This window comes from Staphylococcus sp. EG-SA-10 (assembly GCF_017151945.1).
GTDB lineage: Bacteria > Bacillota > Bacilli > Staphylococcales > Staphylococcaceae > Staphylococcus > Staphylococcus aureus.
This window is the reverse complement of the sequence record NZ_JACVZJ010000004.1, coordinates 115,344-170,952: the sequence shown is the minus strand read 5'-3', so window position 1 is coordinate 170,952 and position 55,609 is coordinate 115,344. Positions and strand designations below refer to the sequence as shown.

At 32.0% G+C, this 55,609-nt stretch carries 76 protein-coding genes and 1 pseudogene (2 of these 77 only partly in view); 56 read left to right on the top strand and 21 right to left on the bottom strand.

Translation table 11 applies throughout. The features are described from left to right. Positions 1-1,520, bottom strand: partial view of a dihydroxy-acid dehydratase gene (gene ilvD, locus IDG45_RS05575; RefSeq protein ID WP_001255780.1) — the 5' portion only. 169 nt of this gene lie to the left of the window's left edge; 1,520 of the gene's 1,689 nt are visible here — the first part of the coding sequence; the start codon lies at positions 1,518-1,520; the stop codon falls past the left edge of the window. A 317-nt stretch (positions 1,521-1,837) separates the two neighbouring features. Beyond that, positions 1,838-1,993 carry a hypothetical protein gene (locus tag IDG45_RS05570; protein WP_001791591.1) on the bottom strand — a complete coding sequence of 52 codons (156 nt, stop codon included), beginning with the start codon at positions 1,991-1,993 and terminating at the stop codon, positions 1,838-1,840. 37 nt (positions 1,994-2,030) lie between these two features. On the opposite strand from IDG45_RS05570, the gene tsaE reads away from it, so the two are divergent. The 4 genes from tsaE to tsaD are packed head-to-tail and all read left to right on the top strand — an operon-like array spanning position 2,031 to position 4,590. Next, entirely contained in the window at positions 2,031-2,492 is a 462-nt protein-coding gene (tsaE, locus tag IDG45_RS05565; protein WP_000590805.1) for a tRNA (adenosine(37)-N6)-threonylcarbamoyltransferase complex ATPase subunit type 1 TsaE, read from the top strand. Continuing rightward, positions 2,473-3,135 (top strand): tRNA (adenosine(37)-N6)-threonylcarbamoyltransferase complex dimerization subunit type 1 TsaB, encoded by a 663-nt coding sequence (gene tsaB, locus IDG45_RS05560; protein WP_001086751.1) that lies wholly within the window; start codon positions 2,473-2,475, stop codon positions 3,133-3,135. The genes tsaE and tsaB overlap by 20 nt, the downstream gene beginning before the upstream one ends. Next, entirely contained in the window at positions 3,108-3,572 is a 465-nt protein-coding gene (gene rimI, locus IDG45_RS05555; RefSeq protein ID WP_000372755.1) for a ribosomal protein S18-alanine N-acetyltransferase, read from the top strand. Before tsaB ends, rimI begins: the two co-directional genes overlap by 28 nt. Then, a complete protein-coding gene (gene tsaD, locus IDG45_RS05550; protein ID WP_000159047.1) occupies positions 3,565-4,590 on the top strand; it encodes a tRNA (adenosine(37)-N6)-threonylcarbamoyltransferase complex transferase subunit TsaD in 1,026 nt (341 codons plus the stop codon). The genes rimI and tsaD overlap by 8 nt, the downstream gene beginning before the upstream one ends. A 429-nt stretch (positions 4,591-5,019) precedes the next feature. On the opposite strand, the gene IDG45_RS05545 is transcribed toward tsaD, so the two are convergent. Then, the gene (locus IDG45_RS05545; RefSeq protein ID WP_000106319.1) at positions 5,020-6,630 is read right to left on the bottom strand and encodes a MutS family DNA mismatch repair protein; all 1,611 of its coding nucleotides are present in this window, start codon (positions 6,628-6,630) and stop codon (positions 5,020-5,022) included. 91 nt (positions 6,631-6,721) lie between these two features. Here IDG45_RS05545 and IDG45_RS05540 point away from each other — a divergent pair, with 91 nt between their 5' ends. Further along, a complete protein-coding gene (locus IDG45_RS05540; protein ID WP_001791590.1) occupies positions 6,722-6,850 on the top strand; it encodes a hypothetical protein in 129 nt (42 codons plus the stop codon). Between the two features lie 144 nt (positions 6,851-6,994). Here IDG45_RS05540 and IDG45_RS05535 read toward each other — a convergent pair whose 3' ends face one another. Then, a complete protein-coding gene (locus IDG45_RS05535) occupies positions 6,995-8,923 on the bottom strand; it encodes an ABC-F family ATP-binding cassette domain-containing protein (RefSeq protein ID WP_000602075.1) in 1,929 nt (642 codons plus the stop codon). 252 nt (positions 8,924-9,175) lie between these two features. Between IDG45_RS05535 and IDG45_RS05530 the strand changes: the two genes are divergently transcribed. The 7 genes from IDG45_RS05530 (at position 9,176) to IDG45_RS05500 (ending at position 16,658) form a co-directional block, all read left to right on the top strand. Further along, complete coding sequence (locus IDG45_RS05530) at positions 9,176-9,811, top strand: redox-sensing transcriptional repressor Rex (RefSeq protein ID WP_001283612.1); 636 nt, start codon at positions 9,176-9,178, stop codon at positions 9,809-9,811. A gap of 304 nt (positions 9,812-10,115) precedes the next feature. Beyond that, positions 10,116-11,195, top strand: a complete 1,080-nt coding sequence (locus IDG45_RS05525; protein WP_000266892.1) for a YeeE/YedE family protein — start codon at positions 10,116-10,118, stop codon at positions 11,193-11,195. 59 nt (positions 11,196-11,254) lie between these two features. Beyond that, entirely contained in the window at positions 11,255-11,479 is a 225-nt protein-coding gene (locus IDG45_RS05520; RefSeq protein ID WP_000581074.1) for a sulfurtransferase TusA family protein, read from the top strand. Positions 11,480-11,687: 208 nt separating this feature from the next. Beyond that, positions 11,688-12,938 carry an ammonium transporter gene (locus IDG45_RS05515; RefSeq protein WP_001052272.1) on the top strand — a complete coding sequence of 417 codons (1,251 nt, stop codon included), beginning with the start codon at positions 11,688-11,690 and terminating at the stop codon, positions 12,936-12,938. Positions 12,939-13,118: 180 nt separating this feature from the next. After that, complete coding sequence (locus tag IDG45_RS05510) at positions 13,119-14,069, top strand: LacI family DNA-binding transcriptional regulator (RefSeq protein WP_000790321.1); 951 nt, start codon at positions 13,119-13,121, stop codon at positions 14,067-14,069. A gap of 148 nt (positions 14,070-14,217) precedes the next feature. After that, on the top strand, positions 14,218-15,702 hold the full coding sequence (locus IDG45_RS05505) for a sucrose-6-phosphate hydrolase (RefSeq protein ID WP_000141423.1): 1,485 nt from the start codon (positions 14,218-14,220) through the stop codon (positions 15,700-15,702). Next, positions 15,699-16,658: a carbohydrate kinase family protein gene (locus IDG45_RS05500; RefSeq protein WP_001253302.1), complete on the top strand. Its 960-nt coding sequence runs from the start codon at positions 15,699-15,701 to the stop codon at positions 16,656-16,658. The genes IDG45_RS05505 and IDG45_RS05500 overlap by 4 nt, the downstream gene beginning before the upstream one ends. Before the next feature lie 186 nt (positions 16,659-16,844). On the opposite strand, the gene IDG45_RS05495 is transcribed toward IDG45_RS05500, so the two are convergent. The 5 genes from IDG45_RS05495 to IDG45_RS05475 all read right to left on the bottom strand — a co-directional run bounded on the left by IDG45_RS05495 (position 16,845) and on the right by IDG45_RS05475 (position 19,781). Next, positions 16,845-16,952, bottom strand: coding sequence for a hypothetical protein (locus IDG45_RS05495; protein WP_031927410.1), 108 nt, complete (start codon positions 16,950-16,952; stop codon positions 16,845-16,847). Positions 16,953-17,023: 71 nt separating this feature from the next. Further along, positions 17,024-17,740: a quorum-sensing response regulator AgrA gene (agrA, locus tag IDG45_RS05490; RefSeq protein WP_000688492.1), complete on the bottom strand. Its 717-nt coding sequence runs from the start codon at positions 17,738-17,740 to the stop codon at positions 17,024-17,026. A gap of 18 nt (positions 17,741-17,758) precedes the next feature. Beyond that, positions 17,759-19,051, bottom strand: coding sequence for a quorum-sensing sensor histidine kinase AgrC (agrC, locus tag IDG45_RS05485; protein WP_001807128.1), 1,293 nt, complete (start codon positions 19,049-19,051; stop codon positions 17,759-17,761). A gap of 24 nt (positions 19,052-19,075) precedes the next feature. Next, positions 19,076-19,216: a cyclic lactone autoinducer peptide AIP-IV precursor gene (gene agrD, locus IDG45_RS05480; protein ID WP_001094303.1), complete on the bottom strand. Its 141-nt coding sequence runs from the start codon at positions 19,214-19,216 to the stop codon at positions 19,076-19,078. Position 19,217: 1 nt separating this feature from the next. After that, positions 19,218-19,781: an accessory gene regulator AgrB gene (locus IDG45_RS05475; protein WP_001105716.1), complete on the bottom strand. Its 564-nt coding sequence runs from the start codon at positions 19,779-19,781 to the stop codon at positions 19,218-19,220. Between the two features lie 290 nt (positions 19,782-20,071). On the opposite strand from IDG45_RS05475, the gene hld reads away from it, so the two are divergent. Further along, on the top strand, positions 20,072-20,152 hold the full coding sequence (gene hld, locus IDG45_RS05470) for a delta-hemolysin (protein ID WP_000046023.1): 81 nt from the start codon (positions 20,072-20,074) through the stop codon (positions 20,150-20,152). A 597-nt stretch (positions 20,153-20,749) separates the two neighbouring features. On the opposite strand, the gene IDG45_RS05465 is transcribed toward hld, so the two are convergent. Together IDG45_RS05465 and IDG45_RS05460 are read right to left on the bottom strand one after the other, a co-directional pair. Then, entirely contained in the window at positions 20,750-21,535 is a 786-nt protein-coding gene (locus IDG45_RS05465; RefSeq protein ID WP_000867953.1) for a carbon-nitrogen family hydrolase, read from the bottom strand. Between the two features lie 360 nt (positions 21,536-21,895). After that, complete coding sequence (locus IDG45_RS05460; RefSeq protein ID WP_000522380.1) at positions 21,896-22,522, bottom strand: nitroreductase family protein; 627 nt, start codon at positions 22,520-22,522, stop codon at positions 21,896-21,898. Between the two features lie 196 nt (positions 22,523-22,718). Here IDG45_RS05460 and IDG45_RS05455 point away from each other — a divergent pair, with 196 nt between their 5' ends. Continuing rightward, positions 22,719-23,867, top strand: a complete 1,149-nt coding sequence (locus tag IDG45_RS05455) for an SdrH family protein (RefSeq protein ID WP_000120321.1) — start codon at positions 22,719-22,721, stop codon at positions 23,865-23,867. Between the two features lie 24 nt (positions 23,868-23,891). Here the strand turns inward: IDG45_RS05455 and mroQ are convergent, their stop codons facing one another. Further along, positions 23,892-24,635, bottom strand: coding sequence for a CPBP family intramembrane glutamic endopeptidase MroQ (gene mroQ, locus IDG45_RS05450; RefSeq protein ID WP_000197641.1), 744 nt, complete (start codon positions 24,633-24,635; stop codon positions 23,892-23,894). A 174-nt stretch (positions 24,636-24,809) separates the two neighbouring features. Between mroQ and groES the strand changes: the two genes are divergently transcribed. From groES to IDG45_RS05430, 4 genes are all read left to right on the top strand, one after another. Then, positions 24,810-25,094 carry a co-chaperone GroES gene (groES, locus tag IDG45_RS05445; protein WP_000917289.1) on the top strand — a complete coding sequence of 95 codons (285 nt, stop codon included), beginning with the start codon at positions 24,810-24,812 and terminating at the stop codon, positions 25,092-25,094. Positions 25,095-25,169: 75 nt separating this feature from the next. Then, positions 25,170-26,786: a chaperonin GroEL gene (groL, locus tag IDG45_RS05440; protein WP_000240648.1), complete on the top strand. Its 1,617-nt coding sequence runs from the start codon at positions 25,170-25,172 to the stop codon at positions 26,784-26,786. A gap of 543 nt (positions 26,787-27,329) precedes the next feature. Beyond that, positions 27,330-27,509 carry a hypothetical protein gene (locus tag IDG45_RS05435; protein WP_000201394.1) on the top strand — a complete coding sequence of 60 codons (180 nt, stop codon included), beginning with the start codon at positions 27,330-27,332 and terminating at the stop codon, positions 27,507-27,509. Then, a complete protein-coding gene (locus IDG45_RS05430; RefSeq protein ID WP_000216892.1) occupies positions 27,506-28,132 on the top strand; it encodes a hypothetical protein in 627 nt (208 codons plus the stop codon). The genes IDG45_RS05435 and IDG45_RS05430 overlap by 4 nt, the downstream gene beginning before the upstream one ends. Positions 28,133-28,703: 571 nt before the next feature. On the opposite strand, the gene IDG45_RS05425 is transcribed toward IDG45_RS05430, so the two are convergent. Then, positions 28,704-30,011 (bottom strand): TrkH family potassium uptake protein, encoded by a 1,308-nt coding sequence (locus tag IDG45_RS05425; protein ID WP_001045081.1) that lies wholly within the window; start codon positions 30,009-30,011, stop codon positions 28,704-28,706. A gap of 574 nt (positions 30,012-30,585) precedes the next feature. Here IDG45_RS05425 and hemA point away from each other — a divergent pair. Beyond that, entirely contained in the window at positions 30,586-31,788 is a 1,203-nt protein-coding gene (hemA, locus tag IDG45_RS05420; RefSeq protein WP_031927406.1) for a 5-aminolevulinate synthase, read from the top strand. A gap of 2 nt (positions 31,789-31,790) precedes the next feature. Then, the gene (locus IDG45_RS05415; RefSeq protein WP_001108473.1) at positions 31,791-32,660 is read left to right on the top strand and encodes a DMT family transporter; all 870 of its coding nucleotides are present in this window, start codon (positions 31,791-31,793) and stop codon (positions 32,658-32,660) included. 497 nt (positions 32,661-33,157) lie between these two features. Here IDG45_RS05415 and IDG45_RS05410 read toward each other — a convergent pair whose 3' ends face one another. Then, on the bottom strand, positions 33,158-34,381 hold the full coding sequence (locus IDG45_RS05410) for an ArgE/DapE family deacylase (protein WP_000206632.1): 1,224 nt from the start codon (positions 34,379-34,381) through the stop codon (positions 33,158-33,160). Between the two features lie 435 nt (positions 34,382-34,816). Between IDG45_RS05410 and lukH the strand changes: the two genes are divergently transcribed. Then, positions 34,817-35,872, top strand: coding sequence for a bi-component leukocidin LukGH subunit H (lukH, locus tag IDG45_RS05405; protein ID WP_168784201.1), 1,056 nt, complete (start codon positions 34,817-34,819; stop codon positions 35,870-35,872). 21 nt (positions 35,873-35,893) lie between these two features. Continuing rightward, complete coding sequence (gene lukG / locus IDG45_RS05400) at positions 35,894-36,910, top strand: bi-component leukocidin LukGH subunit G (protein WP_000595397.1); 1,017 nt, start codon at positions 35,894-35,896, stop codon at positions 36,908-36,910. A gap of 512 nt (positions 36,911-37,422) precedes the next feature. Here the strand turns inward: lukG and sph are convergent. Together sph and IDG45_RS05390 are read right to left on the bottom strand one after the other, a co-directional pair. Next, positions 37,423-38,247, bottom strand: a pseudogene (sph, locus tag IDG45_RS05395) (sphingomyelin phosphodiesterase); the annotation flags it as partial. A gap of 56 nt (positions 38,248-38,303) precedes the next feature. Further along, entirely contained in the window at positions 38,304-39,341 is a 1,038-nt protein-coding gene (locus IDG45_RS05390) for a tyrosine-type recombinase/integrase (protein ID WP_000857174.1), read from the bottom strand. A 107-nt stretch (positions 39,342-39,448) separates the two neighbouring features. Here IDG45_RS05390 and IDG45_RS05385 point away from each other — a divergent pair, with 107 nt between their 5' ends. Further along, complete coding sequence (locus IDG45_RS05385; protein WP_000191459.1) at positions 39,449-40,063, top strand: hypothetical protein; 615 nt, start codon at positions 39,449-39,451, stop codon at positions 40,061-40,063. On the opposite strand, the gene IDG45_RS05380 is transcribed toward IDG45_RS05385, so the two are convergent. The 3 genes from IDG45_RS05380 to IDG45_RS05370 all read right to left on the bottom strand — a co-directional run bounded on the left by IDG45_RS05380 (position 40,060) and on the right by IDG45_RS05370 (position 41,258). Beyond that, positions 40,060-40,206 carry a hypothetical protein gene (locus IDG45_RS05380; RefSeq protein WP_001013104.1) on the bottom strand — a complete coding sequence of 49 codons (147 nt, stop codon included), beginning with the start codon at positions 40,204-40,206 and terminating at the stop codon, positions 40,060-40,062. The two genes, IDG45_RS05385 and IDG45_RS05380, sit on opposite strands and share 4 nt — an antisense overlap. Before the next feature lie 35 nt (positions 40,207-40,241). Then, positions 40,242-40,424 (bottom strand): hypothetical protein, encoded by a 183-nt coding sequence (locus IDG45_RS05375; RefSeq protein ID WP_000694770.1) that lies wholly within the window; start codon positions 40,422-40,424, stop codon positions 40,242-40,244. 195 nt (positions 40,425-40,619) lie between these two features. Continuing rightward, a complete protein-coding gene (locus tag IDG45_RS05370) occupies positions 40,620-41,258 on the bottom strand; it encodes an XRE family transcriptional regulator (protein ID WP_000874712.1) in 639 nt (212 codons plus the stop codon). 189 nt (positions 41,259-41,447) lie between these two features. Between IDG45_RS05370 and IDG45_RS05365 the strand changes: the two genes are divergently transcribed. Genes IDG45_RS05365 through IDG45_RS05355 form a run of 3 tightly spaced genes read left to right on the top strand, consistent with a single transcriptional unit; the run spans position 41,448 to position 42,699 of the window. Continuing rightward, positions 41,448-41,702, top strand: a complete 255-nt coding sequence (locus IDG45_RS05365; RefSeq protein ID WP_001106624.1) for a helix-turn-helix domain-containing protein — start codon at positions 41,448-41,450, stop codon at positions 41,700-41,702. A gap of 15 nt (positions 41,703-41,717) precedes the next feature. Then, positions 41,718-42,488, top strand: coding sequence for a phage antirepressor (locus IDG45_RS05360; RefSeq protein WP_001148551.1), 771 nt, complete (start codon positions 41,718-41,720; stop codon positions 42,486-42,488). 16 nt (positions 42,489-42,504) lie between these two features. Continuing rightward, positions 42,505-42,699, top strand: a complete 195-nt coding sequence (locus IDG45_RS05355) for a hypothetical protein (RefSeq protein ID WP_001148859.1) — start codon at positions 42,505-42,507, stop codon at positions 42,697-42,699. Here IDG45_RS05355 and IDG45_RS05350 read toward each other — a convergent pair. Then, complete coding sequence (locus IDG45_RS05350; protein WP_000768244.1) at positions 42,694-43,050, bottom strand: DUF2513 domain-containing protein; 357 nt, start codon at positions 43,048-43,050, stop codon at positions 42,694-42,696. The two genes, IDG45_RS05355 and IDG45_RS05350, sit on opposite strands and share 6 nt — an antisense overlap. 49 nt (positions 43,051-43,099) lie before the next feature. On the opposite strand from IDG45_RS05350, the gene IDG45_RS05345 reads away from it, so the two are divergent. Continuing rightward, complete coding sequence (locus IDG45_RS05345) at positions 43,100-43,291, top strand: hypothetical protein (RefSeq protein ID WP_000389906.1); 192 nt, start codon at positions 43,100-43,102, stop codon at positions 43,289-43,291. 1 nt (position 43,292) lies between these two features. Here the strand turns inward: IDG45_RS05345 and IDG45_RS05340 are convergent, their stop codons facing one another. Continuing rightward, entirely contained in the window at positions 43,293-43,520 is a 228-nt protein-coding gene (locus tag IDG45_RS05340) for a hypothetical protein (RefSeq protein WP_000801108.1), read from the bottom strand. A 58-nt stretch (positions 43,521-43,578) separates the two neighbouring features. On the opposite strand from IDG45_RS05340, the gene IDG45_RS05335 reads away from it, so the two are divergent. From IDG45_RS05335 to IDG45_RS05195, 29 genes are all read left to right on the top strand, one after another. Further along, a complete protein-coding gene (locus IDG45_RS05335; protein WP_001120935.1) occupies positions 43,579-43,899 on the top strand; it encodes a DUF771 domain-containing protein in 321 nt (106 codons plus the stop codon). Continuing rightward, positions 43,896-44,057, top strand: a complete 162-nt coding sequence (locus IDG45_RS05330; protein WP_000066020.1) for a DUF1270 domain-containing protein — start codon at positions 43,896-43,898, stop codon at positions 44,055-44,057. The genes IDG45_RS05335 and IDG45_RS05330 overlap by 4 nt, the downstream gene beginning before the upstream one ends. Before the next feature lie 92 nt (positions 44,058-44,149). Next, entirely contained in the window at positions 44,150-44,452 is a 303-nt protein-coding gene (locus IDG45_RS05325) for a DUF2482 family protein (protein WP_111063790.1), read from the top strand. A 4-nt stretch (positions 44,453-44,456) separates the two neighbouring features. Continuing rightward, the gene (locus IDG45_RS05320) at positions 44,457-44,717 is read left to right on the top strand and encodes a DUF1108 family protein (RefSeq protein WP_000291067.1); all 261 of its coding nucleotides are present in this window, start codon (positions 44,457-44,459) and stop codon (positions 44,715-44,717) included. 14 nt (positions 44,718-44,731) lie between these two features. Beyond that, the gene (locus IDG45_RS05315; RefSeq protein ID WP_000002516.1) at positions 44,732-45,211 is read left to right on the top strand and encodes a siphovirus Gp157 family protein; all 480 of its coding nucleotides are present in this window, start codon (positions 44,732-44,734) and stop codon (positions 45,209-45,211) included. Then, on the top strand, positions 45,211-45,984 hold the full coding sequence (locus IDG45_RS05310; RefSeq protein ID WP_001288251.1) for an AAA family ATPase: 774 nt from the start codon (positions 45,211-45,213) through the stop codon (positions 45,982-45,984). Before IDG45_RS05315 ends, IDG45_RS05310 begins: the two co-directional genes overlap by 1 nt. Before the next feature lie 29 nt (positions 45,985-46,013). Next, positions 46,014-46,565, top strand: a complete 552-nt coding sequence (locus IDG45_RS05305) for a hypothetical protein (protein WP_015978330.1) — start codon at positions 46,014-46,016, stop codon at positions 46,563-46,565. A gap of 12 nt (positions 46,566-46,577) precedes the next feature. Next, positions 46,578-47,270 (top strand): putative HNHc nuclease, encoded by a 693-nt coding sequence (locus IDG45_RS05300; protein WP_015978328.1) that lies wholly within the window; start codon positions 46,578-46,580, stop codon positions 47,268-47,270. Further along, positions 47,242-48,063 (top strand): putative phage replisome organizer, encoded by an 822-nt coding sequence (locus tag IDG45_RS05295; protein WP_000504983.1) that lies wholly within the window; start codon positions 47,242-47,244, stop codon positions 48,061-48,063. Before IDG45_RS05300 ends, IDG45_RS05295 begins: the two co-directional genes overlap by 29 nt. Before the next feature lie 12 nt (positions 48,064-48,075). Beyond that, on the top strand, positions 48,076-48,861 hold the full coding sequence (locus IDG45_RS05290; protein WP_000443353.1) for an ATP-binding protein: 786 nt from the start codon (positions 48,076-48,078) through the stop codon (positions 48,859-48,861). Then, positions 48,858-49,016, top strand: a complete 159-nt coding sequence (locus IDG45_RS05285; protein WP_000628837.1) for a hypothetical protein — start codon at positions 48,858-48,860, stop codon at positions 49,014-49,016. The genes IDG45_RS05290 and IDG45_RS05285 overlap by 4 nt, the downstream gene beginning before the upstream one ends. A 12-nt stretch (positions 49,017-49,028) precedes the next feature. Continuing rightward, entirely contained in the window at positions 49,029-49,250 is a 222-nt protein-coding gene (locus IDG45_RS05280) for a DUF3269 family protein (protein ID WP_001123673.1), read from the top strand. Positions 49,251-49,259: 9 nt separating this feature from the next. Next, positions 49,260-49,664: a DUF1064 domain-containing protein gene (locus tag IDG45_RS05275; protein WP_000049809.1), complete on the top strand. Its 405-nt coding sequence runs from the start codon at positions 49,260-49,262 to the stop codon at positions 49,662-49,664. Positions 49,665-49,668: 4 nt separating this feature from the next. Beyond that, positions 49,669-49,854 carry a DUF3113 family protein gene (locus tag IDG45_RS05270; RefSeq protein WP_001187268.1) on the top strand — a complete coding sequence of 62 codons (186 nt, stop codon included), beginning with the start codon at positions 49,669-49,671 and terminating at the stop codon, positions 49,852-49,854. Next, positions 49,855-50,217: an SA1788 family PVL leukocidin-associated protein gene (locus IDG45_RS05265; RefSeq protein WP_000536056.1), complete on the top strand. Its 363-nt coding sequence runs from the start codon at positions 49,855-49,857 to the stop codon at positions 50,215-50,217. It begins immediately after the preceding gene. Further along, positions 50,218-50,466 (top strand): phi PVL orf 51-like protein, encoded by a 249-nt coding sequence (locus tag IDG45_RS05260; protein WP_001126836.1) that lies wholly within the window; start codon positions 50,218-50,220, stop codon positions 50,464-50,466. 13 nt (positions 50,467-50,479) lie between these two features. Further along, the gene (locus IDG45_RS05255) at positions 50,480-50,887 is read left to right on the top strand and encodes a hypothetical protein (RefSeq protein WP_000695734.1); all 408 of its coding nucleotides are present in this window, start codon (positions 50,480-50,482) and stop codon (positions 50,885-50,887) included. After that, positions 50,887-51,162, top strand: coding sequence for a hypothetical protein (locus IDG45_RS05250; protein ID WP_000399886.1), 276 nt, complete (start codon positions 50,887-50,889; stop codon positions 51,160-51,162). The genes IDG45_RS05255 and IDG45_RS05250 overlap by 1 nt, the downstream gene beginning before the upstream one ends. Then, on the top strand, positions 51,155-51,403 hold the full coding sequence (higB, locus tag IDG45_RS05245) for a type II toxin-antitoxin system toxin HigB (protein WP_001057953.1): 249 nt from the start codon (positions 51,155-51,157) through the stop codon (positions 51,401-51,403). Before IDG45_RS05250 ends, higB begins: the two co-directional genes overlap by 8 nt. Continuing rightward, complete coding sequence (locus IDG45_RS05240) at positions 51,396-51,932, top strand: dUTP diphosphatase (protein ID WP_000185674.1); 537 nt, start codon at positions 51,396-51,398, stop codon at positions 51,930-51,932. Before higB ends, IDG45_RS05240 begins: the two co-directional genes overlap by 8 nt. 36 nt (positions 51,933-51,968) lie before the next feature. Continuing rightward, positions 51,969-52,175 carry a DUF1381 domain-containing protein gene (locus tag IDG45_RS05235; protein ID WP_000195827.1) on the top strand — a complete coding sequence of 69 codons (207 nt, stop codon included), beginning with the start codon at positions 51,969-51,971 and terminating at the stop codon, positions 52,173-52,175. Continuing rightward, positions 52,172-52,372, top strand: coding sequence for a hypothetical protein (locus IDG45_RS05230; RefSeq protein WP_000573772.1), 201 nt, complete (start codon positions 52,172-52,174; stop codon positions 52,370-52,372). The genes IDG45_RS05235 and IDG45_RS05230 overlap by 4 nt, the downstream gene beginning before the upstream one ends. Beyond that, the gene (gene rinB, locus IDG45_RS05225) at positions 52,365-52,514 is read left to right on the top strand and encodes a transcriptional activator RinB (protein WP_000595240.1); all 150 of its coding nucleotides are present in this window, start codon (positions 52,365-52,367) and stop codon (positions 52,512-52,514) included. Before IDG45_RS05230 ends, rinB begins: the two co-directional genes overlap by 8 nt. Next, positions 52,514-52,714, top strand: a complete 201-nt coding sequence (locus IDG45_RS05220) for a DUF1514 family protein (protein ID WP_000265043.1) — start codon at positions 52,514-52,516, stop codon at positions 52,712-52,714. Before rinB ends, IDG45_RS05220 begins: the two co-directional genes overlap by 1 nt. 22 nt (positions 52,715-52,736) lie before the next feature. After that, a complete protein-coding gene (locus IDG45_RS05215; RefSeq protein WP_000282747.1) occupies positions 52,737-53,216 on the top strand; it encodes a hypothetical protein in 480 nt (159 codons plus the stop codon). A 114-nt stretch (positions 53,217-53,330) separates the two neighbouring features. Further along, entirely contained in the window at positions 53,331-53,783 is a 453-nt protein-coding gene (locus IDG45_RS05210; protein WP_000406191.1) for a nucleoside triphosphate pyrophosphohydrolase family protein, read from the top strand. A 15-nt stretch (positions 53,784-53,798) separates the two neighbouring features. Beyond that, positions 53,799-54,143, top strand: a complete 345-nt coding sequence (locus IDG45_RS05205) for an HNH endonuclease (protein ID WP_000817289.1) — start codon at positions 53,799-53,801, stop codon at positions 54,141-54,143. Positions 54,144-54,272: 129 nt separating this feature from the next. Further along, complete coding sequence (locus IDG45_RS05200; protein ID WP_000919026.1) at positions 54,273-54,740, top strand: phage terminase small subunit P27 family; 468 nt, start codon at positions 54,273-54,275, stop codon at positions 54,738-54,740. A 2-nt stretch (positions 54,741-54,742) separates the two neighbouring features. Beyond that, positions 54,743-55,609, top strand: the 5' portion of a protein-coding gene (locus tag IDG45_RS05195; protein WP_000133304.1) for a terminase large subunit. Its footprint extends 828 nt past the window's final position; 867 of the gene's 1,695 nt are visible here — the first part of the coding sequence; it begins with the start codon at positions 54,743-54,745; its stop codon lies beyond the right edge, outside the window.

Here is a 55,609-nt window from a genome sequence, read left to right as displayed (position 1 = left end):
GTTAAGTCAATAGTAATCTCATCTCCATCTTCAATTAAGGCAATTGGGCCACCAGATGCAGCTTCAGGGGAAATATGACCAACTGCAATACCTCTTGTGGCACCGGAAAAACGACCATCAGTAATTAATGCAACATCTTTACCTAAGCCACGACCAACAATAGAGGAAGTAGGTGCTAACATTTCAGGCATACCTGGTCCACCTTTAGGTCCTTCATATCTAATGACAACGACGTGGCCTGCACGAACGGTACGATTGTCTATTGCTTCAACAGCTTCATCATGCGAATTGAAACAAATTGCTTTCCCAGTAAATGTTTTGATAGATGGATCAACGCCGCCAACTTTAATAACTGCGCCTTTAGGGGCGATATTACCAAATAAGATAGATAAACCACCTTGTGCATCATATGGTGCATCAAGAGGGTGAATGACATCAAAGTTCTTAATTTCTTTGCCTTCGTTATTTTCACGTAACGTTTTGCCAGTAACTGTGATTCTATCTGGGTGTAATGTGCCATCTTTCTTCATCAATTCATTAATAATTGCTGGGACGCCACCAGCTTCATGCACATCATGCATTGAATACGATGAACTAGGTGCTATTTTTGATAAATATGGCGTGCGTTTGGCAATAGCATTAATGCGCTCTAAGTCATAATCAATACCAGCTTCATTGGCAATGGCTAACGTATGCAGTACCGTGTTTGTTGAACCACCCATAGCCATATCAAGTGCAAATGCATCATCAATTGCTTCGCGAGTAACGATATCACGTGGTTTTAAATCATTTTTAATATTTTCAACTAATTTAAAAGCTGCTTGGCGAATCATTTCGCGTCGCTGATCACTGACTGCAAGTGCAGTACCGTTGTATGGTAATGCTAGACCTAAAACTTCCATCAAACAGTTCATTGAATTTGCAGTAAACATCCCAGCACATGAACCACAAGTAGGGCAGGCATTTTGTTCCATATCTAAAAATTCTTCTTTAGAAATCGATCCTTCTTTAAAAGCACCTACAGCTTCAAACATTGATGAAAGTGTTAATGCTTTACCATGTGCAGATAAGCCAGCTTTCATTGGTCCACCAGAGCAAAAGATAGCTGGTACGTTTGTCCTCATGGCTGCTAAAATCATACCGGGTGTGATCTTGTCACAATTAGGAATGTAAAATACGCCGTCAAACCAATGAGCGTTAATTACAGTTTCAGCTGCATCTGCAATAATTTCACGTGATGGTAGAGAATATCGCATTCCGATATGTCCCATAGCTATTCCATCATCAACACCAATTGTATTGAATTCAAATGGAATGGCACCGGCTTCTCTAATTGCTTCTTTAGCTATATCTGCAAGCTCTCTCAAGTGAACATGTCCAGGAACAATATCAATATAAGAGTTACAAATAGCTACAAATGGTTTGTTCATATCAGTTGGACTTTTTAGCGCGCCCGTGGCATGTAAAAGACTTCTTGCTGGTGCTTGGTGATCTCCTTTTTTGATCATGTCGCTTCGCATAGTAAATTCCCCCGTAAATTTTAATGATTAATCATGTTTTATAGTAATAAAAATAAGTAATTGAAAGATAAAACATAAAAAAACGTCCCAATATTATTGGGACGTTTACAAGTCCCATTCAAACAGAAATAGGACTTAAAGCGTTTAGTAAATATTTACTAACGTTCGAGTCCTAAAGAGTATAATAAAATAATAATATTTGAAGTTGTCGGTTGATGTTCAGTATATTGATTAAGCATTTTATTATACTCCTTCCGTGAATGGTATATATCACTTTAATAGTTAGAATTGTCTAAAAATTTGATAAATTTAATTTACTATATCTGCTTTAGTATGTCAACAAATATTTTAAATTTTCTTACAATTAACTTTGAAGAGATAATCTGTTTCAAAGATAAGAAATTTAAGTTGAAATTTGTTACAATATAAAGGTTAAATATAAAGTTAGATACGATTGAACAATGGATAATCATTTTTATGAATGAAAAGCATAATATAGGAGAATCAACATTGATAAAGATAAATAATTTAGATGAAATGAATCAATTTGCTATGTTTTTAGTTGAGCAATTGAAAAGTGGTGATTTGATTTTACTTAACGGAGATTTAGGAGCAGGTAAAACAACGTTAACGCAATTTATAGGAAAAGCTCTTGGTGTAAGACGTACGATTAATTCCCCGACATTTAACATCATTAAATCATATAGGGGTAAAAATTTAAAATTGCATCATATGGATTGTTATCGCTTAGAAGATTCTGATGAAGATTTAGGGTTTGATGAATTTTTCGAAGATCAGGCAATTACTGTTATTGAATGGAGTCAATTTATAAAAGATTTACTTCCAGCGACGCATTTATCTATTAACATTTCAACAATATCTGAAAATACAAGACAAATTGAGTTGTTCGCTCAAGGAGAACATTATGAACAAATTAAGGAGGCAATTATCCATGAATTCGCTGCTCATTGATACATCGAATCAACCATTATCAGTAGCATTGATGCAAAACGATGAAGTTTTAGCTGAAATAACTACGGATTCTAAACAAAATCATTCAGTGCAATTAATGCCTGCGATTAGTCAGCTGTTTGAGCAGAGCAAAATAACTAAACAGCAATTAGATGCGATTATTGTTGCTGAAGGTCCTGGTTCATATACTGGCTTACGTATCGGTGTTACTGTTGCTAAAACATTAGCGTATGCGTTAGATGTTAAATTATATGGTGTTTCATCATTAAAGGCATTGGCAGCAACAATCGATCATACTGATAAATTATTGGTTCCTGTGTTTGATGCAAGACGACAAGCAGTTTATACAGGCATATTCCAGTGGCAAAATGGTCAATTAGTGACTATTTTAGAAGATCAATATATGTCGATAGAAGCATTGCGAGCTTTTTTAGAAGATTTAAACCAACCATTTATTTATATTGGGAAAGATACTGTAAAATTACAAGATGAATTGCAAGGTGATGTGATTGCGCAGCTACCAAATGCATCAGTAATGTATCAATTGATAGATAAACCTTCAGACGTACATACATTTACTCCTAAATACCATAAATTAGCTGAGGCGGAACGAAATTGGATCAACAGTCAAAAGAACAATTAAACATTAGAGAGATGACCAAAGAAGATGTGCCACAAGTCTTTGATATTGAGCGTCGGAGTTTCAATGATAGTTCTTGGACAATTGACGCATTTTATCATGAAATAGAGCAAAATAACTTTGCGAAATATTTTGTCTTAGAATTTGAACAACAAATTATTGGTTATTTAGGTTTATGGATTGTTATCGATCAAGCTCAAATTACGACAGTTGCAATCGATGATAATTATAGAGGCTATGGTTTAGGTCAAATGCTTTTAAAATACGGAATAAACTATGCAAGTCACACTTGTGATGTGATGAGTTTAGAAGTAAGAGTTAATAATAAAGTGGCACAACATGTATATGAAAATTTAGGATTTCAATATGGTGGTAAACGTAAAAATTATTATGGTGAAGGTGAGGACGCAATGGTTATGTGGGTGAATTTAAATGACTAAAGATATATTAATATTAGCTGTTGAAACAAGTTGTGATGAAACAAGCGTTAGTGTTATAAAAAATGGCAGAGATATTTTATCAAATACAGTTTTAAGTCAGATTGAAAGTCATAAACGATTTGGCGGTGTCGTTCCCGAAGTGGCAAGTAGACATCACGTTGAAGGTATAACAACAACAATAAACGAGGCTCTAGTGGATGCCGATGTATCAATGGAAGATATTGATGCCATAGCGGTTACAGAAGGCCCTGGACTAATTGGTGCGTTACTAATAGGTGTTAATGCAGCCAAAGCATTGGCATTTGCTTACGATAAGCCACTTATTCCAGTTCATCATATTGCAGGACATATATATGCTAATCACATAGAAGAGCCATTAACATTCCCGCTAATTGCACTTATTGTTTCAGGTGGACATACTGAATTAGTTTATATGAAAGATCATTTAACATTTGAAGTCATTGGTGAAACACGAGATGATGCAGTAGGTGAGGCTTATGATAAAGTGGCACGAACAATTGGTTTAAATTATCCAGGTGGTCCACAAGTTGATCGGTTGGCTGCTGAAGGTGAAGATACTTATTCATTCCCTCGTGTTTGGTTGGATAAAGATAGTTATGATTTTAGTTTTAGTGGGTTGAAAAGTGCCGTAATCAATCAACTTCACAATCAACGACAAAAAAATATTCCAATCATTGAAGCTAACGTAGCAACGAGCTTTCAAAATAGTGTTGTAGAGGTGCTTACGTTTAAAGCTATTCAAGCTTGTAAAGAATATGGTGTTCAGCGATTAATTGTTGCTGGTGGAGTGGCGAGTAATAAAGGATTACGTCAATCTTTAGCGGATCAATGCAAAGTCAATGACATTCAATTAACTATCCCAAGTCCTAAATTATGCACAGATAATGCTGCAATGATAGGCGTTGCCGGCCACTATTTGTATCAGCAAGGTCGATTTGCTGATTTAGCATTAAATGGGCACAGTAATATAGATTTAGAAGAGTATTCTGCAGAATAAAATAAACGTCAGTTATTAACATGATTACGATGAACATTATTGAAACTGTTCACTGTCTTCTGTCATGTGATAGCTGACGTTTTTATATTGCAATTAGGGGATTGAGACAGAAAAGATAAAGAACCACTAATGATTTATTATGTTGGGGCCCCGCCCCAACTTCCATTGTCTGTAGAAATTGGTGTTCCAATTTCTCTATGTTGGGGCCCCACCCCAACTTGCACATTATTGTAAGCTGACTTTCGGCCAGCTTCTATGTTGGGGCCCCGCCAACTTGCACATTATTGTAAGCTGACTTTCCGCCAGCTTCTATGTTGGGGCCCCGGACTAGTATTGAAAAAACTTATTACAAGCGCATTTTCGTTCAGTCAAAAACTGTAAAAATAACAATGTTGCGATTTGAACATTGATTGATGTTCAAGATTCATGCTAACCATTGGAAACATTATCTTTTGCTCGTTCATATATTTTTGCTGGAAATGAAGTGATTTTTAATAATTCGATTGCATTACGTGTATTTGCTTTGCCAGGCTTAATTTTGTAATCAAAATGTATGTTATTATTTTCTATTACCTCATTGAAATGATAATTTTCATAACGTTGTTTTAAGAGTTCAGCTAACTCAATATCATGTGTTGCTGCAATAACTCTAAAGTTAGATTTTTCATGTAAAAATGATAGTACTGATTCTGAAGCGGCAATTCGTTCAGTTGTGTTGGTACCTTTAAAAATTTCATCGATAAAGCAGTATATTTTTTGATTATCAGGAATTTCAACAATACGCTTAATAGATTTTAATTCAGCCATAAAATAACTATCGCCTGATAACACATCATCGGCATTTGCCATTGACGTGAACACAATTCCAGGTTGATATACAAATTTGCTTGCGGTAACTGTTTGTATAGCCGATGCAAGAATAATGTTTATTGCTATGGATTTCATAAATGTTGATTTACCCGAAGCATTAGACCCAGTTAACAGTATATTTTGTGATAGTGAGAAATCATTGGCTACTGCATCTGCTATGAGTGGATGTGTTAACTCAGAGAATACTATGCCATCATTTGAATCATCAATTTGTGGTTCAGTAAAGTATTCTAGCGTTCTACGATACATTGCTAATGCATAATGATTATCTAATTCAGCTATGTAATCGAAACAATTTTTTAGCTCATTCATATGTGTTGTATAGCTTTTTTGAATTGAATGGAATAAAACATAATCAAGCATGAAAATAAGTTTAACTAGTTTAATTACCATAGCTCCAATATCTTCATCATTAACTTCAGCTAAAACACTCGTTAAATGACGTGCTGTTCTAAATTGCTTAAAATTGACTTCGGGTTGTGGAGCATGTTTAATTTTTGAGATAGTATAGCCTTGTTTTAAAACATTGGATGCATAAAAGATAGACTTTAAGTCATCCTCATATGTACGCTTTAAAGTTGCAGATAAAATGATATTAAATAGGCAACTCATAAGAAATAATAAAATACCAACTTGTGAATTAATAAATATAACTGCAAATGAGATAACTGGTAAAAACGGGCATAGAAACAATATATTTTGACGTTTTACCGGTGTGATTTGGTCTGGAAATGTTGGATAAACAGTTTTACCTATCAAAGCTAAATGATATGTTACGTTTTTTCTAAATTCAGCATTATCATTAAATAAACTAAGTAATGATTTGTTCGAAATTGAAAGCATTCCACGTAAACAGGCATATAGTTTCATTTCACCAATAGCTGTTAAATTATAATTCATCTTATGAAAGATTGCATTCATATTTAAATCGGACCAAGTTTTATCATCAACTAATGAATGTGATTCAAATTTATCCTTGTAGAGCTTATACTCATAGTCGAAATGTGAGTTCGGTCTGATAAAAGACTCTAATGGAGAAATCGTTTGCCATAATGTTTCCATAGATTTAAAAAGGCGTTGACGACTCATGTATCGTCCAACAATTCCTATTACCGATGTAAGTAGAATAATTGCTATAACAAATATTAAAAATGTTTGATTTGTGCTCATAACTATCTCCTTATTTATTTTGAATAATAATAAAAATATACTTCAATATTATTATTATTATTTCATGAAGAAAATATATTAACAATGGATTTTGATAAAAACAATGTCAATAGAGAACATGCGTACTTATCAACAAAGAGTGTATAACTTGTGGATAAAAGGTGTTGATAACGTTATTTATTGTGGATATCAGGTGGGGAAACAGAAAATAAATGATTGATTAGTGTTAATTTACTTGTGGATAACTAGGATAACTCTGTGGATAGCTATAATATCAGCGTTTTTATTGTGAATAAAAAAATTTAAAATTTGTAAAAAAATAACTCTAACTATAGCGATTTTACAGTTAGAGTTATGTATATTTTTATAGTTTTTGTTGTAATTCTTCCCATTTAGACATAGCGTGTTCTAATTTTTGTTCGCTATCTTGTTTTTGGATAGCTAATTCGTTTGCTTTTTGTGGATTGTTATAAACTTCTGGTTGGGTTAATTGCTCGTCTATTTGTAAGATAGTAGTCTCTAAAGTTTCTATTTCATTTTCACACTCGGATATTTGTCGTTCAAGTTTACGTTGTTCACGTCTTTGTTCTTTTTGGTTATGATACGACGATTGTTCCATAGACTTTTCATGTGCTTGTACGTTAACTGACTGTTCTTCTTGGTGCGCTTTCAATGCTTCCGCTTCCTCAACTTTTTCAATGTAATATTGATAATCTCCCAAATACATCTTTCCGCCATCAATTGTTAAATCAAATACCTTGTTTGCTAATTGGTTAATAAAGTAACGATCATGGGAAACAAATAGTATTGTTCCTTCAAAATGTTGGAGTGCTTGCTCTAACATTTCTTTTGAATCTATATCGAGGTGGTTGGTAGGTTCATCTAAAATAAGTACATTGTCACGCTGCAACATAAGTAGTGCTAGTTGTAAACGTGCTTTTTCACCACCAGATAAATCATTAATTATCTTTTTAACATCGTCTTGTACAAATAAGAAACGTCCAAGAACTGCACGAATATCTTTTTCATTCATTAACGGATATTGATCCCACACATAATCTAAAATCGTTTTACTAGATTTAAATTCTGCTTGCTTTTGATCATAATAACCAATTTGTAAATTTGCGCCAAAAGTAATATCGCCATTAAGCGCTTTTTGTTGTTTAGCAATAGTTTTAATTAAGGTCGATTTTCCAATACCATTTGGCCCAATGATTGCTATATGATCGCCTTTAGAGACCTCTATACTGATAGGTTTGGTAATTGCAGTTTGATAACCGATTTCTAAATTTTTTACATGCATGACGTCATTACCTGTATTCCGGTCAAAACCAAATTGAATATTTGCACTTTTGGCATCTAACATTGGTTTATCAATGCGTTCCATTTTTTCTAAAATCTTACGTCTACTTTTTGCCATTCCACTTGTTGAAGCACGGGTAATATTTTTCTCAACAAAAGTTTCTAATCGTTTTATTTCTGCTTGTTGACTTTCATATTCTTGCATTCGTTTTTGATAATATAAATCCCGTTGCTGTATAAATTCCTCGTAATTACCAACATAGCGTTTGACATCACCTAAAGCCACATCATAAATTTGAGTAACTATTTTATCTAAAAAGTAACGATCATGGCTGATGATGACGATTGCACCTTTAAAATAACGTAGATAATCTTCAAGCCACTTTGTCGTTTCTAAATCTAAGTGGTTAGTAGGTTCATCTAAAAGTAATAAATCAGGTTCATTTAATAGAATTTGAGCTAAAGATAAACGTGTTTTTTGGCCACCGCTAAAATCATTGATAGGTTTATTGAAATCTTCTTCACTAAAATTTAACCCGTGAAGTACTGTTTTAATTTTACTTTCATATTGATATCCTTCTAATTGTTCAAATTGATTCGATAAAGATTCATAACGGGACATATGTGTTCTATATGTATCACTATCGTAATCATTTGCATGTTTTGATAACCAATCTGTTTCTTCTTTGATTAAGCTTTCCATTCGTTTAATATGTTCAAATGGTTTTGACATTTCTTCAAAAACTGTTGCATTAGAATTTAAAGTCATTTGTTGAGTTAAATAACCTAGTTTTAAGTTTTTAATTTTTGACACATTTCCAGAATCATAGTTTTCTACACCAGCTATAATTTTCATCAATGTTGATTTACCGGCGCCATTTCTTCCTACGATACCAATTCGTTCACCAGTTTTTACTTCAAAATCAACATCAGTAAATATATCTTCACCATCGAACGATTTTGATATATGATTGAGTTGTAAAAGTATCATTCGATCTTCACCTTTCGTCTTTCGCAAATTTTATTAACTTATGATAAAAGTCGTAATTATTACATTAATAACCATTTTACAGTATAAAACGCCGTCTTGAAACTAAGATATTTATTTTTAAAATTCAATAATGTATAATATTTAGGTATTCATTGTAATCAATTATTTGTTTTTTAATAATCTAACAATTACGCTCTAACTCGTTTGAATACATAGATATAATTCATTCAAACACGAAGGAGGAAATAGCGAATGAGTGACCAAGTTAAAATTCCTCGAGCAACTTTAAAACGTTTGCCGTTATATTATAGATTTGTCAGTTCATTAAAATCTAAAGGTATAGATCGTGTAAATTCAAAAGCGATTAGCGATGCGTTACAAATTGACTCGGCAACAATTCGTCGTGACTTTTCATATTTTGGCGAATTAGGTAAAAAAGGGTACGGATATAATATAGATAGTTTATTGGATTTCTTTAAATCTGAACTAAGCGAGAGTGACATGATCAAAATCGCAATTGTCGGAGTTGGGAACCTAGGGAAAGCTTTGCTCACATATAACTTTTCAATACATGACGATATGACGATTACAGAAGCGTTTGACGTAAAAGAAGATGTTATTGGCCAGAAAATAGGGAACGTTATTGTAAAAGATAACGATGAATTAATAACAACATTGAAGAAGGAAGAAATAGATGTTGTGATTCTAACTACACCAGAAAGAGTTGCACAGAAAGTTGCAGATGAACTCGTCCAAGCTGGTGTGAAAGGTATTTTAAACTTCACTCCTGGTAGAATTAATACGCCTTCAGATGTGCAAGTACATCAAATTGACTTAGGTATAGAATTACAGTCGTTATTATTCTTTATGAAAAATTACAGTGAATAAATGTGATGTTAGCTTTGAATGATTAACCTTGTTATATTTTTAATTAATTATAGAACAGTCTGGGACTAAGTATGTCTCAGGCTTTTTCTGTTGTGTTTGAAAATGAAAGGGAAAACTGTTGTGTTGATAAATATAGTATAGGTTAATAAATTAACACGTAGAGATATAATGATGAATCGTAATTAATCGCATTTCTTATATGAACATAATATAAATATCAAAAATATTGTGTATGAGGTTGAAAACAAGAAAATCATCGCCTATAATACATACTAAACTTATCGGAAATTAGGGGGTTAGGACGATGTGGATGATTTTTAGTGGCTTAATTGTCGGGGGACTCTTAGGTTTTGTGATGCAAAGAACAAGATTTTGTTTAACAGGTGGCTTTCGAGATATGTATGTGCAAAAGAATAATAAGATGTTCTATGCATTATTAATCGCTATTACTATTCAAAGTATAGGATTATTGATTTTGACGGCAACAGGTATTTTACAAATTCCTGCACATAGTTTTCCAATATTGGGAACAGTTATAGGTTCTTTTATTTTTGGAATTGGAATAGTATTGGCTGGAGGGTGTGCAACAGGTACTTGGTATCGCGCTGGTGAAGGGCTAATTGGTAGTTGGATTGCATTAGTATTATATGCTGTTACTGCAGCAATCACTAAAACAGGGATTTTAAAGCCAGTAATGGATAAAATTAATCAACCAACGAATATAAATAGTGATATGTCTCAAACAACTGGCATTCCGTTTTGGGGATTAGTCGTTATATTAACTATAATCACCATTTTTCTAGTTGTAAGAACACTTAATAATAAGAAAGTTCGAGTTGCTGTTCCAAAACTAAAGCAACGTTATACAGGTATTAGATATTACCTTTTCGAAAAACGATACCATCCATTTATTGCAGCAATTGCAATTGGACTTATCGCACTTTTAGCTTGGCCAATGAGTGCATCAACTGGAAGAAATGACGGTTTAGGTATAACAACGCCATCAGCAAATTTAGTACACTTTTTGATTACAGGTGAAACTAAATTTATTGATTGGGGTGTCTTTTTAGTTCTAGGAATTTTCATCGGTTCATATATTGCAGCTAGAGGATCAAGAGAATTTAAATGGCGATTGCCAGACAAGATTACAATACGAAACAGTGCTATTGGTGGCATATGTATGGGATTTGGTGCGTCAGTTGCTGGTGGTTGTTCTATCGGTAACGGTTTGGTTGAAACGGCAACGATGACTTGGCAAGGATGGATTGCGCTAGCATCGATGATAGTTGGGGTATGGACAATGAGTCATTTTATCTTTGTTCGTCCAATGAAAAAAGTACAACAACAATCTGCAAAGGTCCAACAGCAAACGCAAATAGTATAGAAGATTATTATGCAAATGATGTTGATCAAATAAAAGTGATTGGAAAAGGAGAAATAATTATGATACACGAATTAGGTACAGTAGGAATGGTATGTCCATTTCCGTTAATTGAAGCGCAAAAGAAAATGGCAACATTGAAATCTGGAGATGAATTAAAAATTGATTTTGACTGTACACAAGCGACGGAAGCTATTCCAAATTGGGCTGCAGAAAATGGATATCCTGTAACAAACTATGAACAAATTGATAATGCTTCATGGACGATTACAATTCAAAAAGTTTAACGTTATCATTTTAATAATAAAATAGATATTAGATTCTACGGCTACTTCCGCTACTTTAAAAGTGAGTAAGTAGTCTTTTTTGGTTTTAGTTCACGAAATTAATTTTATATAGCGTGATACATTTTATTCAAAAAGATGTAATAAAACTTTACACATTTTTGTTTTTTACAAATTGTCAGATTATTATGAAAACAAGGGAGTGGTAAGTATGAATCTTAACGATACGATATTTATGTTTTTGTGTACATTATTAGTTTGGCTAATGACACCAGGATTAAGTTTATTTTATGGTGGGTTAGTTCAATCTAAAAATGCGCTAAATACTGTCATGCAAAGTATGGCAGCAATTGTGCTTGTTACATTTGTATGGATAACAGTTGGTTTTACAATTAGTTTTGGGAATGGGAATTTATGGTTCGGAAATTGGGAATACACTTTTCTTAATCATGTAGGTTTTGCGACTCAGGAAGATATTAGTCCACATATTCCTTTCGCTTTGTTTATGTTATTTCAAATGATGTTTTGTACGATTGCAATTTCTATTTTATCTGGTTCAATCGCTGAGAAAATGAAGTTTATTCCTTATTTATTATTCGTGGTAATATGGACTGCTCTTGTATACAGTCCAGTAGCACATTGGGTTTGGGGCGGCGGTTGGATTAACAAACTCGGTGTATTAGATTTCGCTGGAGGTACTGTTGTTCATATTACATCAGGTGTTTCTGGTTTAGTATTAGCTATTATGATTGGAAAAGGAAACAAACATTCTGAATCAACACCACATAATCTTATCATTACGTTGATTGGCGGTATATTTGTGTGGATTGGTTGGTATGGATTTAATGTAGGTAGTGCTTTTACATTTGATAATATTGCGATGCTTGCATTTACAAATACTGTCATTTCAGCCAGTGCAGGTGCTATAGGTTGGTTAATTCTAGAATATATTTTTAAAAAGACTACAAGTTTACTAGGGTTATTACTAGGTGCATTAGCTGGTTTAGTTGTCATTACACCTGCAGCAGGATACGTGACATATCTTAGTGCAACAATCATGGCAATGATCGGTGGTATCTGTTGCTATATCGTTATTAATTACATCAAAGTAAAACTAAAATATCATGATGCATTAGATGCATTTGGTATTCATGGTGTTGGTGGTATTATTGGTGCAGTATTAACAGCCTTTTTCCAAAGTAAAAAGGCAAATCCTGACATTGAGAATGGCTTTATTTATACTGGTGACATACATATTATACTTGTACAAATATTATGTGTAACAGCAGTTGTAATTTTTAGTATCGTCATGACGTTTATTATTGCGAAAGTAATTAAATTAATTACACCATTATCTGTTACGGAACAAGAAACGAATATAGGATTAGACAAGATTGTTCACGGTGAACATGCTTACTTTGAAGGTGAGCTAAATAGATTCAATAAACATATTCGATATTAGAATATATACATAGAATATTCATTGTCCTGACATTTAACTAAAGGTTGATGTTGGGACATTTTGTTATACAAAAGTTTTATTTTGAAATCTTTTTATGAAAGAAGCAGAAATATTATTTAAAGCGGTTACACATATGCTAAAATAAGGCTAAGTGTCACAAATAATGATAGGTGAATAAGTATGAAAAATATATCTGATATTGCCAAATTGGCAGGCGTTTCAAAAAGTACAGTATCTAGATTTTTAAATAATGGATCTGTCAGTAAAAAAACAAGTGAAAAATTAACAAAAATTATAGCAGAACATGACTATCAACCGAATCAATTTGCTCAAAGTTTAAGAGCGAGACAAACACACCTTATTGGTGCCATTATACCTAGAATGAATTCATATGCAGTAGATGAAACAATCAAAGGATTGGCAAAACAATGCCAAAAATATGAATCACAATTAATTTTGAATTACACAGGATTAAATATCGAAGCAGAAATACAAGCGCTTGAAACATTAGCACGCAGTAAAGTAGATGGTATTGTTTTAATGGCTACAGACATAACAGAGAGACATATAGAAGTCATTAATAAAATGAATGTACCAATCGTTATTGTTGGTCAACAACATGAACAACTTCATAGTATTGTGCATGATGATTATAAAGCAGGTCAAATTATAGGTGAATGGATTGGTCAACAGGGATATCAACAAATTGAAGTGTTTAGTGTGAGTGAAAAAGATATTGCAGTTGGTATACATAGAAAACGTGGTTTACTTGACCAGTTAGCCAAATACCAAATTAAACCTAATATACATGAAACAAATTTTACTTATGTGGAAGCACAAAAAGATGTTGCAAATGTTTTGGAAAATGTGGAGCAAGTAGATGCGGTTGTTGGAGCAACTGATACGATTGCATTAGCTGCCTATAAATATTATTCTGATAAAAAAGATGTTATGAAACCACATCAAATATATGGTTTTGGTGGTGACCCAATGACACAATTAGTGTCTCCATCGATAAAAACAATTCATTATAATTATTTTGAAGCTGGCCAATGCGCGATGGAAGAGATACAACAGATGCTTAAAAAGCAAGATATGCCATATAGCGTCACAGTAGATGTTAATATTTAGACGCTGTATTTTTTAAAATAAATGTGGAACCGATACCATATAAGTATAAATGGATAGGTTAAAAGTTAAAGAACATAGGTAAAATTTGCTATAATAGAATATAAATTGTTAACAGCATAAATTATAAAAGGAGGACTGGGTAAATATTATGACCGAATGGACTAGAGAAGAACGTTATCAACGAATCGAGGACGTTGATACTGAGTATTTTAAAACATTAAAACAACAAGTTGATCAATCAAAATTTCGTCAACAATTTCATATACAACCAGAAACAGGTTTATTAAATGATCCCAACGGACTTATTTTTTATAAAGGGAAGTATTATGTTTCACATCAATGGTTCCCATTAGGCGCAGTACATGGTTTAAAGTATTGGTATAACTACACGAGTGATGACTTAATAAACTTTAAAGCTGAAGGGCCAATATTAAATCCAGATACTAAATATGACAGCCATGGTGTTTATAGCGGTAGCGCTTTTGAATATAACGGGCATTTATATTATATGTACACAGGAAATCATCGAGATAATCATTGGCAACGACATGCGAGTCAGATGATCGCACGATTGAAAGAAGACGGTTCAGTTGAAAAGTTTCCAAAGCCAGTAATTAGCCAGCAACCAGAAGGATATACGAGTCATTTTAGAGATCCTAAAGTTTTTAAATATGGTGAGAAATATTATGCAATCATTGGCGCACAAAATAATGATCAGCAAGGTCGATTATTACTTTATAATACTGAAGATATAATTAATTGGCATTATTTAGGTGAAATAAATACAGAGTTAGATGATTTTGGATATATGTGGGAATGCCCAGATTACTTTAATGTAGATAATCAAGATGTCATACTTATTTGTCCACAAGGTATTAAACCAAAAGGCGATCAGTTCAAAAATATTTATCAAAGTGGTTATATACTTGGAAAGTTTGATATTGAAAAGTTAACTTATGAACATGAAAATTTTGTCGAGCTTGATAATGGCTTTGATTTCTATGCACCTCAAACATTTTTAGATGAAAAAGGCCGACGAGTACTAATTGGATGGATGGGGTTACCGGAAATCGAATATCCTACTGATAATGAAGGATGGGCCCATTGCTTAACAATTCCTCGTGTATTAAATGTAGAAAATGGTCAACTTAAGCAACGCCCATATCCAGCGTTGGAAAAATTACGTCACAATAAAGAGACAGCATTAGGCTACGCAAATAAATTTACTCGAAAATTACATCCGTATGAAGGTAAACAGTATGAATTAATCATAGATATTTTGGATAATGATGCTACCGAAGTGTACTTTGAATTACGTACGTCTAAGACTTCTTCAACATTAATCGCTTATAACAAGCGTGAAAATAAAATAACATTAGATCGCAGCGACAGTGGTTTATTGCCGACAAATGTTGAAGGTACGATGCGTAGTACAATATTAGACACGCCATTAAAGCAATTACAAATTTTTGTTGATACATCTAGTATAGAAATTTTCTGTAATGATGGGGAACGTGTTTTGACATCTCGAATTTTCCCGACAGAAGACGCACTAGGTATTAAAACATCGACAGAATCAGGGCAAGTATATTTACAATTTACTAAATACGATTTAAAGGATGAACATAAATGAGACGTCTATTTTCAATAGGAGAAGCGTTAATTGATTTTATTCCAAATATTACAAATGCGAATTTAAAAGATGTTCAAACATTTACGAAGCAAATTGGTGGCGCACCTTGTAATGTAGCTTGTACAGTTCAAAAGTTAGGACAACAAGCGTATATGATTACACAATTAGGTAATGATGCATTTGGAGATAGCATTATTGAAACGATATCAAGTATTGGTGTAGATGTATCAAAAGTGTATCGCACGAATGAAGCAAACACTGCGTTAGCTTTTGTGAGTTTGACTGAAGCGGGCGAGCGAGATTTTTCTTTTTATCGTAAGCCCTCTGCTGATATGTTATTTGAACCAAGTTTTGTGAATGATATTGATGTGAATGAAAATGATGTAGTACATTTTTGTTCTGTTGATTTGGTCGATAGTCCGATGAGAGATGCACATTATCAATTGATTACCAAAACATTAAATGCAAATGGTACTGTCGTATTTGATCCTAATGTAAGATTGCCATTATGGGATAACGCTGAAGATTTAAGACAAACTATTCATACCTTTTTGCCATTGGCGCATATTGTAAAAGTTTCAGATGAAGAATTAGAATTTATTACAGGTATTCATGATGAAAATGAAGCCATTCAATCTTTATTTACAGGTAATGTCACTGTAGTCATTTATACGAAGGGAGCAGATGGTGCTGCCGTATATTTGAAAAATGGTATTAATCATTATCATAGTGGCTATAAGGTAAAACCTGTTGATACAACTGGGGCAGGGGATGCCTTTATTGGTGCAGTTATTAGCAGGATTTTAGCAACCGATGTGTTAAATTTAACTCAGTTATTTGAAAATGAAGGTGAGGAAATTTTAGCGTTTAGCAATCGCGTTGCTGCAATAGTGACAACGAAGTATGGTGCTATTAATAGTTTGCCAACATTACAAGAGGTTGAACAAGCATTTTAAATAATTCATTTATAAAACAGTGTAGGAAACAAGTTGAATCTTGTGCTACACTGTTTTTTAAACAAAATAAGATTCACGGGGTAGGAAATTGTAGCATTTTATTTAAGAAAACTGTCGATTTCAAATTTAGTACATTTTGTTAAAAATTGCGCCATAGGATTGTAGAGTGAAATAGAAATTGATAAATTATGTAGTAATAGGAATAGGTATACAAAGAAACGTTGCATCATTTTTTAATTCACGCGTCATATTTAGTGTTGTTATTAAAATTAAAAAGCCAGCTATACAGTGCATTTGCTAGTTATCTTGTTAAAATCCAACAAGATTTGCATTTGAATACGCCGTTAACTGACTTTATTATCTTATTATATTTTTTTAACGTTTCTCACTGATGCATAGCAGTGTTCTTTATTTTTAAAATAGACAATTCGCTCTTTTGAATCTATAGATTCAATATTATGGCGATTGACGACAAAGCTATTATGACATCTAAAGAAACGATCATCTAATTGACTCAGTTCTTTTAAATTACCATAAAATTCAATTTGACGGTTATCTAAATGGGCAATGAGTCTGTGAGATTTTGTTGATGATTCAAAAAACATAATATCATCATATTGAACATACACTGAATTACTGCCACGTTTTAATTCAATCGTTTCAACGCTATTATCTTTAGACAACAATTGTAAGCGTGTATGTGCAGTTTCTAAACAGTCTATAATTCGAGTTCTTAATTCAGCTGGATCATCTTTAAAAATAAAATCCATCGCTGCAACTTTGTAGACAAAAGTTAAATAGGTAAGTTCACTGTGACTCGTAACAAATATAATGTTACCAACTGGATCATGCTTACGAATTTCACTGCCTAATTTGATACCATTAATATCAGTTGAAAGTTGAATATCTAAAAAGTAACAGCCTATGTCATTCATATTTTTAGCTTGCTCAAGCACCTCATAAGGATTATCAGTTGCGAGGGCAATTTCCATAGGCTTTTCTTCTATCATTATATAATTTTTAATAATGGTAACCATGTTTTCTCTTTGTTTTGGATCGTCTTCGCAAATGAAAATTTTCATACATTCACATCCTTATGGTTAGTTGTTAATAATTTCAACCTTTTGAATAAAGAAACCATTCTCGATAATTGTATCTAATAAGACATTGTCTGCATTATCAGCAATTTCTTTTAAAGTTGATAGACCTAAACCACGACCTTCACCTTTAGTAGAAAAACTTTCTTGGAACAATTCATGAATACGTGGTATATCATCTGCACATTTATTCATAACAATAAACGTTACTGAATTTTCGCTTTCAATAAATGCAACTCGAATGATAGGATCATCAATTTCAGTTGATGCCTCTATTGCGTTATCAAGAATAATACCAATACTGCGACTTAAATCAATCATATTCAAATTAATGTGAGTTACTTCATCTGGTATTTCAATACTAATCGGTATACTCATTTCTTGTGCACGTAAAATTTTAGCAGTGATTAAGCCTTTAATTTCACGTACTTTAAGATTCTCAATACCATTTAACTTAATAGCGTTCATTTGTAAGTTATCTTTCATTGGCACTATATTTTTATTGAAATAGTCACGTAGACCAGGCATGTCATCTTCTCGAATGTATTCTGAAAGTGTAGTTAAGATATTGACATAATCATGTCGGAACTTACGCATTTCATTATTAATTGCTTCAATCTTTAATGTGTATTCGTAATAGGTCTCAATTTCTTCTTGATTTCTTTTGTATTTCATCTCTTTAAGGAGAAATTGTGAAATAACAAATGTTAATATACTTAAAAATATAGTGATTCCAATAAAAATAAAAGAATACTGCCTTATTACTTTAGCTTCATCCGAGTTTATTTGAGAATAAAAGAAAAACAATGAAAAAGTAAGCAGTAGAATGGTTGAAATAACTATTAAAAAACCTTTGTTTAGTATTAGATATGATGAGCTAATCTTTTTGAGAACTCTATTTATTATATAAGAAAATAGTATACTGATTGTCACATAAACTACAAAGAAGATGGGAAATATTACAAATATACTATCAACGATTTTGACAATATATGTGAATATAACTATATACATGTAATTTGCACAGTATAAAATAATCTGCGAGGTCATTATCAGCAAAATAGAATACCATTTGATTTTGCTGAAATATAATATAATTATGAATATAGTTAGTATTATTAAGGTTACGCTATCGATAAAATTAAATAGAATTAACGATAATGCCGTAATACCCGTGATATACAAATAGTCAGATTTACTGTATTTGATACCACTAATAATTGATGGTACTGTAAACATTAGTATTATTTGAGTTAATACGAATAAAACAAAATTATAACTATTTAATGATTCCACTTACTATCACACTTTCTGTTTATATTATTCGTGTAATTGAGTTAATTCTTTAGGTATTTCAACTTCGTCCATTATGAAATAACATGTACTATAAGAAGCAACGTTACCAATGTTTTTTAAAACACCAGTTATAAAATCAAAAAAGATGTTTAATAATGTATTCATTTTAAGTCCTCCTAACAAAGAAAATAGGTAATAATGTAATAGCTTCTATTATGATGCCTAATTGCATGAATTGAGCAAATGGTTCTTTGATGATAAGTGTGATAATGAAAAAGATTAGACTAACAATAATCGCATAATTTCGTTTCCGCTTAATAAGTCGCACAGGAATAGGCTTCTTTTTAGTTGCTGCAGGAGCATATCTAATTATCATACCTATGGCGATAACTGTCATAATAGTCATAATTAAAAAGTTAATATGATAGTTTACTAATATTAAAGGCAAGAGTGTGAATAAAAAAATACTTTCCACATAACACCAAAATGAAGAAGGTGCATGTGCACCATGTGCATGTCTTCTTATTAAGTAAAATGTTAAATTCGTAATTAACGTAAACAGAAAAATGTTTAAAATATAGGCAATAGTATACATAACAATTAATTTACCTATATTTACAGCTAAGACCTGCATCCCTAAACGTACTTGCAAAAATTGAATATGATCTAAGTTATTTCTCTTTTGAAGATACGTGGCAAACTGGTCAATTTTATTATCAAAATAATTCAATTTTACACCACTCTCCTCACTGTCATTATACGATTTAGTACAATCTTTTATCATTATATTGCCTAACTGTAGGAAATAAATACTTAACTGTTAAATGTAATTTGTATTTAATATTTTAACATAAAAAAATTTACAGTTAAGAATAAAAAACGACTAGTTAAGAAAAAATGGAAAATAAATGCTTTTAGCATGTTTTAATATAACTAGATCACAGAGATGTGATGGAAAATAGTTGATGAGTTGTTTAATTTTAAGAATTTTTTATCTTAATTAAGGAAGGAGTGATTTCAATGGCACAAGATATCATTTCAACAATCAGTGACTTAGTAAAATGGATTATCGACACAGTGAACAAATTCACTAAAAAATAAGATGAATAATTAATTACTTTCATTGTAAATTTGTTATCTTCGTATAGTACTAAAAGTATGAGTTATTAAGCCATCCCAACTTAATAACCATGTAAAATTAGCAAGTGAGTAACATTTGCTAGTAGAGTTAGTTTCCTTGGACTCAGTGCTATGTATTTTTCTTAATTATCATTACAGATAATTATTTCTAGCATGTAAGCTATCGTAAACAACATCGATTTATCATTATTTGATAAATAAAATTTTTTTCATAATTAATAACATCCCCAAAAATAGATTGAAAAAATAACTGTAAAACATTCCCTTAATAATAAGTATGGTCGTGAGCCCCTCCCAAGCTCGCGGCCTTTTTTATTGTAATAAAGAAGGGAAGAGTTAATCCTCATTATGAGATCCACCGTTAAAATTTATGAATAAGTCTAATGTTGGAAAAGGTCAAAAAATAATCAATATAATTAAGAAATCATTCATTTGCTAAGGGTGAAATTGGCTCTTACTGAGTTATCTATTATAAAAAAATAAACATAGACTTATGAAAAATCTCTCATAAATCTATGTTTAGTCATGACATGTGTTAAATATTATTTCGGGCGCTTCTTATTTATACAAATCTAATTTAATACTTTTAAATACAGGTATATTTTCGCGTTGCTGTTCTACTTCATTTAAGTTTAAATCTACAGTCAAAATATCTGCGGATTCATTTAATTCTCCAACTAAATCTCCATTTGGATTTATAACTATCGAATGACCAGCATATTCTGTGTTACCATCGAATCCAGTGCTATTAGTTCCAATGACAAACATATTATTTTCAATTGCACGTGCCTTTAGTAATGAATGCCAATGTTGAAGTCGTGACATAGGCCATTGCGCCACATAAAATGCAATTTTAGCACCACTACGAGCAGGATATCTTAATAATTCTGGAAAACGTAAATCATAACAGATAAGTTGGGTCACATAAGTACCGTCAGACAATTGAAAGGGTTCAGCTACGTTTTCGCCAGCGGTTAAAAATTCATGCTCTCTTAACATAGGAACTAAATGAACTTTGTCGTATTCATTAATCAGCTGGCCACTTTTATTCACACTAAAAGCTGTATTAAATATTTGATTGTTTCTAATGTTAGAAACTGACCCGGCTACGATATCGACTTTATATTTTTCAGCTAAATGTTTAATAAATGAAAAACTTTGTCCTAGATTATTATCTGCTTTTTCATTTAAATGCTCTAAATCATAGCCATTATTCCACATTTCAGGTAAAACGACTACATCTACTTCATCATTCATATTTTTTTCGAACCATTGCGTTATTTGAGTTTCATTTTTAGAACTATCTCCAAAAATAATCGGTAATTGATAAATTTGGACTTTCATAACATCACATCCTTGATAGATCTTATATATAACTTACTAAAAGTTATGTTGAAACGCAAAAAACGAGCCCAGGACATAAAATCAAAGTCCTAGGCTCTACAATGTTATATTGACAGTAGTTGATGGGGCCCCAACATAGAGAAATTGGAACACCAATTTCTACAGACAATGCAAGTTGGGGTGGGCTCTAACGTAAAGAAATACTTTTTCTTTAGAAATTAGTATTTCTTATACATGAGTTTTACTCATGTATTCCTATTCTTAAGTACAAATTAGCAGCGGCTAATGTGTAAGAACTACTACATAATGAATAACTAATGATTCTTTATCATTTCTGTCCCATTCCCCACAATATATTGATTATTTTTTTATTACGAAACGATCTTCCACTGGATTAAATGTTTTTTCGCCAGCAGCTTCACGAATATCACCAAATGGCATTTGAGCAATAAGTTTCCAACTTTTAGGAATATTAAATTCATTTGAAGTTATCTCATCAACAAGTGGATTATAGTGTTGTAATGAAGCACCTATACCTTTAGTAGCTAATGCAGTCCAAATTGCAAATTGATGCATGGCATTTGTTTGAGTTGACCATATTGCAAAATTATCATAGTAGTTTGGCATTTGTTCTTGTAAACCACTTACAACATCTTGATCTTCATAAAACAAAATTGTACCGTATGAATGTTTGAAGTTATCAATTTTTTGTTCAGTTGGCTCGAAATCACGATTCTCTCCCATGACTTCTTTTAAAATTGCTTTTGTGTTATCCCAAAATTTATTATTGTTGTCATTTAATAAGAGAACAATTCTAGTTGATTGAGAATTAAATGATGAAGGAACATGTTTAACTGCATGTGCAATCATTGATTCTAATTCGTCATCGCTAATTGATATTGAATCTTTCAAATTATATATTGAACGTCTTTCTTCCATTGCATTGTCAAAAGTCATTGCTTTTTTATCTTTTTTAAATAAACCCATAATTATTGCTCCTTCTTTAGTAAAGAATACTTAATAGACTAAGTATAAAATTTATACTCGAACTTGTAAAGTAATATTTACGAAAATTTCAAGAATATTAATATTCATTTTCAAATTCCAAATATAAATGCATTTTCAACGCATATTTATTATACTTAGATTAATACTTACATGAAAAAGGGAGGTGTCTCGTGAAATGTCATATCATTGGTTTAAGAAAATGTTACTTTCAACAAGTATTTTAATTTTAAGTAGTAGTAGTTTAGGGCTTGCAACACACACAGTTGAAGCAAAGGATAACTTAAATGGAGAAAAGCCAACTACTAATTTGAATCATAATGTAACTTCACCATCAGTAAATAGTGAAATAAATAATAATGAGACTGGGACACCTCACGAATCAAATCAAACGGGTAATGAAGGAACAAATTCGAATAGTCGTGATGCTAATCCTGATTCGAATAATGTGAAGCCAGACTCAAACAACCAAAACCCAAGTTCAGATTCAAAACCTGACCCAAATAACCCAAACCCAGGTCCGAATCCAAAGCCAGACCCAGATAAACCAAAGCCAAATCCAGATCCAGATCCAAAACCAGACCCAGATAAACCAAAGCCAAATCCGAATCCAAAACCAGACCCTAATAAGCCAAATCCTAACCCGTCACCAGATCCCAATCAACCTGGGGATTCCAATCATTCTGGTGGCTCGAAAAATGGGGGTACATGGAACCCAAATGCTTCAGATGGATCTAATCAAGGTCAATGGCAACCAAATGGAAATCAAGGAAACTCACAAAATCCTACTGGTAATGATTTTGTATCCCAACGATTTTTAGCCTTGGCGAATGGGGCTTACAAGTATAATCCGTATATTTTAAATCAAATTAATCAATTGGGTAAAGAATTTGGTGAGGTAACTGATGAAGATATCTACAATATCATCCGCAAACAAAACTTCAGCGGAAATGCTTATTTAAATGGATTACAACAGCAATCGAATTACTTTAGATTCCAATATTTCAACCCATTGAAATCAGAAAGGTACTATCGTAATTTAGATGAACAAGTACTCGCATTAATTACTGGTGAAATTGGATCAATGCCAGATTTGAAAAAGCCCGAAGATAAGCCGGATTCAAAACAACGCTCATTTGAACCGCATGAAAAAGACGATTTTACAGTAGTTAAAAAACAAGAAGATAATAAGAAAAGTGCGTCAACTGCATATAGTAAAAGTTGGCTAGCAATTGTATGTTCTATGATGGTGGTATTTTCAATCATGCTATTCTTATTTGTAAAGCGAAATAAAAAGAAAAATAAAAACGAATCACAGCGACGATAATCCGTGTGTGATTCGTTTTTTATATTATGGAATAAAAATGTGATATATAAAATTCGCTTGTTCCGTGGCTTTTTTCAAAGCTTCAGGATTAAGTAATTGGAATATAACGACAAATCCATTTTGTAACATATGAATAATAATTGGAACAGCAAGTCGTTTCGTCCATACATATGCTAATGAAAAAATGACGCCCATACCAAAGTAAATAGGAATAAATTTATAGTCATTATGCGCTAATGCAAAGATTAATGAGCTTACAGTCGTTGCAATAGCAAATGCGACGATACGGTTACCTTTAATTGCATTAAATAATTCGCCAAAGATTACTTTTCTAAATACATATTCTTCTAATAGAGGACCAACGATTGATACGAAAAAGATAAACAATGGAATCTTTCGTGCAATAACGATTAAACGCTCAGTATTTGGACTTGTTTGTTGTGTGCCAAAAATTTGAGTATATACAATACTAACTACCATTTGATAAATCATTACCAGTGCAAATCCAAGCAATGCCCATGGAATGATATATTTTTTAGGTTCTTTAACTTCTAATTCTAATTTTGTTGGATTTTTAATTTTTAAATTAATTAAAATAATCGTCGTGGCGGCGATTAAAAATAGAACAAGTTGTATGTAAATGACTGCTTTAGTCAGTTCTATGCCACTATATTGTACAAATGGTAATTTTGTTACAATGAGAAGCGGTAAAAATTGAGACAATATATAAATAATAACAGTTAGCAACGATGCCCATAGTCTTGTCATAATTTTCCTCCAAATATTTGTTTATAATTTATTTTATCGTAAATAACTTGAAGTTACAAAACTTAATTGAAAGGTTATGACTTGAAATTTTGACCAAATTTGATTATTATGAATGTATGTTAGCACTCTATAATGTTAAGTGCTAAACTTTAGGTTTTTTAAGGAGGAACAATCATGCTAAAACCAATTGGAAATCGTGTGATTATTGAGAAAAAAGAACAAGAACAAACAACTAAAAGTGGTATTGTTTTAACTGATAGTGCTAAAGAAAAATCAAACGAAGGCGTTATCGTTGCAGTAGGAACAGGACGCCTATTAAATGATGGTACAAGAGTGACTCCTGAAGTGAAAGAAGGGGACCGTGTCGTGTTCCAACAATATGCTGGTACAGAAGTTAAACGAGATAATGAGACTTATTTAGTTTTAAATGAAGAAGATATTTTAGCGGTAATTGAATAATATAGAATATAATTCATAGATAGATTGTAAAGAACGAAAATGAAATATGACTAAACAAATGGAGGTTTATCATTTATGGTTAAACAATTGAAATTCTCTGAAGATGCACGTCAAGCAATGTTACGTGGTGTAGACCAATTAGCAAATGCAGTTAAAGTAACTATTGGTCCTAAAGGACGTAATGTTGTATTAGATAAAGAGTTTACAGCACCTTTAATTACGAACGATGGTGTAACGATTGCTAAAGAAATAGAATTAGAAGATCCATATGAAAATATGGGGGCTAAACTAGTTCAAGAAGTCGCAAATAAGACAAATGAAATTGCTGGTGACGGTACGACAACTGCAACAGTGTTAGCTCAAGCAATGATTCAAGAAGGCTTGAAAAATGTTACAAGTGGTGCGAACCCAGTCGGTTTACGACAAGGTATCGATAAAGCAGTTAAAGTTGCTGTTGAAGCGTTACATGAAAATTCTCAAAAAGTTGAAAATAAAAATGAAATTGCGCAAGTAGGTGCGATTTCTGCAGCAGATGAAGAAATTGGGCGTTATATTTCTGAAGCTATGGAAAAAGTTGGCAATGATGGTGTAATTACAATTGAAGAATCAAATGGCTTGAACACTGAACTTGAAGTGGTTGAAGGTATGCAATTTGATCGTGGTTATCAATCACCGTATATGGTTACTGATTCAGATAAAATGGTTGCTGAATTAGAACGCCCATACATTTTAGTGACAGATAAGAAAATCTCATCATTCCAAGATATCTTACCTTTACTAGAACAAGTGGTTCAATCTAATCGTCCAATCTTAATTGTAGCTGATGAAGTTGAAGGCGATGCATTAACAAATATCGTGCTTAACCGTATGCGTGGCACATTTACAGCTGTTGCAGTAAAAGCACCTGGTTTTGGTGATCGTAGAAAAGCGATGCTTGAAGATTTAGCTATTTTAACTGGTGCGCAAGTGATTACTGATGATTTAGGCTTAGATTTAAAAGATGCATCAATAGATATGTTAGGTACTGCAAGTAAAGTAGAAGTAACTAAAGATAATACAACTGTTGTTGATGGTGACGGTGACGAAAACAGCATTGATGCACGTGTAAGCCAATTGAAATCTCAAATTGAAGAAACTGAATCTGACTTTGATCGTGAAAAATTACAAGAGCGCTTAGCTAAATTAGCAGGTGGTGTTGCAGTTATCAAGGTAGGTGCAGCAAGTGAAACAGAACTTAAAGAACGTAAATTACGTATTGAAGATGCATTAAATTCTACACGTGCAGCAGTTGAAGAAGGTATTGTTGCAGGTGGTGGTACTGCACTAGTAAATGTTTACCAAAAAGTAAGTGAAATTAAAGCTGAAGGCGACATTGAAACAGGTGTGAATATTGTACTTAAAGCATTAACTGCACCAGTTCGCCAAATTGCTGAAAATGCAGGATTAGAAGGTTCTGTTATTGTAGAACGTTTGAAAAACGCAGAGCCGGGTGTTGGTTTTAACGCTGCTACAAACGAGTGGGTTAATATGTTAGAAGCAGGTATCGTTGATCCAACTAAAGTAACACGCTCAGCATTACAACATGCAGCAAGTGTTGCAGCAATGTTCTTAACTACTGAAGCGGTTGTAGCATCAATTCCAGAAAAAAATAATGACCAACCTAACATGGGTGGCATGCCAGGAATGATGTAAAACAGTTTCTAGTTTTGACTAACTAGAACATTCCATGATAGACGAGTATGATTCGTTCCAAATAAATATTAGAGCGTATGAAAATATTTTAATTTAAGACGCCTTCCATTAGTTGACTAAACTTATGAGAGGCGTCTTTATTATGTGCTGATGTGTTATTGAGATTCATAATGGGGGGCTTTTTCAATGTTAAAATTATATAGATTATATAGAGAAGTTTAGTATAAACTTTGAGTATATAAGGAGTTTCTTCTAGTATGTTGTAATGTAATTAGATTTCCGGTAATCAATTAGGCTTTGCAGAGGACTCACTTGCGTATTGTAGTAAGAAGCTGTCTGCATTTTGAAAACACCCACACTAGTTACAGTATGGGTGTTTTTATGCTAAGAAACAAATTGGTTTAAGTGTAAAATCATATACACTAAAAAAATTTATTGAATCTATTGTTGAAAAGATGCTTTCATGATACATTGTAAACAAGAAGACAACATATACAATGTATACTTGGTTGTCAAATGAAGTAAAATAAGGAAGTGAGTAGTATGGCTACAATAAGTATTACTACAGATTATAAATTCACAAAAAAATCAGCGCAAAAACTAATAGATGCAATGGAGATTAACGAAAATAAAAGTAATGTGAACAAAACAAACATAAAAGCGACTAAAATAAAATCAACTTGTGAGATTGAAAATCTATTGAAGGACTATCGAAGTAATTGACTGTAAAAGTAATATCACTTTCAGAATTGTTAACAGGTGATAAGCAAGAGGTTAAGCGAAAGATACCTTCAGTTTTAAATATACTAAATTCATTTGAGACAATATCAATTTCAGGAAGTGAATCAGCGCACGATGTTGATTTATTTTTGAAAAATAAGTCTATAGCATTTGATAGGCAAAACCTGTCTAGAACTCATTTAGTTTTTTCACAATTCAAAAGCAAACAAATACTAGTTGGCTATTTTACAATTAGCAATAAACCCTTAGTTTTTACAAAACGTATGTTAGATAAAATATCAAACACGTTAAAGAAGAAGTTATATCAAAAGGGTGAAACTCACAGTGGAAATGACAATTTAATCATACAAGGATACTTAATTGCTCAAATAGGAAAAAATTATTCTGAAGAAGCATTGGCTACAAAATCCATAAATGGAAACGATTTGTTAACTTTAGCATATGAGAAAGTTTTAGAAGGTGCGAACATATTTGGCGGTTCATATATTTGGATAGAGTATGAAGATGTAGATAGATTAAGAGAATTTTATAGAAAATTTGGATTTACAGAAATCAAAGATCATACAAGTGAAAATAATTTGAAGATGGCTATTCTTAAAATATAAAGCACAAAACCACACCCACCTATTGATTTAGGAGTGTGGTTATTTTTATGGAAGAATTTATAAAATAAAGATCAAAGACATTTGAATATTTATCAACTGCTCTTATATCAACACCCATGTGTCTAGCTATTTCACTTTTGCTTATTTTCATGTTTAAGTTCATCATAACAATTATTAATTTTTGTAAATATGAAAGAGTAGTAACTTCAAAATCCGTATTTATGACTGAAGATAATTTTATTGTTGTTCACAGCAATAAAATTATCTCTAGAATTTTAGAAAATGTACATGTTTAAACAATCAAAAGTATACATTATTAAATTATCATTTCCATTCATCTTTTCAACAATTGAGGTTAACGTAGTAAAAAATAAGTTTTAAATATTTAAATCATTGTATAGTTTAGTTTTGAGTAGATTTTTTTAAAGGTGTACTTGTGCATTTTACTTAATTAAAGACATAAGACATTTAATCGGCCTAAAATAAATAAAAAAACTACCTGTTTAGGTAGTTTTTTAAATGTAATAGATTAAAACACTAGTTCATTTCTTGTTAAAGATGAATAGTTATTTTATAGATAAATTTGTCCTTTAGTGTAGCGGTAATTTTTAGGACTTTTTGGTGGTATAAATGTTCTTAATAAAGTTAATAGTCCTACTTTACCGCAAAGCATAACGAATATAATAATTATTTTAGTAATACCATGATATTCTGTGGTAAGGTTCATACTTAACCCGACTGTTCCAAATGCAGAAACCACTTCGAATAATAACTTGATTAATGATATGTTCGGATTAATTATCGATAATATAAAAGTAATGATACTGATAAATAGAAATGAGATATTAATGGTAACAATAGATAGTTTTATATGTTTGTCAGATATTTCTTTATTGAATACTGAAACATTATTTTCTTTACGTATATAATTTAGAACAAATATAAACGCTACTGCAAAAGTAGTTATTTTAATTCCTCCAGATGCACTGAGAGGGGCACCACCTATAAACATAAGTAGCATTAACATTAAGGCGGTAGATTTGTTAATGCTTGCTATATCTATACTGTTAAAACCCGCTGTTCGTGTTGTTACTGATTGGAAAAAAGAATTTCCGATTTTTTCAACTAGTCCCATATTTTGCATAGTATTAAACTGTTCTAATAAAAAGAATGTAATAGCTCCTATAATTATTAGGATACTAGTTGTAGTTAAGACTAATTTAGAATGTAAAGATAATTTACTCAATTTTTTACAATTAATAAAGTCTATTACGACAAAATGTCCAATACCTCCAAATATTATGAGTATTGAGATTGTAATAATGACAATTGGATCACTAGAATAATCTATTAAGTTATTCTTAAAAAGGGCAAATCCAGCATTATTAAAAGCTGATACTGATGTGAATAAGCTTAAAAATAAACCTTTGCCTATACCAAATTTTGGTATAAAAGATAAACACAAACAAATCATACCAATTAATTCAGTGACTAAACTATAAATAGCCAAGTGTTTAATTAGCTTAATAACACCACCAGGTTCGTCAATATTCCATGTAACCATAATCAAGAACCTATTTTTCATTGATATCTTTCTATTTAAAAATACTAGTGTCAATAGGGTTACGGTCACGATACCCAGACCACCTATTTGAATTAATAATAGTATTACTATTTCACCAAGTATATTAAACTGTGATCCTATATCAACTGGGGATAGGCCAGTAACTGTAAATGCACTTGAAGCTATAAATAGGGCATCTAAAAAAGATATTGGCTTTTTACCAGTGAAAGGTAAATATAATAAAAGAGCACCTATGATAGTTGTAGAGAAGAATAGCATTAAATAAAAATATAAAGGTTTGTGGACTTTGTTCATTTTAATTGCATACTCCTTTATATTATAAATTAATAATTAGATAATATCATAAATGAAAATAGAAATGTTACTGATGTGTATTACTTTTCAATTCAAGTCAGGGGCCCCAACACAGGGAATTTCGAAAAGAAATTCAACAGACAATGCAAGTTGGGGTGGGGCCTCAACAAAGAGAAATTGGATTCCCAATTTCAACAGACAATGCAATATATGTATGACAAATCAACGCTATAGTTTCAGTTTTGTATTTTTTATTCTATTAAATAATAATTAATAATATTGCATCACATATTATTTGTACCAACAAAATATTCATAAGATATTTGAGAAGACTTTTCAAATTTAAACTCATATGACATAATAAAATTTTCAAATAAGCCCAATTATAGATTATTATATTAATTGATTCTTAAAGTATTAGAAAATCCAGTTTATTAAAAAACTGAAAATTGCTAATTTTCAATTGATTGAAGATTTATTTTGTTTTATAATGAAATAAATATAAAAAAGGGGTGAATCTGTTTATCATTGGTAATATTTTTAACATAAAATTTGGTAAAAAAAGGATATAAAAATGTATAAAACTTTATTTTTTGACAAAATTGCTGAATTAAAAGAAAAAGGAAGCTATAGAATATTTACTGAGATTAACAGGATTGCAAACAAATATCCATTAGCCAAAGGGGAAGATGGTAAAGAGGTTGTTGTGTTTTGTAGTAACGATTATTTAGGTATGTCTCAAAATCAAGAAGTAATAAATGTAATGAGTGATGCTTTAAAAGAATATGGTGCAGGGGCAGGTGGTTCAAGGAATATTGGTGGAAGCCATAAATATTTTAAACTATTAGAAAATGAGATAGCAAAATGGCATAAAAAGGACTCAGCTTTAGTTTTTCCAACAGGATACTCTTCAAATGATGCGGCTTTGCAAGGTTTATTAAGAATATTCCCAGAAATGATTGTATTTTCTGATTCTAAAAATCATGCGTCTATAATAAATGCTTTGCGAAGTGTTAAAAATAAGATTGAAATTTTTGAACATAATAATGTTAAACATTTAAATGAATTACTGAATCAATATGATATTAATATACCAAAGTTAATAGTATTTGAGTCTGTATATTCAATGGATGGAGACATTGCACCAATAGTAGAGATAGTCGAATTAGCAAAAGAATATAATTCTTTAACTTTTTTAGATGAAGTACATGCAATTGGCATGTATGGTGAAGAAGGAAGAGGATACTCTGATGTTGTTGGTGTTCAGGAAGATATAGACATCATACAATCTACAATGGCAAAAGGAATCGGAATAATAGGAGGATATATAACCGGAGATCAATTACTCATAGATGTAATCAGATCATATTCTTCAGGTTTTATATTTACTACTGCATTACCTCCGGTTATTGCTGCGGGTTGTTTAACTAGTATAAAAATAGTCAGAAGTAATGATAAATTAAGAGAAGAATTGCAAGATAAAACGAAATACTTAAAAGAAAAATTCAAAGAAAATGGTATTGAAGTTTTGAAACAAAGTAAGACACATATACTCCCAGTTATAATTGGAGATTCAAAAAAATGTGAGGAAGCAGCAAAGTTACTTCTAGATAAATTTAATATTTATGTTCAAGCAATTAATTCACCTACTGTAGAAATTGGTACTGAAAGATTTAGAATTAATGTAACGCCAAATCACACAAAAGAACAAATGGATTTATTGGTTTCTTCAATTGTTTATGTTTTTGATTTTTTGAACATTAGGAGAAGTGTGTAATTATGAATTATTTAATGTACCTGTTTTGCATGTTTATATGGGGATTAAACTTTATAGCGGTAAAGATACAAGGAGATAGTTTGCCTTTAGAAGTTGCTTTATTGTATAGATCTTTAATTGCTTTTTCGCTATTCGGTGTAATGTTCATATTTATTTTTAAAAAACTGAAATTAAATAATACAAATTGGTTTACGATAATTGGTTTTGGACTATGTAACTTTACTATAAGTTATTTGCTTCTTTATTACGGTACTTTCTATAGTTCAGCTGCTATAGTTACATTGATTTTTTCAATGAAAGCCATATTAACACCTATATTTATTAGTATGGTATTCAAGAGGAAAATTTCTAACAGAATATATATAGGGGGAGGACTAGGAGTTGTAAGTGTAGTTGTAATCTTATATCCTGATTTAAACAGCTTAACAAATGAATTTATAATTGGTGTAGCATTTGCTCTTTTAGGTACAATTATAACGTCAATTGGTGATGTTTTATCTTTATATAACAGTGAAAGTAAAGTTCATCCTGTTTTGTCAAATACAATTGGTATGTTATCAGCAGTGATATTTTTACTTATTTATACTAGTTTCAAAGGATATAGGTATTCATTTCCATTAGAATTAAATTTTTGGTTTGGTTTATTATATTTATCTATTCTAGCTTCATTTTTAGCCTGGTTTTTCTATCTGAAATTAATTAATAATATTGGAGCAGCTGAAAGTGGTTACATGGTTGCTATGTTTCCTGCAATTGGTGGTATAGCAAGTGTTATTATGGGAGAAACTCATTTAAGTATAAATTTAGTAGTCGGGATTATATTAGCATGTATGGGTGCATATTTAGCATTATATAAACCAAAACCTAGTTAATAACATAACTATATTTGTGGATTTATAGGCTATGTGAATCAAATAGTTCAATTATTAGGTGAAAATTTACTATATAAGAAGTTGTGTATATTTAAATTTAATAAAAAATTAAACCTTTAAATGACTAACAGAATATGATGGCATGGTAGGAATAATATAATCTCATTTTCTAGTTTTTATTAACTAAAAAGTTAGGTTTTGGACGATTATGATTCATAACACGAAAATATTAGAATACACGAAAATATATTTTATTATGAGACGTTTTCCATTAGTCGACTAAACTATTGGAAGGCGTCTTTCTTTATGACCATTAGTCTATATATGTATGACAAATCACCACCATAATTTCAGTTTTACATCACTTAATCAATGAAAATGTGCTTGTTGATATTTGGATATTTACATTCAAACAATATTCATCGCTATTTCTATCAACTTAAAATTCGCAATAAAAAACTGCCAGCACGCGAATAGGGCAGCTGACAGCATCGTTCTTATTTTTCTTTTAAATATTGAATGGAAGCCTCTTTAAAAATATCAATATATTTCAGATACATATCTTTTTCAATATATTCATCGATTTGATGTGCCATTAATGGATTACCTGGTCCAAAAATGGCTAAATCAACATTGTCCTTATTATCACCTAAGAAACTAGAGGCATCTGTTGCACCTACAAGCGCCGAAACAAATATATCGTCTTTGTTTACATAACTAGAAGCTACATCTTTAATCGTAGTAATTAATTTGCTATTTTTATCGCTTGTTACAGGTCGGTGATTGCTTGGAATATCGAGTGAAAGCTTATTGCTATTCACATTATTAATGATATTTTGGAAAAACGATTCTATAAAGTCGTTATCATACTCAGGAACTGGTCTTACGTTAAATTCAAGTGAAGCTTCATCTGGTACAGAGTTAAATTGTTTGCCGCCATTTATAATCGAACATACAGCTGTAAGACCAGATGCATAATTTGCATCCTCTTCAGAAATTTCTTTTCCTATCAATGATTTGAACATGGGTGCAACATCTAATTCATGTTTAGTATCATGTTTTTTAAGCTCTGAATATTTTTCTTTAAATTGATTATAAAATTCAAGCAGTGTATCAATTGCATTGTCACCAATAAATGGAACTGAGCTATGGACAGCTTTACCAGTTGCAGTTACTTTACATGACATAGACCCTTTATGTGCATAATAAATTCCAGATCCAGTTGGTTCAGCAATAATTAAGCCATCTACATCGTCTAAATAGCCTTTATCAGCCAATAATTTGGCACCTTCTTGTTCTTTCTCTTCGCCAGCAGTAGCTAGTAATCTTATCGTTCCTTGAGGTAATTGATTTTGTTCTTTTAATTCAATGAGTGTGATGACCAAAGCCATCAGACCGCCTTTCATATCCGTTGTGCCTCGACCATATAATTTGCCATCTTTTTCTGTGAGTTGAAAAGGGGGATAAGTCCAATTATCTTGATTTCCTGCATCAACAACATCCATATGACCACTCAATGCGAGTATAGGTGAGCCGTTACCGATTTCTGCAACGATATTGGCGCGGTGTTCATTAACTTTCAAAATTTCAGATTTAATATCGTACTTGTCGAATAAATCTTTTAAATAATTACAAACGTCTATTTCATTATTATTTTCAGTTTGTAGTTCAACAATATCTGCTAGTAATTGAATTTTTTCTTTTTCACTAAAAGTTGTCATTAAGCTCACACCTTTTCAAAGTAGTATATATATTTATATAAACATAATTTTCATTCTTAAACATAATTTAAAATGCAGAAAGTAGTGTGTTATTTGATTTCGTTCTATGAAATTAACTGTCTAGTATCAACGATCTTATTAACACTGATATCGGGTATGCTTAATTTTATAGTAAATTGTATGAGAAAGATGCAGGATATTATTTATCTAATAATTATATATAAATTTCAAATCGATGGTTATTAACTACTAAATAAAAATATTTGCTAAATTAATGACTTTGTACACACATTATTTTTAAAGAGGATAAAGTATTTAATAATATTAACAAAATCATTTAATAAATAGTTAAATATATATTCTCTATTTTTGTGATATTATTCACATGTCGATACATATCAACAAATATCAATCATACGAAAGAAGGTTATAACAATGAAAAATAAAAAACGTGTTTTAATAGCGTCATCATTATCATGTGCAATTTTATTGTTATCAGCAGCAACGACTCAAGCAAATTCAGCTCATAAAGACTCGCAAGACCAAAATAAGAAAGAACATGTTGATAAGTCTCAACAAAAAGACAAACGTAATGTTACTAATAAAGATAAAAATTCAACAGTACCTGATGATATTGGGAAAAACGGTAAAATCACAAAACGAACTGAAACAGTATATGATGAGAAAACAAATATACTCCAAAATTTACAATTCGACTTTATCGATGATCCAACTTATGACAAGAATGTATTACTTGTTAAAAAACAAGGCTCAATTCATTCAAATTTAAAGTTTGAATCTCATAAAGAAGAAAAAAATTCAAATTGGTTAAAGTATCCAAGTGAGTACCATGTAGATTTTCAAGTAAAAAGAAATCCTAAAACTGAAATACTAGATCAATTGCCGAAAAATAAAATTTCAACTGCGAAAGTAGACAGTACATTTTTATATAGCTCAGGTGGTAAATTCGATTCAACGAAAGGTATTGGACGAACTTCATCAAATAGCTACTCCAAAACGATTAGTTATAATCAGCAAAATTATGACACAATTGCCAGCGGTAAAAATAATAACTGGCATGTACACTGGTCAGTTATTGCGAATGACTTGAAGTATGGTGGAGAAGTGAAAAATAGAAATGATGAATTATTATTCTATAGAAATACGAGAATTGCTACTGTAGAAAACCCTGAACTAAGCTTTGCTTCAAAATATAGATACCCAGCATTAGTAAGAAGTGGCTTTAATCCAGAATTTTTAACTTATTTATCTAATGAAAAGTCAAATGAGAAAACGCAATTTGAAGTAACATACACACGAAATCAAGATATTTTGAAAAACAGACCTGGAATACATTATGCACCTCCAATTTTAGAAAAAAATAAAGATGGTCAAAGATTAATTGTCACTTATGAAGTTGATTGGAAAAATAAAACAGTTAAAGTCGTTGATAAATATTCTGATGACAATAAACCTTATAAAGAAGGATAATATTGAAAGGGCGGATTACTAATGATTAAACAATTATACAAAAACATCACAATTTGTAGTTTAGCAATATCTACTGCATTAACTGTATTTCCGGCAACTTCTTATGCAAAAATTAATTCTGAAATTAAAGCTGTTTCTGAGAAGAATCTTGATGGTGATACTAAAATGTATACACGTACAGCTACAACAAGTGATAGTCAAAAAAATATTACTCAAAGCTTACAATTTAATTTCTTAACTGAACCTAATTATGATAAAGAAACAGTATTTATTAAAGCAAAAGGTACTATTGGTAGTGGTTTGAGAATTTTAGAACCAAATGGTTATTGGAATAGTACATTAAGATGGCCTGGATCTTATTCAGTTTCAATTCAAAATGTTGATGACAATAACAATACAAATGTGACTGACTTTGCACCAAAAAATCAGGATGAATCAAGAGAAGTTAAATATACGTATGGTTATAAAACAGGTGGAGATTTTTCGATTAATCGTGGAGGCTTAACTGGAAATATTACAAAAGAGAGTAATTATTCAGAGACGATTAGTTATCAACAACCATCATATCGTACATTACTTGATCAATCTACGTCACATAAAGGTGTAGGTTGGAAAGTTGAAGCACATTTGATAAATAATATGGGACATGACCATACGAGACAATTAACTAATGATAGTGATAATAGAACTAAAAGTGAAATCTTTTCTTTAACACGAAATGGAAATTTATGGGCGAAAGATAATTTCACACCTAAAGACAAAATGCCTGTAACTGTGTCTGAAGGTTTTAATCCAGAATTTTTAGCTGTTATGTCACATGATAAAAAAGACAAAGGTAAATCACAATTTGTTGTTCATTATAAAAGATCAATGGATGAGTTTAAAATAGATTGGAATCGCCATGGTTTCTGGGGCTATTGGTCTGGTGAAAACCATGTAGATAAAAAAGAAGAAAAATTATCAGCATTATATGAAGTTGATTGGAAGACACATGATGTGAAGTTTGTAAAAGTACTTAATGATAATGAAAAGAAATAAGTAATAAAAGTTGCCTGCTACATAGAATGTAGTAGGTAACTTTTATTTATATTTGAGTAGATAGATTTATTATGATGTGCAGTGTATGAATCATATTTAAGTGCAGACGAAGTATCTATATTAATGAAGAAATATTGGAGTGGGACAGAAATGATAAAGAGCCACTAACGATTTATTATGTAGTGGTTCTTACACATTAGCCACAGCTAATATGTACTTAAAAATAGGAATACATGAGTAAAACTCATGCATAAGAAATACTAATTTCTAAAGAAAAAATATTTCTTTATGTTGGGGCCACCCCAACTTTCATTGTCTGTAGAAATTGGTGTTCCAATTTCTTTTCGGATTTCTTTTCGAAGTTCTCTGTGTTGGGACCACGCAGTCAACTAATACCATAACATTATAGAGCCTAGAACTTGATTTATGTCCTAGACTCAGTCAATTCAAATTTTAACAATATAACTCGCTTCGACTTTTTAGAACGAAGCGAGTTATTAGTTAGTTGAGCACTATTTACTATAGGCTTTGATTGGGTAATGATCTGAAAAATCATTGTAAACGTAGTAATATGGGAACGCATATACATCCCATGGCTTAGGTTTTTCAGTCACAACTTCATTGACTAATTGTTTTGGTTGTTTATGATCTTTATCTGTAAATATATAGTCTAAATGTTCTGGTTTACCATTAGGGTAATTATATTTCGCAATTGAATTTGATTGAGGGTCCCATGTACTATTATGACCTGCATATAGAACATCATTTACATTCAAGTTTTTAAGCATATCTTTGAACTCTGGAGTACCTTTATTTACATTAAGATCGCCACCTATATATACCGTTTCATTTTTAGAGATATTTTTCTTTTTAACAAAGTCACTGATTTCTTTCATTTGTTCAGCTCTAATTTTTCGATCATGTCCAGCACCACAACGTGAATCTTCAGATTGTGTATGTGTACCGATAACGTGAACGTTCTTACCATTTTTCTCTATTTTTGTATAAACAAAGCCTTTGTTGCTATCATTATCGAATCCACAACCGCTTTTGAAAACATGCTGGATTTTCTCTTTAATAGGATATTTACTTACAATCGCTACGCCACCATCTTCTGCAACAGTTGATGAGTAGCTACCTTCAGTTTTGTCCCACCCTGATTGAGAACGGCCGAGTACAGGTGTTTGATAAGGATATTCTTTTTTTACATTACTTAATAATTTATCTGATGCGCCATTATCAAATGCTTCATTGAATATTACGACATCATTATTTTTAATATAAGAAGATTGTCCGATTAAATCAGCGCGTTTATATTGCCCCCAGTTTGGATACATAGAAACCTTGTAACAACAGTATTTATTGGGTTTGGAGTCCCTAATGGGTCCCTAAATTACATACTTTCTAAAATTTTAGTTGTTTTTTTGTCCTCTTCATTAAATTTTTCTTCTAACAAATGAGAATACACGGATGTAGTTATTGCTATATTTTTATGACCTAATCTTTTAGAAATGTAATGTATAGATACACCTTTTGCTAGTAAATAAGAACAATGAGTGTGTCTTAATGCGTGCGATGTAATAATTGGTATATTATTGACTCTACAGGCTGATTTCAAAGCATTATTGATAGCCTGAAGGTTAATTATAAATCCGGCTTCTTTGAAAATGTAACCATCATAGCTAATTGCAAATGTACTTATGACGTCCATAATGTGTTTCATATCAGATTTAGCGATACTGATATATCTAGGGGAAGTATCGGTTTTTCGCTCGTCAATAAATATAGTGTTTTTCACTTGGTTGATATGCTCAATCTTTATATTTCTTGCACCACTGACACGACAACCCGTACAAATCATTATGAATAGCGCTAATGATGAACGAGTTCTCTTCTTTCTGACGTGATCTTTTAGTATTTCATATTCAGTTACCGAGATGAATTTTTCTTGTTCTGACTTCGTAGGTTTTCCGGCTTTATAATTAACTTTATAAGCGGGGTTTTTAAAAATAAGTCCATCATATAATGCGTCATCTAAAGCTGACCGAATAGCACCGTTTGTTTTTCTTATAGTTTCTTTTGCGTGTTCTTTTGAATAGTCGTTTATGAATTTCTGATAAACTTGTCTATTTATCTTTGATAACTCCATTTTACCTATTTTATGTTTTTGTATATGTTGTAATGCATTTCTATAATGACGGTAGGTATTTTCTTTAACAACAGGTTGTTTATATGTTTTAATCCAATTTTCGAAGTATTCTGCAAGAGTTATATAGTTATCTATATTAAAACCACTTCTTAACTCATTTAACTTGTCTAGTCCAGCAGAATTAGCTTCACGCTTTGTTCTAAAACCTTTCTTACGGTATCTTTTTCCTTCATGCTTAAATTCATATTGCCATTTTTTACCATCGTAACAACGTGTTTTCATGCGTTCCCTCCTCAAAATTGGCAAAAAATAATAAGGGTAGGCGGGCTACCCAAAATTTAGTACTAGGTACTAAATATGTTATAATAAAATAAAAAGTAGGTGATAAGATGACTCAATTTCTAGGGGCGCTTCTTCTTACAGGAGTTTTAGGTTACATACCATATAAATATCTAACAATGATAGGTTTAGTTAGTGAAAAAAACAAGATTATCAATACTCCTGTATTATTGATTTTTTCTATTGAAACATGTTTGATATGGTTTTATACTTTTATAATTTTTAATAATGTTGATTTAAAAAATTTGAGTTTACTTCAGTTGCTTACAGGTCTAAAAGCAAATATTTGGTTTCTAATTATTTTTGTTTTAACAGTGCTTGTATTTAATCCTTTAATTGTTAAATTCATTATCTGGTTAATTAATGAAACAAGAAAGTTTATGAATTTGGATTGTATAAGCTTATTAGACAAAAGAGACAAGTTGTTTAATAACAACGGTAAACCAGTATTTATAGTTATTAAAGACTTTGAAAACAGAATCATAGAAGAGGGTGAACTTAAAACCTATAATTCAGCTGGTAGCGATTTCGATTTACTAGAGGTTGAGCGACAAGATTTCAAAGTATCTGATTTACCGTCAAACGATGAATTGTATATTAAACATACACTTGTAGACCTTAAACAACAAATTAAATTGGATTTATATTTAATGAATGAATATTAATCTTTTTTCTTAGCTTTTTCTGATAAAGTGCTTTTTAAGTTTTCGCTGGCACCCGGCTTTTCAAAACTTTTGTTTATTGGGTTACTACGAGTAGCTTCTTGTTTTTTGTTTTTATCCGCCATAAAATTCTCACCACCATTCAACGTCTACACTTGTAGGCGTTTTTTGATTAGTAAAATCATAATGAATCTTCTTTGGTTAACTTATCGCCATCTATTTTTTGTGAAATAAATTCCAAGTATTTACGCGCATTATGTGACGATAAATCTTTAGGTAACTCATAAGTGAATGGTTGATTACCACTAGTTAAAACTTCATATACTATAGTTTCTTTTTTTATTTTGCAATTTTTTATTTTCATTATAAACTTCCTTTCAAACACTGCTGAAATAGACGTCTTTTTCAAATAAGCATGATTAATACTTCAATTCTTTAATCCACATATATTTAAAAGTGAGGTAGTAGGTAATAAATATAAGACTTAAAGTTAAGATTGCTTTTTTCATGTCAATTTCTCCTTTGTTTATATTTATATTAAAGCGCCACATAGGCGCTATTAATCAAAAATACGATAGTTATAAATAACTTTGCCTATCACTTCGATTTCATCAATAGAATCTAAATCGTAAGAATTAGTTTTAAATTCATCTGAATAGCTTACTGGGTCTAAATGTAGTTTTGTTTCAGTACGTCTCACACGCTTAACTGTATATTCACCACCTAGACGTAATACAAGGATGTCATTGCTGTTAAGTTTATGATCACAAGACTTTCTATAATCATGGACAATTATATAAGAACCGTTAGCGAGTATTTTATTCATGCTATCTCCGTTTATTTTTAGTGCTATACATTCGCTAGGTTTACGACCGTTAAAAGCAAGTGGTGGAACTTTTAATTTTTCATTATCAATTGCAACTTCTTCGAAATTTCCAGCAGAAACTTTACCGAAATATGGAACCTCGATTTCGCTATCAAATTCTGGCAAAACAATTTCCTCAATTTCTCCTAATAGGTAACCTTTAGAAACATTGAACAAACTTGAAATTTTTTCGACCATACCCATTCTAGGTTCAGTTCTTCCGCTTTCCCACATTCTTATAGTACCTTCGGAAACATCTAATTTTCTAGCCATCTCAACTTTAGACAATCTATTGTTCAATCTGATTTCTTTTATGGAATTTTTGAAAGCCATTTTGTTTTCCTTCCTTATATATAATGTTTTTACACTTTCATTATACTATGAAAAATCGTAATTGCAACCCTTAAAATACGATTTACAAAAATAAAAATACGTAAATCTCTAAAATGATTACGAAAAATACTTGCAATCGCATTTTAATTACGATATACTTTAGTCAGAACTTAACAAGGAGGCAAAAAAATGAACTACATCAAACATAGTTTGAAATTAGATGAATGGCGAAAACGAAAAGGTTACACACAGTCATCTTTCGCTGAAAAACTCGGGATTTCGCCGTCTACTTATAACATTTGGGAAAACAATCCAGAAATGATTAAACCTAGAGACGCCTTTAGAATTGCTAAAACATTAGATATCTCTATTGATGAGATTATTTTTTTTAAAGATGAATCGTATTTTAAATACGTTTTAGTCGAAGAAAAACAAACATCTTAAAAGGAGGAACGAACAATGCAAGCATTACAAAGATTTCAAAATTCGCAATTTGGAGATTTAGAAATTTTAACCATTGAAGGTAAGCAGTGGTTTCCGGCGACGGAAGTCGCTATGACTTTAGGATATTCAAACCCTAGAGATGCAATAAGCAGACACGTAAAACGACGTGGGGTCGTGAATCACGACGTCATCGATTCACTTGGAAGAAAACAAAACAAAAAGTTCATAGATGAAGGTAACTTATACAGATTAATCTCACGTTCGAAATTACCACAAGCAGAACAATTTGAAGAATGGGTGTTTGATGAAGTTTTACCAGCCATTCGCAAACACGGTATCTACGCAACAGACAATGTAATTGAACAAACATTAAAAGATCCAGACTACATTATTACAGTATTGACTGAGTATAAGAAAGAAAAAGAGCAAAACTTACTTTTACAACAAGAAATCGGAGAGCTAAAACCCAAAGCAGATTATGTTGATGAAATCTTAAAATCAACTGGCACATTAGCTACAACTCAAATCGCGGCAGACTACGGTATATCAGCACAAAAGTTAAACAAACTACTACACGAAGCTAGATTACAAAGAAAAGTAAATAAACAGTGGGTACTTTACTCAGAACACATGGGCAAGAGTTACACAGAATCAGACACTATAGCAATTGTACGCTCTGACGGTAGAGAAGACACAGTTTTACAAACTAGATGGACACAAAAAGGCAGATTGAAAATACATGAAATCATGACTGAATTCGGTTATGAAGCTAACGTAACTGCTTAACAGGAGGGCGCAGCAAATGCAAGCTCAAAACAAAAAAGTCATCTATTACTACTATGACGAAGAAGGTAATAGACGACTATTATCAATTGGGAATTTGGAACATTATTTATTAGCAGATATCAAATCAAGGTTTGATTTATATAAAAAGAAAATACCTGACTTAGATAATCTGTTCGTTCAAATAGACGGTGTTGAATTTAAATTACTATAGCCCGAGCATCTTGTTAACGACTGACGATGCGATTTGTTGAATTATAGGGATTGAAATCGAAGAAACTTTTGACGCTTTAGCTTTAGTTTCTCTCCAAACTTCGACATCTCTAACATCATCCAAAAGGTTGTGACCTGAAAAATTCATATGTTTAACAAAATAACCTTCCATATAGAATTCAGCGTCTATATAACCTGCACCGGTCAATTGTTTAACAGTGTATTCGATGTCTTCACGTGAGAAATTTTTAATTGTATTTTCTAGGTCTTCATTATCTAGAACATTATTTAATTTTAAATCACTCTCTATAACTAAAAGAACTTCACGTATGCAATCGTGTTTTAACTTCATACGAATTCACCTCCTTAATAGGAGTATAGCAGAAAGGAGCATAAACAATATGGAAGATATGAAAGAACTTTATTCTTTAAAAATCCAAAAGAAGAATTTAAATAATAAACAAAAGAATTTAATGTCTGTAATTAATCAATGTATTGAACTAGAAAAGTTTTCTTACACTGAAATTAAAAAAGTTCTCTACCTAATTGATAGAGAACAAAAGTATTTAGCTAATAACCGCAGAAAAACATAAGTTAAAAATAATCTAACTCGGACTGCTGGCAATCTTCTAAATATTTTTCATACTGATTTTTAGTTCCGCCCAGAACGTATTCAGTATTGTAGTACGCTTGTCCATTATCCAAAATTTTAACTAATTTTGTACCAACATGAACGATATCCCAACCTTCTTTTAACAGATCGTTAGCTGCATCATTAGCTAAATCGTCATCGAAAGACAAAAGGTGATAGTAGTTTTTCATAATATTCACCTCCTCTCTGTAGGAGATAACAACATTATACACGAAAGGAATGATAGAAATGCCACATGTATTAAACGTAACCGTTCCAATACCTGAAACACATGTACTTATCACAAAAGATGAATATGATGAGCTAATTGGTTATTCATTAGACCCTGTATGGAACATGAGTGACTTAAAGAAGAAATTAAAAATTGCATCTGATGAGACTATCAAGGACAGATTACTATTTCATCCTAGATTTGAAAAAGAACTAAGAGCGCAAGGAATTGTGCATTACCCAGATGAGAATTTTAATCGCTGGAGATTTAACGCAAGAAAGATGAATAAATTCGTCGATGAGCATTTCAATGAAATATATAAGGAGAGAATAAAATGAGCAACATTTATAAAAGCTACCTAGTAGCAGTACTGTGCTTTACAGTCTTAGCAATTGTACTTATGCCGTTTCTATACTTCACTACTGCATGGTCAATTGCGGGATTCGCAAGTATCGCAACATTCATATTCTATAAGGAATATTTTTATGAAGAATAAAAAAACTGCTACTTGCGACAACAAGTAACAGTGACAAACATTTATCAAAATATACAACTTAATTAAATCAAAATATACGGAGGTAGTCAACTATGACTAAAAATTATAAAGACATGACGCAGGACGAAATAAAAGACTTATTATCTGAAAAAAGCGGAGAATTGTATGAATTAGCGAAAGAAATTAAGGGAGAAAGTAAATTTGATATTTTACTTTTCTCATCAATAGGAGTTATCGACGGAGATTATTTAGCAGGTTCAAGTTCTGTGATTGGTCATACTTTCGATCTTGCTTCCTTATTGGATAGCACTAAGAGTTATAAAGACATTGTCAATGTTCTCCAAATGTGTAAATCACAAAAATTTATCGGTATTGATGACGACAAGGAGGACTAAAACAATGTATTACGAAATAGGCGATATCATACGCAAAAATATTCATGTTAACGGATTCGATTTTAAGCTATTCATTTTAAAAGGTCATATGGGCATATCAATACAAGTTAAAGATATGAACAACGTACCAATTAAACATGCTTATGTTGTAGATGAGAATGACTTAGATATGGCATCAGACTTATTCAACCAAGCGATAGATGAATGGATTGAAGAGAACACAGATGAACAGGACAGACTAATTAACTTAGTCATGAAATGGTAGAGGGGGATTAACTAATGGCTAATCTATATGAGCTATCAGAAGCATTTAAAGAGATGTCTAATCAAGATGAATTAGATCCAACATTACTAAAAGATACATTAGATTCTATCAAAGCAGAAATGAACGTCAAAGTAGACAACATTGTCAATTGGAGACGTGAAACTTTAGGTGACATAGATGTCATAGATAAAGAAATTAAGAGACTTCAAAATTTAAAAAAACAAAAACAAAATTTAACTGATCGTTTAAGAGATTACTTAAAAGAGATGTTAGAAACACAGGAAGTAGATAGTTACCGCACAGCTACTAATCATATTTACAAGCGCAAAAACGGGGCTAGTAAAAATATTATCGATGAAAAACTTATTCCAAAGGATTATTGGCTATCACAAGCGCCAAAGCTTAATTCTAAGCAACTAATCGATGATTTGAAAGCTGGCAAAGATATTCCGGGTGCTGAATTAAAGGTAACGGAAAGTTTGGTGATTAAGTGATGAGTGAGGAACAAGACATTTTACAAGAACTAGGTATTGAAGAAATTAACGAAGATACTCAGAACTATTATTCAATTATGGTATATGGCAAATCAGGAACCGGAAAGACGACTTTAGCCACTAGAGAAAACAACGCTTTTATTATTGATATTCACGAAGATGGCACTCAAGTAACGCGGCAAGTTTTTGTGAAGAGGGTCGACAATTACATTGCTTTTAGAAACACAATTGCGAGTATTGAATCGATTGTAAATACAGCTAGACAAAGAGGAAAGTTACTTGATGTGGTTGTAATTGAAACAGCACAAAAGTTAAGAGATATAACGCTGACTCATGTGATGAACACGCACCAAGTCAAAAAAGCAAGAATTCAAGATTATGGGGAAACATCTAAATTAATTGTTAACTCGATTAGGCACCTATTAAAGGTTAAAGATAAGCTCGGATTTCACGTTGTGCTTACAGGACATGAAGGGCTTAACTCAGAAGATAAAGATGAGAACGGAAAAATTATTAACCCTAGAATATCAATTGAAGTACAACCGGCAATACACAATAACTTAGTAACTCAGTTCGACATTATAGGACATACATTTATAGAAGATCATACAGATGAGAACGGAAATGCGACACACGACTATGTATTTTCTGTAGAGCCTTCTAATTTATATACAACTAAAGTTAGGCATAATCCGCAAATAACAATCAATAATCCAGGTATTAAAAATGCTTCAATTTCAAAAATTATAGATATGGCACAAAACGGAAACTAATAAAAAACTAAAAAGGACGGTATTTAATTATGAAAATCACAGGACAAGCGCAATTTACTAAAGAAACAAATCAAGAAAAGTTTTATAACGGCTCAACAGGGTTTCAAGCTGGAGAATTCACAGTGAAAGTTAAAAATATTGAATTCAATGATAGAGAAAATAGATATTTCACAATCGTATTTGAAAATGATGAAGGCAAACAATATAAACATAATCAATTTGTACCGCCGTATAAATATGATTTCCAAGAAAAACAATTGATTGAATTAGTTACTCGATTAGGTATTAAGTTAAATCTTCCTAGCTTAGATTTTGATACCAATGATCTTATTGGTAAGTTTTGTCACTTGGTATTGAAATGGAAATTCAATGAAGATGAAGGTAAGTATTTTACGGATTTTTCATTTATTAAACCTTACAAAAAGGGCGATGATGTTGTTAACAAACCTATTCCGAAGACAGATAAGCAAAAAGCTGAAGAAAATAACGGGGCACAACAACAAACATCAATGTCTCAACAAAGCAATCCATTTGAAAGCAGTGGCCAATTTGGATATGACGACCAAGATTTAGCGTTTTAAGGTGTGGTTTAAATGCAATACATTACAAGATACCAGAAAGACAATGACGGCACTTATTCCGTCGTTGCTACTGGTGTTGAACTTGAACAAAGTCACATTGACTTGCTAGAAAACGGATATCCACTAAAAGCAGAAGTAGAGGTTCCGGACAATAAAAAGTTATCTATAGAACAACGCAAAAAAATATTCGCAATGTGTAGAGATATAGAACTTCACTGGGGCGAACCAGTGGAATCAACTAGAAAATTATTACAAACAGAATTGGAAATTATGAAAGGTTATGAAGAAATCAGTCTGCGTGACTGTTCAATGAAAGTTGCAAGGGAGTTAATAGAACTGATTATAGCGTTTATGTTTCATCATCAAATACCTATGAGTGTAGAAACGAGTAAGTTGTTAAGCGAAGATAAAGCGTTATTATATTGGGCTACAATCAACCGCAACTGTGTAATATGCGGAAAGCCTCACGCTGACCTAGCATATTACGAAGCAGTCGGTAGAGGCATGAACAGAAACAAAATGAATCACTATGGCAAACATGTATTAGCGTTATGTCGCGAACATCATAACCAGCAACATGCGATTGGCGTTAAGTCGTTTGATGATAAATATCACTTGCATGACTCGTGGATAAAAGTTGATGAGAAGCTCAATAAAATGTTGAAAGGAGAAGACAATGGGAGAAGTATCGTGGATAAAACTTAAAGTTGGCATGTTTGATGACAGCAAAATCAAATATATCGAAGCCTTACCCGAAAGAGATACGATCATAACTATTTGGGTTAAGTTGCTAACTTTATCAGGAAAGTACAACGAACAAGGTTATATTATGTTATCCGAAAACTTGCCTTATAACGAAGAAATGTTAGCAAATGAGTTTAGTCGACCTATCAACTCAATAAGGTTAGCAATACAAACTTTTGAGACATTGGGCATGATTGAAAAAGTTAATGGTGTCATAAAAGTGACAAATTGGGAAAAGCACCAAAACATTGAAGGACTCGAGAAAATCAGGGCGCAGAACAGGTTGAGGAAACAAAAGCAACGAGAAAACAACAGAAAATTGCTAAATGGTCACGTGACGTCACGTGACAGTCACGCAACAGAAGAAGATAAAGAATTAGATAAAGAATTAGAAAGAGATAAAGAAAAAGATATAGATAAGAACTTAAGTTCAAATAATAGCGCAACTGACGTTACGCATGAGCAATTTGAGGAATGGTGGAAACTTTACGACAAGAAGAAAGATAAGAAGATGTCTTTTACTAAATTCAAATCATGCTTAAAGAAACATTCTTTTGAACAAATTATGCAAGGTACTCGAGAATATTTAAAAACTATTACAGACAAGCAATATCAAAAGTACCCTAAAACGTTCTTAACTAACGAAAGCTATATGAATGATTATATCGAAGAGATTAAAGAAGAAGTAAACAATCAATATGTAGATGCGTTTCAGCGTGCATCACAATCCAGTATAGAAAATTTACCGTTTTAAAGGAGTGAGAAAGTGGAGTCATTCCAGAACTTAGCAAAGAAACCAACTTTAAAAAAACAAATCATTGAACAAGCGTTTGATTTGAAATGTGAGAACTGTGGACGTAAGTACGACTATTACAAATTCGATGACGGTTCAGAATTCAAACATGGTTGTGACTGCGAAATGATAGAGTACGCCAAACAATCAACTGAAAACTATCACAAGAGAAATAGACGAAGAAAAGCAGAACGCATATTCAAACAATCGATAATGAACGAAGATCTAACGAAAGCAACGTTTGATAATTACAATCCGACTAATGAACAACTAGTCTATGCGAAAAACTTATGCGAACGTTACGCAAACAATTTCACGTTAGACAATAAACAATCGCTACTAATTCAAGGCTCATTTGGTACAGGTAAATCACACTTATCAATGAGTATTGTTAAATCAGTTAAAGCTAAAGGCTACACAGTGCTATATATGAACGTACCTCAATTGATATCAACAATTAAAAACACTTATAACAACCAAACTGCTATGACTGAACAGGAATTGGCTCAAATTATAAGTGATGTCGATTTAATGGTATTCGATGACTACGGTATCAACATGAACGAATTCGCTACTAGTAAGATGTTTGAGCTTATCGAAAGTAGAATAGGCAAACACAATATCTTTACTACCAACTTAGACGAGAAAGAAATGACAAAAAACAAAGACTTACAACGTATATTCAGCAGAATCATGAGCAACACAACGCTTATCAAGATGGACGGTCAAGATTACAGGACTAGAGGTTTAAAACTATGATTACCAAAGAATTTTTAAAAACTAAACTTGAGTGTTCAGATGTGTACGCTCAGAAACTCATAGACGAGGCACAGGGAGACGAAAACAAGTTATATGACCTATTTATCCAAAAACTTGCAGAACGTCACACACGCCCCGCTATCGTCGAATATTAAGGAGTGTTAAAAATGCCGAAAGAAAAATATTACTTATACCGAGAAGATGGCACAGAAGATATTAAGGTTATCAAACATGAAGATAACGAGAATGAAGTTTATTCGCTCACAGGAGCCCATTTCAGCGACGAAAAGAAAATTATGACTGATAGTGACCTAAAACGATTCAAAGGCGCTCACGGGCTTCTATATGAGCAAGAGCTAGGTTTACAAGCAACGATATTTGATATTTAGAGGTGGACGATGAGTAAATACAACGCTAAGAAAGTTGAGTATAAAGGGATTGTATTTGATAGCAAAGTAGAATGTGAATATTACCAATATTTAGAAAGTAATATGAATGGCACTAACTATGATCGTATCGAACTACAACCGAAATTCGAACTACAACCTAAATTTGGGAAGCAAAGACCGATTACGTATATAGCCGATTTCTCTTTGTGGAAGGAAGGGAAACTGGTTGAAGTTATAGACGTTAAAGGTAAGGCGACTGAAGTTGCCAACATCAAAGCGAAGATATTCAGATATCAGTATAAAGATGTGAATTTAACGTGGATATGTAAAGCGCCTAAATACACAGGTCAAGAATGGATGGTATATGAGGACTTAGTGAAAGTCAGACGTAAAAGAAAAAGAGAAATGAAGTGATCTAATGCAACAACAAGCATATATAAACGCAACGATTGATATAAGGATACCTACAGAAGTTAAATATCAGCATTTTGATGATGTGGATAAAGAAAAAGAAACGCTGGCAGATTACTTATATAACAATCCTGACGAAATATTAGAGTATAACAATTTAAAAATTAGAAATGTAAATGTAGAGGTGGAATAAATGGGCAGTGTTGTAATCATTAATAATAAACCATATAAATTTAACAATTTCGAAAAAGAACTAATGGCAAAGCGTGGGATAAATGCCGGAATTGTTTCTAAACGTGTTAGAGGTTGTTGGGAGTTTTCAGAAGCTTTAGACGCGCCTTATGGCATGCACCTAAAAGAATATAGAGAAATGAAACAAATGGAAAAGATTAAACAAGCGAGACTCGAACGTGAATTGGAAAGAGAGCGAAAGAAAGAGGCTGAGCTAAGAAGAAAGAAACCACATTTGTTTAATGTTCCTCAAAAACATTCACGTGATCCGTACTGGTTTGATACTACTTATAACCAAATGTTTAAGAAATGGCAGGAAGCATAAATGCCTAAAACCGATAGCGCATGTAAAGAATACTTAAACCAATTTTTCGGATCTAAGAGATATCTGTATCAGGATAACGAACGAGTGGCACATATCCATGTAGTGAATGGCACTTATTACTTTCACGGGCATATCGTACCAGGCTGGCAAGGCGTGAAAAAGACATTTGATACAGCGGAAGAGCTCGAAACATATATAAAGCAACATGGTTTGGAATACGAGGAACAGAAGCAACTAACTTTATTTTAAGGAGATAGAAATGATGAAAATCAAAGTTGAAAAAATAATGAAAATAGACGAATTAATTAAGTGGGCGCGAGAAAATCCGGAGCTATCATTTGGCAGAAAATATTATACAACAGACAAAAATGATGAAAACTTTATTTACTTCGGTGTTTTTAAAAATTGTTTTAAAATAAGCGATTTTATATTAGTTAATGCTACTTTTAGTGTCAAAGTTGAAGAAGAAGTAACCGAAGAAACTAAGTTTGATAGGTTGTTTGAAGTGTACGAGATTCAAGAAGGAGTCTATAAATCTGCATCATATGAGAATGCTAGTATAAACGAACGTTTAAAAAATGACAGAATTTTTCTTGCTAAAGCATTCTACATCTTAAACGACGACCTAACTATGACGTTAATTTGGAAAGAAGGAGAGTTGATTAAATAATGGAACACGGTTCAAAAGAATATTACGAAAAGCAAAGTGAATACTGGTTTGATGAAGCAAGCAAGTTTTTGAAGCAACGTGATGAGCTTATTGGAGATATAGCTAAGTTAAGAGAGCGCAACAAAGAGCTGGAGAAGAAAGCAAGTGCATGGGATAGGTATTGCAAGAGCGTTGAAAAAGATTTAATAAACGAATTTGGCAAAGATGGTGAAAGAGTTAAATTTGGAATGGAATTAAACAATAAAACTTTTATGGAGGAAGACACTAATGAATAACTGTGAACAAATAGAACAATCCGTTATAAGTGCTAGTGCGTATAACGGCAATGACACAGAGGGATTACTAAAAGAGATTGAGGACGTATATAAGAAAGCGCAAGCGTTTGATGAAATACTTGAGGGAATGACAAATGCTATTCAACATTCAGTTAAAGAAGGTATTGAACTTGATGAAGCAGTAGGGATTATGACGGGTCAAGTTGTCTATAAATATGAGGAGGATCAGGAAAATGACTAATACATTAACAATTGATCAGTTACAAGAGTTATTACAAATACAAAAGGAGTTCGACGATAGAATACCAACGCTGAACTTACGAGATAGCAAAATAGCATATGTAGTTGAATTCTTTGAATGGTTTAATACATTGGAAACGTTTAAGAACTGGAAGAAGAAACCAGGTAAGCCGTTAGACGTACAACTTGATGAATTAGCTGACATGTTGGCGTTTGGATTGAGTATTGTGAATCAAGTAGGAGTGTCATCAGAAGAGATAAAAGAAGCGATTGAATCAAGTTTTAAAGATACAGAATTTCACAAAATGTTTAATTTTAAAGATAAAGAATTTGCTCAAGACGCAGTTGTTAGTACACCACAGATAATATTCAAAGAATTTTATCCCGACCAACAAGCAATTGTTATAGTGATAGACATAGCTTACAACTTATATTCTATCGACCAACTCATTGACGCATACAAAAAGAAAATGAAAAGGAACCACGAAAGACAAGATGGAACAGCAGACGCAGGAAAAGGATACGTGTAAAGACATCTTAGATCGAGTCAAGGAGGTTTTGGGGAAGTGACGCAATACTTAGTCACAACATTCAAAGATTCAACAGGACGCAAGCATACACACATAACTCGAGCTAAAAGCAATCAAAGGTTTACAGTTGTTGAGGCAGAGAGTAAAGAAGAAGCGAAAGAGAAATATGAGGCGCAAGTTAAAAGAGATGCAGTTATTAAAGTGGGTCAGTTGTTTGAAAATATAAGGGAGTGTGGGAAATGATAGAAGTTCAAATTACCTCTATTACAGGTAGAGATTATTACGCAACAACAAATCTAACTTTTAGTAAATATGTCGAAAATATTTCGAGTAGTAAAGCCCGTTATATTCGCGCAAAAGATACGCTAGATAAGACATCATGGGTTAAAATAGATGCAATTGAAGCAATAACGCTTTTTAGGGGGTCGGTATATGATTAAACAAATATTAAGACTATTATTCTTACTAGCGATGTATGAGCTAGGTAAGTGTGTAACTGAGCAAGTATATATTATGATGACGGCTAATGATGATGTAGAGGCGCCGAGTGATTACGTCTTTCGAGCGGAGGTAAGTGAGTGATGTGGATTACTATGACTATTGTATTTGCTATATTGCTATTAGTTTGTATCAGTATTAATAGTGATCGTGCAAGGGAGATACAAGCGCTCAGATATATGAATGATTATCTACTTGATGAAGTAGTTAAAACTAAAGGATACAACGGGTTAAAAGAATACAGGATTGAATTAAAGCGAATGAATAACGATATTAAAAAGTAATTTATATTATCGGAGGTATTGCATGTATAACAGGAAAGAAATACGTGAAATGATAGATAACTACAAGTGGATGAAGAACATAATAGACAGTAAAGTCTACGATAACGAAAGTACATCAATTGCACAATATGGTTATCAATCTGCGATGCCAAAAGCTAAAGGCACGACTAGCAATAAAGTGTTAGTGAAAGTTATAAACAAAAACAAAGCGCTTAGAAAGTACGATTACTTGATTAAGAAGATAGCGTTCATTGATGAATATGAAGAATACATCACGAATGAAAAAGATTATCATATTTTACAAATGTTAAAACAACGAGAAAGCCATAATAGGATCATGAGCATTCTTGATATAGGCAGAGACAATTTTTATTCTAGAGTAAAAGATATAGTAAATATACTTTATAACTTGCAACAAGAAACCGACAGTTCGGACACATCGTACAGTTCGGACACATCGTACAGTTCGGACACATCGTACAAATCGTACACATCGGACTAATTTTGATGCTACATATTGTTTTTTATTATAATTGCTGTGTAGCAAAACATTTATATTTCTTTTGAACTCTCACATTAAGTGAGGGTTTTTATTTTTATAAACAAGAGGTGGAGAATGGAGATATCAAAGTACCAAGAGATAGCTACACGTACACACAATGATGAATTGAATTTAAATGAATCTATTACTTGTTACGGCTTAGGTTTAACTCAATCTACAGGCAATGTTACAGATCTAATTAAACAGCATATGTTTTGTAATGTACCGATAGATAAAGGAATTATGATAAATGAACTTAGCGAAGCATTGTGGAATATAGCTAATCTTACTAACGTGTTAGGTATTAACTTGGATGAGATAGCTGGTCATAGTGTTAACACTATCTTGATGAATAAACCTAATCAGACTATCAATTTAGACAATGGTATAAAACAAGGAGACAAAGTATTGTTTCAAGGTAGTAAGTATCTTGTTGATGGATCGATAGGAAACTTATTGTTAATTAGCAATGATAAAGATGATAGACAAGTAACTGTGCAAGATGTTAAGAAAGTCGACAAGGAGTGATGTGCATTGTCTATTATGAAGCGATGTGGTCATCCAACATGTAATGTATTGATTAATCATAATGAAAGTTATTGTGATAAACACAAGCAATATGCAAATGAAAATTACAATGATTTGAGACGTCGAAACGATCCAGAGTATTTAAGATTTTATAAATCGAAAACGTGGCAAAACATGCGTCGAATTGTATTGTTAGAACATGATTTTATTTGTGTTTCTTGTGGCAATCAAGCGACTATGGTTGACCATATTGTACCAACAAAAATTGATTGGGCAAGAAGATTAGACAAAAGTAATTTACAGCCTTTGTGTGATGCTTGCCATAACCAAAAGACAAAAGAAGATTTGAAGAAATATTAAAAAAGATAAAAATAGGAAGTCCCCCCAAAGATGAAACGGGCGTCAATGAAAGGTTCTGGAGAACGGAGCAGAGTTTTCTTCTCAAAAAATTCCCTTTATTTAAGTTTTTTTAGTAGGAGGTGCTAATTTATGGCGGGTAGACCTAAGAAGCTTTTGTCAAATTCGAACAAGAATTATACAAAAGAAGAAATTATTGAAAAAGAGCGTCAAGAAGCTCAATTAAATAAATTTTCTAAAATCGATACTGAACCACCGCACTTTTTAGATGAAATAGCGAAACAAGAATACTTAAGAATATTACCGCACATGCAAGAATTGCCAATTTCCAACTTAGATAAAGCACAATTAGCACAATATTGTAGTTTTTATAGTGACTTTGTTAAAGCAAGTTTGATTTTAGAGCGCGAAGACTTGATTTTAGAAGACGACAAAGGAAATCAAAAGGTTAATCCGGCGTTCAACATAAAGGAAAAAGCGGGTATTCGATTGCAACAAACAGCTAATACTTTAGGATTAACTATTGATAGCCGATTGCGTATTATGGTTCCTGATGAAAAAGAAGATGATGATCCATATATGGAATTTGTGAGTGATTAGTAATGACTGATTATGTTACTAAATACGCAAAAAAGGTAGTTTCAGGAGAAATTTTGGCAAGTTTGAAGAATATTCAAGTATGTAAACGTCACCTATCTTTTATGGAGAACCCGCCGAATGGTTGCCATTGGGATAATCATTTGTCTAACAAAGCAATTAAATTTGTGGAAATGCTTCCAGACCCTAAAACAAACCAGCCCATGCCTCTTATGGAGTTTCAGAAATTCATTGTTGGGAGCTTATACGGCTGGCGTAGAGGTCAATACAGAATGTTTACTAAAGCTTATATAAGTATGGCTAGAAAACAAGGTAAGTCTCTAATCGTATCGGGAATGTCCGTTAACGAACTGTTGTTTGGACAATACCCTAAATTTAATAGACAAATTTATGTAGCTTCATCTACTTATAAGCAAGCGCAAACAATATTCAAGATGGCAAGCCAACAAGTAAACCTAATGCGAAGTAAAAGCAAGTTTATCCGTGAAAAAACAGACGTAAGAAAGACAGACATTGAAGATGTATTAAGTAGTTCAGTATTTGCACCTCTTTCCAATAACCCAGATGCGGTTGATGGTAAAGATCCTACAGTTGCTATTTTGGACGAATTGGCAAGTATGCCTGATGATGAGATGTACTCAAGGTTTAAAACAGGTATGACATTACAAAAAAATCCTTTAACCCTACTTGTTTCAACGGCCGGAGACAATTTAAATAGTCAAATGTACCAAGAGTATAAGTATATTAAACGTATTTTAAATGAAGAAGTAAGAGCTGATAATTACTTTGTATATTGTGCTGAAATGGATTCACAAGAAGAAGTTCAAGATGAAACAAAGTGGATTAAAGCAATGCCGCTTTTAGAATCAAAA

Coding starts and splice junctions, on each gene's coding strand:
- IDG45_RS05345 (WP_000389906.1), top strand. CDS start 43,100: ATGGAAGATATGAAAGAACTTTATTCTTTAAAAATCCAAAAGAAGAAT.
- tsaD (WP_000159047.1), top strand. CDS start 3,565: ATGACTAAAGATATATTAATATTAGCTGTTGAAACAAGTTGTGATGAA.
- IDG45_RS05270 (WP_001187268.1), top strand. CDS start 49,669: ATGCAACAACAAGCATATATAAACGCAACGATTGATATAAGGATACCT.
- agrD (WP_001094303.1), bottom strand. CDS start 19,216: ATGAATACATTATTAAACATCTTTTTTGATTTTATAACTGGTGTTTTA.
- IDG45_RS05455 (WP_000120321.1), top strand. CDS start 22,719: ATGTCATATCATTGGTTTAAGAAAATGTTACTTTCAACAAGTATTTTA.
- IDG45_RS05370 (WP_000874712.1), bottom strand. CDS start 41,258: ATGGCTTTCAAAAATTCCATAAAAGAAATCAGATTGAACAATAGATTG.
- IDG45_RS05425 (WP_001045081.1), bottom strand. CDS start 30,011: ATGAACAAAGTCCACAAACCTTTATATTTTTATTTAATGCTATTCTTC.
- IDG45_RS05465 (WP_000867953.1), bottom strand. CDS start 21,535: ATGAAAGTCCAAATTTATCAATTACCGATTATTTTTGGAGATAGTTCT.
- IDG45_RS05305 (WP_015978330.1), top strand. CDS start 46,014: ATGAAAATCACAGGACAAGCGCAATTTACTAAAGAAACAAATCAAGAA.
- IDG45_RS05410 (WP_000206632.1), bottom strand. CDS start 34,381: ATGACAACTTTTAGTGAAAAAGAAAAAATTCAATTACTAGCAGATATT.
- IDG45_RS05520 (WP_000581074.1), top strand. CDS start 11,255: ATGATACACGAATTAGGTACAGTAGGAATGGTATGTCCATTTCCGTTA.
- IDG45_RS05525 (WP_000266892.1), top strand. CDS start 10,116: ATGTGGATGATTTTTAGTGGCTTAATTGTCGGGGGACTCTTAGGTTTT.
- IDG45_RS05505 (WP_000141423.1), top strand. CDS start 14,218: ATGACCGAATGGACTAGAGAAGAACGTTATCAACGAATCGAGGACGTT.
- IDG45_RS05265 (WP_000536056.1), top strand. CDS start 49,855: ATGGGCAGTGTTGTAATCATTAATAATAAACCATATAAATTTAACAAT.
- IDG45_RS05545 (WP_000106319.1), bottom strand. CDS start 6,630: ATGAGCACAAATCAAACATTTTTAATATTTGTTATAGCAATTATTCTA.
- IDG45_RS05515 (WP_001052272.1), top strand. CDS start 11,688: ATGAATCTTAACGATACGATATTTATGTTTTTGTGTACATTATTAGTT.
- hemA (WP_031927406.1), top strand. CDS start 30,586: ATGTATAAAACTTTATTTTTTGACAAAATTGCTGAATTAAAAGAAAAA.
- IDG45_RS05280 (WP_001123673.1), top strand. CDS start 49,029: ATGCCGAAAGAAAAATATTACTTATACCGAGAAGATGGCACAGAAGAT.
- IDG45_RS05250 (WP_000399886.1), top strand. CDS start 50,887: ATGGAACACGGTTCAAAAGAATATTACGAAAAGCAAAGTGAATACTGG.
- IDG45_RS05390 (WP_000857174.1), bottom strand. CDS start 39,341: ATGAAAACACGTTGTTACGATGGTAAAAAATGGCAATATGAATTTAAG.
- rinB (WP_000595240.1), top strand. CDS start 52,365: ATGATTAAACAAATATTAAGACTATTATTCTTACTAGCGATGTATGAG.
- IDG45_RS05570 (WP_001791591.1), bottom strand. CDS start 1,993: ATGATTATCCATTGTTCAATCGTATCTAACTTTATATTTAACCTTTAT.
- IDG45_RS05310 (WP_001288251.1), top strand. CDS start 45,211: ATGAGTGAGGAACAAGACATTTTACAAGAACTAGGTATTGAAGAAATT.
- lukG (WP_000595397.1), top strand. CDS start 35,894: ATGATTAAACAATTATACAAAAACATCACAATTTGTAGTTTAGCAATA.
- groL (WP_000240648.1), top strand. CDS start 25,170: ATGGTTAAACAATTGAAATTCTCTGAAGATGCACGTCAAGCAATGTTA.
- IDG45_RS05205 (WP_000817289.1), top strand. CDS start 53,799: ATGAAGCGATGTGGTCATCCAACATGTAATGTATTGATTAATCATAAT.
- mroQ (WP_000197641.1), bottom strand. CDS start 24,635: ATGACAAGACTATGGGCATCGTTGCTAACTGTTATTATTTATATATTG.
- IDG45_RS05510 (WP_000790321.1), top strand. CDS start 13,119: ATGAAAAATATATCTGATATTGCCAAATTGGCAGGCGTTTCAAAAAGT.
- IDG45_RS05385 (WP_000191459.1), top strand. CDS start 39,449: ATGACTCAATTTCTAGGGGCGCTTCTTCTTACAGGAGTTTTAGGTTAC.
- IDG45_RS05360 (WP_001148551.1), top strand. CDS start 41,718: ATGCAAGCATTACAAAGATTTCAAAATTCGCAATTTGGAGATTTAGAA.
- IDG45_RS05295 (WP_000504983.1), top strand. CDS start 47,242: ATGGGAGAAGTATCGTGGATAAAACTTAAAGTTGGCATGTTTGATGAC.
- hld (WP_000046023.1), top strand. CDS start 20,072: ATGGCACAAGATATCATTTCAACAATCAGTGACTTAGTAAAATGGATT.
- IDG45_RS05220 (WP_000265043.1), top strand. CDS start 52,514: ATGTGGATTACTATGACTATTGTATTTGCTATATTGCTATTAGTTTGT.
- IDG45_RS05355 (WP_001148859.1), top strand. CDS start 42,505: ATGCAAGCTCAAAACAAAAAAGTCATCTATTACTACTATGACGAAGAA.
- IDG45_RS05325 (WP_111063790.1), top strand. CDS start 44,150: ATGACTAAAAATTATAAAGACATGACGCAGGACGAAATAAAAGACTTA.
- IDG45_RS05460 (WP_000522380.1), bottom strand. CDS start 22,522: ATGGGTTTATTTAAAAAAGATAAAAAAGCAATGACTTTTGACAATGCA.
- IDG45_RS05530 (WP_001283612.1), top strand. CDS start 9,176: ATGAGTGACCAAGTTAAAATTCCTCGAGCAACTTTAAAACGTTTGCCG.
- IDG45_RS05340 (WP_000801108.1), bottom strand. CDS start 43,520: ATGAAAAACTACTATCACCTTTTGTCTTTCGATGACGATTTAGCTAAT.
- IDG45_RS05500 (WP_001253302.1), top strand. CDS start 15,699: ATGAGACGTCTATTTTCAATAGGAGAAGCGTTAATTGATTTTATTCCA.
- IDG45_RS05260 (WP_001126836.1), top strand. CDS start 50,218: ATGCCTAAAACCGATAGCGCATGTAAAGAATACTTAAACCAATTTTTC.
- IDG45_RS05365 (WP_001106624.1), top strand. CDS start 41,448: ATGAACTACATCAAACATAGTTTGAAATTAGATGAATGGCGAAAACGA.
- IDG45_RS05210 (WP_000406191.1), top strand. CDS start 53,331: ATGGAGATATCAAAGTACCAAGAGATAGCTACACGTACACACAATGAT.
- IDG45_RS05200 (WP_000919026.1), top strand. CDS start 54,273: ATGGCGGGTAGACCTAAGAAGCTTTTGTCAAATTCGAACAAGAATTAT.
- IDG45_RS05240 (WP_000185674.1), top strand. CDS start 51,396: ATGACTAATACATTAACAATTGATCAGTTACAAGAGTTATTACAAATA.
- IDG45_RS05255 (WP_000695734.1), top strand. CDS start 50,480: ATGAAAATCAAAGTTGAAAAAATAATGAAAATAGACGAATTAATTAAG.
- IDG45_RS05535 (WP_000602075.1), bottom strand. CDS start 8,923: ATGATACTTTTACAACTCAATCATATATCAAAATCGTTCGATGGTGAA.
- IDG45_RS05330 (WP_000066020.1), top strand. CDS start 43,896: ATGAGCAACATTTATAAAAGCTACCTAGTAGCAGTACTGTGCTTTACA.
- IDG45_RS05415 (WP_001108473.1), top strand. CDS start 31,791: ATGAATTATTTAATGTACCTGTTTTGCATGTTTATATGGGGATTAAAC.
- IDG45_RS05300 (WP_015978328.1), top strand. CDS start 46,578: ATGCAATACATTACAAGATACCAGAAAGACAATGACGGCACTTATTCC.
- IDG45_RS05285 (WP_000628837.1), top strand. CDS start 48,858: ATGATTACCAAAGAATTTTTAAAAACTAAACTTGAGTGTTCAGATGTG.
- IDG45_RS05215 (WP_000282747.1), top strand. CDS start 52,737: ATGTATAACAGGAAAGAAATACGTGAAATGATAGATAACTACAAGTGG.
- agrA (WP_000688492.1), bottom strand. CDS start 17,740: ATGAAAATTTTCATTTGCGAAGACGATCCAAAACAAAGAGAAAACATG.
- IDG45_RS05435 (WP_000201394.1), top strand. CDS start 27,330: ATGGCTACAATAAGTATTACTACAGATTATAAATTCACAAAAAAATCA.
- IDG45_RS05495 (WP_031927410.1), bottom strand. CDS start 16,952: ATGCACTGTATAGCTGGCTTTTTAATTTTAATAACAACACTAAATATG.
- IDG45_RS05230 (WP_000573772.1), top strand. CDS start 52,172: ATGATAGAAGTTCAAATTACCTCTATTACAGGTAGAGATTATTACGCA.
- IDG45_RS05275 (WP_000049809.1), top strand. CDS start 49,260: ATGAGTAAATACAACGCTAAGAAAGTTGAGTATAAAGGGATTGTATTT.
- IDG45_RS05315 (WP_000002516.1), top strand. CDS start 44,732: ATGGCTAATCTATATGAGCTATCAGAAGCATTTAAAGAGATGTCTAAT.
- tsaB (WP_001086751.1), top strand. CDS start 2,473: ATGAATTCGCTGCTCATTGATACATCGAATCAACCATTATCAGTAGCA.
- IDG45_RS05350 (WP_000768244.1), bottom strand. CDS start 43,050: ATGAAGTTAAAACACGATTGCATACGTGAAGTTCTTTTAGTTATAGAG.
- higB (WP_001057953.1), top strand. CDS start 51,155: ATGAATAACTGTGAACAAATAGAACAATCCGTTATAAGTGCTAGTGCG.
- groES (WP_000917289.1), top strand. CDS start 24,810: ATGCTAAAACCAATTGGAAATCGTGTGATTATTGAGAAAAAAGAACAA.
- IDG45_RS05320 (WP_000291067.1), top strand. CDS start 44,457: ATGTATTACGAAATAGGCGATATCATACGCAAAAATATTCATGTTAAC.
- IDG45_RS05375 (WP_000694770.1), bottom strand. CDS start 40,424: ATGAAAATAAAAAATTGCAAAATAAAAAAAGAAACTATAGTATATGAA.
- IDG45_RS05335 (WP_001120935.1), top strand. CDS start 43,579: ATGCCACATGTATTAAACGTAACCGTTCCAATACCTGAAACACATGTA.
- lukH (WP_168784201.1), top strand. CDS start 34,817: ATGAAAAATAAAAAACGTGTTTTAATAGCGTCATCATTATCATGTGCA.